Source organism: Azospirillum sp. TSO35-2 (genome assembly GCF_003116095.1).
In the GTDB taxonomy this organism is placed as follows: domain Bacteria; phylum Pseudomonadota; class Alphaproteobacteria; order Azospirillales; family Azospirillaceae; genus Azospirillum.
This window is the reverse complement of sequence record NZ_LGRA01000018.1, coordinates 1-57,671: the sequence shown is the minus strand read 5'-3', so window position 1 is coordinate 57,671 and position 57,671 is coordinate 1. Positions and strand designations below refer to the sequence as shown.

The window sequence follows — 57,671 nt, the reverse complement described above, 5'->3', positions numbered from 1 at the left end:
TGGAAGACGCCCTTGCGGGTCAGCCCGCGGGCCTCCAGCAGCACGTCCGCGGTGGGGACGGAGGTGCGTTCGGGGAACTTGTCGTCCAGCGACCGCCCGACCATCAGCGCGACGATCGCGTCGACGCTGGTGTCGGCGAAGCGGCGGGTGTCGACGAAGCGGCCGTCGCGCAGCACCGTCACCCGGTCGACGATCAGCGCCATCTCGTCCAGCCGGTGGGAGATGTAGACGATCCCCACCCCCTGCGCCTTCAGGTCGCCGATCACCTGGAACAGCAGCGCCGTTTCGGATTCGGTCAGGGACGAGGTCGGCTCGTCCATGATGACCACCTCGGCGTTCAGCGACAGCGCCTTGGCGATCTCCACCATCTGGCATTGGGCGACCGACAACGCCTTCACCGGGGCGTCGGGGCGGATGTCGACGCCGAGACGGTCCAGGCAGGCCTGGGCCTGACGCCGCAGGGCGGCCCGGTCGACGAACCAGCCGCGTTTCGGCTCGCGCGCCAGGAAGATGTTCTCCGCCACGCTCAGGTGCGGCACCAGGTTCAACTCCTGGTGGATGATGGCGATGCCGGCCCGTTCGGCGTCGAGCGAGGAGGCGAAGCGCCGGGCCTCGCCCTTGTAGTGGATCGTGCCCTCGTCGGGCTGGTACTGGCCGCTGATGATCTTCATCAGCGTCGATTTCCCGGCACCATTCTCGCCGCAAACGGCGTGGACCTCGCCGCGGCGTAGGTCGAAACCGACCCCGTCCAGGGCCAGCACGCCGGGAAAGCGCTTGGTGATGCCCTCCAGCCGCAGCAGTTCGGCCCCGGCTGACAATTGGTCCGGCGGATGACGGGAACGGCCGGCGGCCGTGTCGGGCGACGCTTGCTGCATGGCACCTCCCCATCCGGCGCGACGCCGGCTGGTTGCTTTGTCTAGCAAACCGCGTGTCAAACAAATCATCAGGGCCGGAACGGGGCCGTCGGAACGCCAGCCCGCCGGTTCAGCCGGGCGGCGTCACTCCGCGGCCCGGACCTCCTGCCGCTGGCGGCCGAGTCCCTGGATTCCCAGCTCGATCCGGTCGCCGGGCTTCAGATAGGTCGGCGGCTTCAGGCCCAGCCCGACGCCGGGCGGGGTGCCGGTGGAGATGACGTCGCCCGGATGCAGGCTCATGAACCGCGACAGGTAGGACACGACGTGGGCGACGCCATAGACCATCGTCCGGGTCGAACCGTTCTGGTAGCGGTGGCCGTTGACCTCCAGCCACATGTCGAGGGCCTGCGGGTCCGGCACCTCGTCCTTCGTCACCAGCCAGGGGCCGATCGGCCCGAAGCTGTCGCAGCTCTTGCCCTTGGTCCACTGACCCTGGCGTTCGATCTGGAATTCACGCTCCGACAGGTCGTTGACGACGCAATAGCCGGCGACATGGTCCAGCGCCTCGGCCTCCGACACGTATTTGGCGGTCTTGCCGATGACGACGCCCAGTTCGACCTCCCAATCGGTCTTGGTCGAGCCGCGCGGGATCTCCACCGGGTCGTCCGGCCCCTGGATGGCGGAGGTTGCCTTCATGAAGATCACCGGTTCCGACGGAACGGTGGCGCCGGTTTCCGCCGCGTGGTCGGAGTAGTTCAGGCCGATGCAGACGAACTTGCCGGTCCCGGCGACGCAGGCGCCGAGCCGGGTCGCCGGATCGACCAGCGGCAGGCGGTCGGTCGGCAGCGCCGCGATTTCCGCCAGCCCCTCGGGCAGCAGCCAGCGGCCGGCGATGTCGTCGACGTGCCCCGACAGGTCGCGGATGCGGCCCTGCCCGTCCAGCAGCCCCGGCTTTTCGGCCCCGCGCGGGCCATGGCGCAGAAGTTTCATCAGGCGTTTCCCGAGTTGTTCGTTGTCCCGGCCGGTCAGGTGTTCGACCAGCCGCCGTCGATGGCGATGGCCTGCCCGGTCATGAAGGAGGACTCGTCGGAGGCGAGATAGACCGCCAGCGCCGCCACCTCCTCCGCGGTGCCCAGCCGGCCCATCGGCTGGCGGGCGATGAAGGCGGCGCGGGCGGTGTCATAGTCGCCGAGCGCGCGCATGCGGTCGTGCAGCGACGGGCTGTCCACCGTGCCGGGGCAGATGGCGTTCACCCGGACGCCGCGGGTGACGTAATCGGCGGCCACCGACTTGGTCATGCCGACGACGGCCGCCTTGGTGGTGCCGTAGATGAAGCGGTTGGGCGCGCCGATGATCGACGAGGCGACCGACGCCATGTTGACGATCGAGCCGCCGCCGGCCTCCAGCATGCCCGGCAGGAAGGCCCGGATCATCCGGTACATCGAGCGGACGTTCAGCGTGACCGAGAAATCGAAGGCATCCTCGTCGCAGTCCAGGATGCTGCCGGCGTGGACGTATCCGGCGCAGTTGAACAGCACCGACGGGGCCGGCTGCTCCGCCGCGAAGGCGGTGATGGCGGCCGGGTCGCAGACGTCGAGGCGGCGGGTGGTGATCCCCTCCACCCCGGCGATTTCCGCCAGCAGGCCGTCGTTGATGTCGGTCGCCACCACGCGGGCACCCTCGGCGGCGAAGGCCAGGGCGGCGGCCCGGCCCATGCCCTGGGCGGCGGCGGTGACGATGGCGGTCTTGCCCTTCAGTCTGGCGGCCATGCCCCTTGTTCTCCCTGCTGTGCCGGCCCGGTTTCCGCGGGCCCACCCGATGGTCAGCGCTGCGGATCGTTCATTTCATATACACACCAACGTTCCGCCTGTAAATCGTCATTTCATTCCAGAGACAGAATGTCGGAGATCCTTCGGGTTGCCTCGCCCAGCGCCGTCAGGATCTCCTCCGGCTCGCGCGGGGTCTGGCGGGTGCGCAGATAGGGGCAGGTCAGGGCGGCGACCGCGCCGCCCTCGCGCCGGTCGATGATCGGGCTGGAGAGATCGACCACCGCGTCGGTGATGCCGCTGGGCCGCGCGACATGGCCGGCGCCGCGGATGGAGTCCAGCGTCCGGTTCAGCGTGTCGAGGTCGACCCACGGATCGTCCCGGCGCAGCTCCTCATACAGGCGGTGGCGGCGCCGGGCGCTCATGAACGCCATCAGGCAGTGGCCGGAGCCGGTCAGCACCAGGGGCTGGCGGTAGCCGATCCGCACGCTGAAGCCGATGTGGCTGGTGCTCTCGACCCGCGCCACCACCGCGATCTGCGTCCCGGACATCACCGCTAGATGGCAGGCGTAGCCGGTCGATTCGGCGAAGGCGTTCATGAAGGGTAGCGCGATTTCGATCAGCGAGCGGTTGACCGGCCGGTTCATGCCCAGCCGGAACAGCCGGTCGGTCACCTGGAAGCGGTCGTCGCCCTCGCTGCGCTCGATGTAGCCGCGCTGGGCCAGCACCGACACCATGCGGAAAATCTCGCCCTTGGTGCGCCCGACCCCGTCGCCGATCTGCTGCAGCGTCTGCGGCTCCCGCCGTTCCGACAGGAACTCCAGGATGTCCAACCCCTTTTCCAGCGCCGGCGCCGAATAGCGCCGTTCGCGGTCGCCGCCGTCGGGTGTATCATTCGCAGGATCGGCGGCGGGATCGCTATCGGTATCGCTCACGCTGGGCCTCATACGCTTCGGCGGATCACTCCATATATGAACAGCTATTTCATCAGGAAAACAACCGGGGAATCGGTCACGGCCGCTTCGCCGCCGACGCCCGGCAGTCGTTCAGGATGTTGCCGACGGTGACCCGCTCGCGTTCATCCATGGTCAGCGCCCAGCGCGCCTTCACCTGGATCCAGTTGGCAACATACAGGCAGACGCCGTCGCGCTTGGGCGGCAGCCAGTCCTCCGGCCCCTTGGAGCCTTTCGCACGGTTGGCCTCGCGGCTGGTCGCCAGCAGGGTCAGCGGGTCGGTCAGGTCATTGGCGTAGGCGGCGCGCTTCTCCCGGCTCCAGTCATAGCCGCCGCTGGCGTAAGCCTCTTCCAGCGGCACGCGATGGTCGATGTCGACGATCGTCGGGTCGGTGATCCGCTCCCCGGTGTAGGGATCGAGCCAGTCGCCGGATTTGACCGAGCAGCCCTTGGCGTCCAGCGTCGCCGGGCGTTGCGAGTCGCGGATCAGCACCTTTTCGCGCGCGTTCAGGCAGCCGCCGTCGAGCGCCAGCCAATGCGGCCACGCCTCCCGCTCGTAACCCCGGCGCTTCTCCGGCTCCACCCGGATGCCATCGAGCTGCTGCGCCACCGCGGCATAGTCGATCCGGTCGGTGGCCCGCGCCACCACCGGCGGTGCCGGTTCGGCCGGTGCCGGCTTGCGGCTGGCGCGCGGGCGATGGCCGTCCTCCTGCCCGAACAGCCGGTCGAGCGTCCCCGGCGGCAGCACATGCAGACGCTCCGCCACCGCCACCACGGCGAGAATGGCCAGCACCAGGAAGAGGACCCGCAGGGTTCGCCGGGCCATCTCACCCCACTCCGGCTTTATCCCCTCTCCCCGCCCGCTTTCGCGCAAACGACGTTTGCGCTGTCGCGGCAGGCGGACCGAAGGTCCGCTGGGAGTGGGGAGAGGAGGAAACGATGGCCATCATGCCGCTTCTCCAACAACGGGCGCACCAGCCGCTGTCATACCCGCCGACGGCTCCCCGGTCCACCACCACCGCTTCAGGGCATGCGGCCGGTGAGCGTGGCGCTGAGGCCCTGGAGCAGGCCGACCTGGCAGCCGGTGTCGAAGGTCTTCCGCAGCAGCGACGGGTCGCCGATCGACACCCGGATGTCGCCGGCCCGCGTCTCGGTGTGGCGGCGGCGGACCTGACTGCCGCACAGTTCCTGCAGCACATCCAGCAGCATCACCAGCGAGGTCGCCCGGCCGGTGCAAAGGTTGTAGACCTCCGCCCCGCAAAAGCGGCGCTCCATCGCCAGCGCCAGGATGCGCACCACGTCGCCGACGAAGACGAAGTCGCGCACCTGCCGGCCGTCGCCGTGGATCTCCACATCCTCGCCGCGCGCCACCCGGCGGGCGAAGATCGAGATCACGCCGGAATAGGGCGACTGCGGGTCCTGGCGCGGCCCATAGACGTTGAAGAAGCGGAACCCCACCGTCGGCACCCCCTGGATCGTCCAGGCGATGCGGGCGTGCATCTCGCAGCCCAGCTTGTCGACGCCATAGGCCGACAGCGGCCGGGGCGGCACGTCCTCCGTCAGCGGGGTGGCGGCGTTGTCGCCGTAGATCGCGGCGGAGGAGGCGTAGATCACCGGCACCGGCCCGCCGCGCTTCGCGTCGCGCGCCGCCTCGAACACGGTGACGGTGCCCAGCAGGTTGGTGCGGTGGGTTTCCGCCCACAGCTCGCGCGATTTCTGCACCGACGCCACCGCGGCGAGGTGGAAGACGCCGTCCACCCCCGCGCCGTCCACCCCGGCCATGGCGTGGCGCACGGCGTCGGGATCGGCGACGTCGCCGACCACCAACGCCGCCCCGGCCGGCTTGTTCTCCAGCCGGCCGCTCGACATGTTGTCGAGGATCGTCACCCGATGCCCATCGGCCAGCAGCCGGTCGGCCAGATGCGACCCGATGAACCCGCAGCCGCCGGTGATGAGATAATGCGCCATGATCCCCCCATCTGTCGTTCCGGTCCACAGACGCCCAACGCGCGGGGCCGGGACGTTTGCGGCGGTGCCGCAAAACCATCCATAGGGTTGGGATACAACCGGGCCGACGCCAGACCATCTTCGGGATAGGGGGCTGCCTCAACCGGGGATGCGGCGGCGTCCTTCGGGGACTCGAACGCCGAATCGGTCCGCCGCGGCGTGTGACGGTTTCCGGACAGGCGGCTCCACTGGTTCAACAGGCTTATCCACCACCTTGTCCACGGTTCTGTGGATAACCTTGGTCAAGCACGCGGACCCGCGCGGCGCGTCGGAGCCGCCACACTGGTGCAGAAATGTTGCTCACCCGAACGGTTGCTTGCGCTGCATGGCAAAAAAAGGCCCCGGCGCGGCAGCCATCGCCACGCCGGGGCCCTTTCGTTCAGGACGCTCCGTTTGCGGACGGGACGGCGTCACGCCGCCTTGCCGCCGATCACCTCGGCCTTGACGGTGGCGAAGGCCCAGTCGAGCCAGGGCAGCACCGCTTCCATATCCTCGTTCTCGACGGTGGCGCCGCCCCACAGCCGCAGGCCCGGCGGTGCGTCGCGGTAGGACCCCGCGTCGAAGGCGGCCTCCTCCGTCTCCAGCAGGGCCGACAGCTTCTTGGCGAAGGCAGCCTGCCCCTCCGCCGTCAGGGCGGTCACCTCGGGATCGGTGAAGCGCAGGCAGATCGCGGTGCAGGAGCGGGTGGCCGGCTCGCTCGCCAGGAAGCCGGCCCAGGGGCTGGCCTCCGCCCATTCGGCGACGATGCGCAAATTCTGCTCCGACCGGCGGATCAACTGGGTCAGGCCGCCCAGCGACAGCGCCCAGCGCAGCCCGTCGATGGCGTCCTCGACGCACAGCATCGACGGGGTGTTGATGGTGTCGCCTTCGAAGATGCCTTCGATCAGCTTGCCGTTCTTGGTCATGCGGAAAATCTTGGGCAGCGGCCGGTCGGGCTGGAAGCTCTCCAGCCGCTCCACCGCGCGCGGGCTCAGCACCAGCATGCCATGCGCCGCCTCGCCGCCCAGAACCTTCTGCCAGGACCAGGTGGCGACGTCGATCTTGCTCCACGGCAGATCCATCGCGAAGGCGGCGGAGGTCGCGTCGCAGATGCTGAGGCCGGTGCGGTCGTCCGGGATCCAGTCGCCGTTCGGCACCCGCACGCCGGCGGTGGTGCCGTTCCAGGCGAACACCACGTCACGGGAAAAATCGACCGCCGACAGATCGGGCAGCTCGCCATAGGGGGCGATCATCGTGCGCACGTCCGGCAGCTTCAGCTGCTTGACGACGTCGGTCACCCATTCCTTGCCAAAGCTTTCCCAGGCCAGCATGTCGACGCCGCGGGCGCCCAGCATCGACCACAACGCCATCTCCACCGCACCGGTGTCCGACGCCGGCACGATGCCGATGCGATAGTCGCCGGGAATGGCCAGCACCGCGCGGGTGAGGTCGATGACCTCCCGCAGCTTGGCCTTGCCCGGCTTCGACCGGTGGGAGCGGCCGAGCAGCGCGCCATCCAGCGCGTCGAGCGACCAGCCCGGACGCTTGGCGCAGGGACCGGAGGAAAACAGCGGATTCGACGGACGGCGGCTGGGCTTCATGGCGGACTTCCTACCCGGAATCGGGATTGTGCGGAGGTCCGGACCTTAAAAGCTGTGCTGCCGCCCGTCAATCGATGGGCTGGCGACGGGGGTGCAACGCTGTCAGCGCGTGCGGGCGATGCGGCCGTCGCGGAAGGTCCAGGCGGCCTCGCCACCGCCGGCCGGCAGCGGCATCGACACCGTCATGGCGTTGTCGACGATCGTCACCTCGGCGGCGTCGCTGCACGAGCCGAACGGGAAGGACACCACCGGCTTCGGGCCGCCGATCTCAAGGATGCGGAAACGGGTCGGGCAGTCCTTGATGCCGGTGTCGGCCTGGAACAGCGCGATCCAGCGGTCCTTCAGCGGATAGGCGCCGACGAAGGACAGCGTCTCGCTTTCGCGGTCCTCGAACACGGTGGCGTCGTTCACCGCCACCTGGGTGTGCTTCGGACCGATGTCGGTCATCGTCAGCACCGTGTTGCCGAGCGCCGCGGTCAGCCGCGGCTCCGCCGCCTGCGCCGGCCAGGGGGCGGACAGGGCTCCGAACAGAAGGCTTCCCGCGACCGCGGCGCGCACACTCCAAACCGGCAAAGACCGTCTCCCTGGCTCCTGCGCCCCGGGCGGGGCGGCTTCTTCAGAACGGAGCGCACCATAATGCGCGTCGCGCCCCACCGGAAGCCGTCCTTTTCGCCAAGCGCCCGGAGCCGGCCGGATCAGCGGATGTTGACGCTGAGGCCGAAGCCCGGGACCACCGGTGCCGGAGCGTAGACGACGGGCGGCGGCGCGTAGATCACCGGGGGCGGCGGCGCATAGATCACGCGCGGCTGCGGCGGCGCCACGATGACCGGGCCGGGCGCGTAGTAGACGTCGCGCTCGCGCCAGTGATGATGGTGGCGAGGACCATCCCAGCGCGGGCCGTCCCAGCCGCGGCGATCCCAATCCGGCCCGCCGCGCCACTCGCGGCCGCGGTCGCCGCGCCAGCCCCAATCATCGGCGGCGGCGGGGGCGACGGTGGCGCCCAGCATCGAACCGGCAACCAGAGCGCCCAGAACAGCGGCTTTCAAACCAAATCCAAAACGGCCAGACATTCCGGCGTCCTCCTGGTGTCGGGAACCAATCGCGTCCCTCATGACAGGATGAACGCGGCCCCCTTCCCTTTCATTCCATGGGACCGGCGAAGATTTCGTCCTATGACCTTGGCCGCATCCCCGGACGGCTCACGACCAGCTTTCCTGCAGCCCCGACCGCTTGGCGGCCGGCGGCGCGAACAGGCCGGCCGACTGGTAGGCCGGCCGGTCGGCGGGGCGGCCGAAATGGTAGCCCTGGGCCAGTTCGAAGCCCCAGGCGGTCAACTGCGCCGCCTGGTCGGGGGTTTCCACCATCTCGGCGATGACCTGCACGCGGATCTCGCGACACAAGCCCACCATGGCGCGCAGGATGGCGTCGTCGCGCGGGCTGCCGCCCAGCCGCTTCACATAGCTGCCGTCGATCTTCACGAAATCGACCGGCAGCGCCTGGATGTAGGGGAAGGAGGCCGCGCCGGCGCCGAAGTCATCCAGGCAGATGCGGTGCCCGGCCCGGCGCAGATCCTCCAGGATGCGGGCGGCGCGCGGCAGGTCGGTGAGGCCGGTCGATTCCGTCACCTCCACCAGCAGCCGCGACCGCAGCGCCGGGTTGCGCCCGACCAGCCGCTGGAAGGCGACGACGAAGATGTCGCTGCCCAGCGACGCCGCCGACATGTTGACGGCGATCTGCAGGCTGTTGTCGGCGCCCAGGACCTCCAGCGCCTTCTCGCAGACCAGCAGGTCGACGTCGTGGACCATGCCGATCTGCTCGGCGAAGGCGATGGTCGGGCCCGGCGCGCCGTTGGGGAAGCGGGCCAGCGCCTCGTAATGGTGCAGGCCGCGGGTGGCCAGCGACACGATCGGCTGGAACTGCAGCTTCAAGCGATCGTCGGTCAGGGTGGAGCGCAGGCTGGTCACCCGGGTGACCGTCTGGTCGACCAGGATCTTCACCGCGTCGGACATGGTGGCGATGTCGAAGCTGTGCTGCTCCTCGGCGAAGCTCTTGACCGTGAACATCAGCACCCGGCCGGCGTCCTCGCGGCTCAGCCCCGGCGCCGCCATGTCCAGCGTCAGGTTGTCGAGTTGCAGCGGCTGGCGGTCGGGCGACAGCCCGGCCCCGGCAACCGCGATCTCCGCGGCGAGCGCGGAGCCGGCGACGTCGTTGCCATGCACCAGCCCGAACCGGTCCTCGCCCAGCCGGGTCGCCAGCGTGTCGTCCGCGGCGTGGACGCGCAGCAGCGCGCCGACCTCGCCGAGCAGCCGCAACGTCAGCTCCGGCCCCAGGCGGGATTTCACCTCGCCGAAATCGGCGATCTTGAGCAGCGTCAGCTTGGGCGGCCCGGCGCCGACATCGACGCCGAACCGCTCGCCGAGCTGCGCCTGGAAGGAATCGGCGTCGAGCAGCCCGGTTTCCGCGTCGCGCGCCGGTGGGGCTGCGCCCGTCGCCGCGGCTTCGACCCGGGTCAGCGTCAGTTGCACGTTGGGGGACCGGCCGAGCCGATAACCCGACAGGGTGGCCTGCACCCCGCCGGCCAGCGCGACCGCCCGCGCCTCCAGCCGGCTGTTGGACCCGGCGGTGCGCAGCAGCCGCCGCACCAGCCCGCGGTCGCCGACCGCCACCACACGGTCGATCGGCTGGCCGACCAACTCGGCGTCGGTGGTGCCCAACAGGTTCTGCAGCGCGCCGGCGGCAAAGCCGATGACACCCCGCGCATCCACCTCGATCAGCACATCGGCGTTGGCGAACGCAAAGCCGAGGAACCGTGCGACGTCCGATGTCATGAAGCCTCGACACAGAATCGGTGGTGGCGGAGGAAGCCGGTCGCGGAGCAGGCTGGCCGTCGTCGTGACGCGCACGATGATGCGTCCACTTAACGTTTGCAGTCTAAACGTAAAGGAAACGCTACCACTATCGAAATTTCAGGGAAGCCGTCCCGACCAGTCGTTGCCGGACGCGATCCCGACGGGACATTCAGAACCAGCCGTCGTCCAGCACGGCGCCGATTCGCGCGGCGACCACGCGCATTTCCGGCAGCAGGAAACCGTCCAGCAGGTCCGCCGGCACCAGATCGCGGAAATGGACCAGCGACAGCCCGCCCACCGGGCGGCCGCCGACCAGGACGGGGATCGAGGCCATGCGCAGGCCGGGCGCCAGCGACGGGTATTCCCACAGCGCGTGGCCGCGCCCCCGCGCCGCCGCGACCTGGGCCAGGGTGGCTTCCACCGAGTCCGGGACCGCTCCGTCGGCGACCGATTCGCGGACGATGCGCTCCGCCTCGGCTTCCGGCAGGGCCGACAGATAGGCCAGCCCGGTGGCGGAGGCGACCATCGGGAAGCGCCGGTGTTCGAACAGGTTCAGCTTGATCGGCGCCGCGCTGCGGTTCGACACCTCGATGACGACGGAACGGCCCTCGGCCAGGAAGAACTCCGACGGCCATTTCACCCGCGCCGCCAGCTCGTCCAGCGGCGGCTGCACCAGTTGGGCGATCGGCGTGCGCTCCACCAGCGCGCGGGACAGGTTGCGGACCTTGGCGGTGACCTGATAGCCCTCCGCCTCGCCCAGATCCTCCAGATAGCCTTCATGGACCAGGGTCTGCACCAGCCGGATCACCGTCGCCTTGGGCAGGCGCGAGCGGCGCACCAGCTCGGCCACGGTGGGGCGCTGGATTTCGTTCGCCACCGCCAGCACGCGCAGGCCGCGGACCAGCGCGTTGACCGGCTTCGCCCCCGCGGCCCTGACACCGGCGGCCATGGCGTCAGGCCACGGCCACGGTGTCGCGCATGAAGGCTTCGAACAGGTCGACCGGCAGCGGCCGGCTGATCAGGAAGCCCTGGATGCGGGAGCAGCGCTGCAGGCGCAGCATGTCGGCCTGCTCCTGCGTTTCCACCCCCTCGGCAATGGTGTCGAAGCCCAGGCTTTCGGCGAGGTTGACGATGGTGCCGACGATGGCCGGGTCGGTGGAGGATTTGACGATGTCGCGGACGAAGCTGCGGTCGATCTTCAGCGTGTCGATCGGAAAGCGCTTCAGATAGGCCAGCGACGAATAACCGGTGCCGAAATCGTCGATCGACAGGCGAACGCCGATGTCCTTCAGCCCGTTGAGGATGGTCACCGCTTTTTCGATGTCGCCGATCATGGCGCCTTCGGTCAGCTCCAGCTCCAGCCGTTCGGGCGGGATGTCGGCGGATTCCACGACGCTGCGCACGAAGCCGACCAGCCGGGCATCCTGGAACTGGCGCGGCGACAAGTTGACCGACACCGACGGGATCGGGACGCCGCGCTGGATCCAGCCGGACAGGCGGCGGCAGGCCTCCACCAGCGTCCAGGCGCCGATTTCCCAGATCAGGCCGGTTTCCTCCGCCAGCGGAATGAACTCCGCCGGGCTGACCATGCCGCGGATCGGGTGGCGCCAGCGGATCAGCGCCTCCGCCCCGATCACCCGGTTGGCCGCCAGATCGACCTTCGGCTGGAAATACAGCTCGAACTCCTCGCCGCCGCCGGCCCGGCGCAGGTCGCTCTCCAGCCCCAGGGTGAAGCCGGACCGTTCACGCATGCCGCCGTCGTAGAAGACGTACTTGTGCTCCGGGTTGCGCTTGGCGTGGTACATGGCGAGGTCGGCGTTGCGCAGAAGCTGGTCGGCGCTGTCGCCGTCGTCGGGGTAGAAGGCCAGCCCGATCGACGCGCCGCAGAAAAGCTCCTGGTTGTGGACGCCGAAGGGCTCGTCCATCGAATAGAGGATCTTCTCGACCAGCCGGGCCCCGGCGGAGCGGTCGGCGGCATCGGGCGCCACGATCAGGAACTCGTCGCCGCCCAGCCGGCCGACGGTGTCGGTCATCCGGGTGCAGTTGCGCAGGCGCCGCGCCACCAGCTTCAGCAGCTCGTCGCCGGCGTGGTGGCCCAGCGTGTCGTTGACCTGCTTGAAGCGGTTGAGGTCGAGGAAGGCGACCGCGACCTTGCTCTTGTTGCGCTGGGCGCGGGCGATCGCCTCCTCCAGCCGTTCGCAGACCAGCCAGCGGTTGGGCAGGTCGGTCAACCGGTCAAAGCTGGCCTGATAGCGGATCTGGTGTTCCTGCGACTTGCGCTGGCTGATGTCGGCGATGGTGAGGACGTAATGCTCCAGCACGCCGCCGGGGGCGCGCACCGACGTCACCGACAGTGCGGCGGCGAAGGCGTCGCCGGAATGGCGGAAGCTGGTGACCTCGCCCTGCCAGCGGCCGGCGTGCCGCGCCGTGGTCCAGATCTCGTCGATGAAGGTGCGCTCGTGCGAGCCGGGGGCGAACAGCACCAGCGGATGGCGCAGCAGCTCCTCCCGCTGGAAGCCGGTCATGATCTCGTAGGCGGGGTTGATCGCCTGCACCGTCAGTTCGGGATCGACGATCAGGATGCCGTCGGCGACGCTGTCGAACACGGTGGCGAGCAGCCGGATCTTCTCCTCGTGCCGCTTGCGCTCGGTGATGTCCTGGACGGTGCCTTCGTAATAGCGGATGGCGCCGGCGGCGTCGCGGACGCAGCGCGCGCTTTCCGAAATCCATATGATGGAGCCGTCGCGGCGGAAGACCCGCGCCTCGAAGCTGTGGACCCGGTCCTGGCGGGCCATCAGGTCGGCAAAGGCCTCGCGCTTGCCAGGGTCGACGTAGAGCTGACAGGCGATGTCGGTGAGATTGGCAATCAGGTCGTCAGGCGAAGCATAGCCGTAGATGTCGGCAAGAGCTGGATTGACCCGCAGGTATCGACCGTCGATCGTCGTTTGATAAATGCCTTCGACGGCATTCTCAAAGATGCTTCGATACTGTTCTTCCGTCTCGTGACTCATTCCGCGCGCCTCATCCGACGCCAAGCCCGACCCGCCTGGAAACAACATATGTTTACAACTCAAACAACAATTGTGGAACTTCCACCATTCCGCAATGCGGCAAAGTAGACGCCGGTTCGATCAAGCGCGTCAAGCACCATCGCTGGCAGTCTGGCATAGGCCAAAAGGAAAATATAACAAATTTGCAACCGAAACCGCCCGACGCTTCGAAGATGCCGGCGCACGGCCTCCCAAGCCCTTGAACAGAAAAATATATATTAGAGTGTGTTGTTGATTTTTTGAAAGATGGGTCGCCGGTCGGCGCCAGCCGCCATCACCGGCCTGCCGTCGTTGCGGCGCACAATGACCAGTTTTTGCTCAGAACAGCACAGTGTTTGAGCAACAGCCGGGTGAACCGCCGAACCACGATGCCGGTCCGCCGCGGAAACCCGGCGTTTCCGCAATCGCCGTCGTTGGCACGCGCCGTGCAGTGCTGTTCGGCGTTCAAGCCAACGGCGGCTTGACCACCGCGGCGCCAAAGACCCGGCTCGCACCCCCATCATACGCAACGCTGCTCCCGTCCCCGCCCCCGCCGCGGCGCCTTTGCCGATGCGCGTGGGCCGGACCGGACGCTCCCTTGCCGCTCCCGCACACGATAAAGGGGACTTGTCATGTCGTATCTGGTGCCCTCCGAGTTCGTCACCAAGATGGTCGACGCCGGTGAATCCAAGGTGTTCATGTCCACCCGCGACACCGTCATCCGGGCCTACATGGCAGGGGCGATCCTGGCGCTCGCCGCCGTCTTCGCGGTCACGGTCACCGTCCAGACCGGCTTCCCGATCATCGGCGCCATCCTGTTTCCCGTCGGCTTCTGCATGCTCTATCTTCTGGGCTTCGACCTGTTGACCGGGGTGTTCGTGCTGTCGCCGCTCGCCCTGATCGACAAGCGTCCGGGCGTGACGGTGGCCGGCGTGCTGCGCAACTGGGGCCTGGTCTTCGTCGGCAACTTCCTGGGGGCGCTGACCGTCGCGCTGATGATGGCCGTCGTCTTCACCTACGGCTTCTCCACCGCGCCGGACAAGGTCGGCACGGTGATCTCGCACATCGGCGAGAACCGGACGCTCGGCTACGCCCAGTATGGTGCGGCCGGCATGCTGACCATCTTCCTGCGCGGCATGCTGTGCAACTGGATGGTCTCGACCGGCGTCGTCGGCGCCATGATCTCCACTTCGGTCAGCGGCAAGGTGATCGCCATGTGGATGCCGATCATGCTGTTCTTCGGCATGACCTTCGAGCATTCGGTGGTGAACATGTTCCTGTTCCCGTCGGCGATGCTGATGGGCGGCAACTTCTCGATCATGGACTACATGATCTGGAACGAGCTGCCGACCGTGCTCGGCAACCTGGTCGGTGGCCTCGCCTTCACCGGGCTGACGCTCTACGCCACCCACGTCCGCACCGCGCCGAAGCGCCGGCTGCACGCCGCCGGCCTCCAGCCGGCCGAATAAGGACGCTTCCCCTCCTCCCCCCCTTGCTTCCTCGCCCCGGCCCCGGCGGCCGGGGTTTTCCTCACCGGAGACACCATGGCGGGCGCGTTGCGGATCTCCATCGGCCAATGCTCCGACAAGGGCCGGAAGGACTCCAACCAGGACTTCCACGGCGCGCTGATCCCGACCGCCCCGCTGTTGGGACTGAAGGGCATCGCCGTCGCCCTGGCCGACGGCATCAGCACCAGCGCGGTCAGCCACATCGCCAGCGAATCCGCGGTGAAGAGCTTCCTGACCGACTATTACTGCACCCCGGACTCCTGGTCGGTGAAGACCGCCGCCCAGCGGGTGCTGACAGCGACGAACTCCTGGCTGCACGCGCAGAACCGGCGCAGCGAGTACCGCTTCGACCAGGACCGCGGCTATGCCTGCACGCTGAGCGCCCTGGTGGTGAAATCATCCACCGCCCACCTGTTCCACGTCGGCGATTCCCGCATCTACCGCATCGCCGGCCGCGCGCTGGAGCAGTTGACCACCGACCACCGCGTCGTCGTCTCGCGCGAGGTCAGCTATCTCGGCCGGGCGATGGGCGTTGGTCCGCATCTGGAGATCGACTACCGCGAGTTGGCGGTCGAGCCGGGCGATGTCTTCCTGCTGGCGACCGATGGGGTCTACGAGCATGTCGATGCCGAATTTTTAATCACGACGATCGGCCGCGACGCCGACGACCTCGACCGCGCAGCCCGACTCGTGGTGGAGGAGGCGCTGCGGCGTGGCAGCCCGGACAACCTCACCCTCCAGATCCTGCGCATCGACGGCGTGCCGGACGCCGAAGCCGACGACCTGTTCCACCGGCTGGCCGAACTGCCGCTGCCGCCGCTGCTGGAACCGCGGGCGGTGTTCGACGGCTACACCATCCTGCGCGAGCTGCACGCCAGCAGCCGCAGCCACGTATATCTGGCCAGGGACGGCGACGCCCTTGCTCCCGTCGTGCTGAAGGTGCCGTCGATCGACCGGCGCGACGACCGCGCCTATCTGCGGCGCTTCCTGCTGGAGGAATGGATCGCCCGGCGGGTCAGCGGCGCCCACATCGGCAGCGCCCATGTGCTGAAGCCGCCGCCGCAGACCCGGCCGCGCCGGCACCTCTACGTCGTGACCGAGTATATCGAGGGCCAGACCCTGACCCAGTGGATGCGCGACCATCCCCGGCCCGACCTGCCCACCGTGCGCGGCATCGTCGAGCAGATCGGCAAGGGGCTGCAGGCCTTTCACCGCATGGAGATGCTGCACCAGGACCTGCGGCCCGACAACGTCATGATCGACGGCAGCGGAACGGTGAAGATCATCGATTTCGGCTCGACGCTGGTGCCCGGCATCCTGGACTCGCTGCCGGAGGTCGACCGCCACACCATCCTGGGCACCGTCCAGTACACCGCGCCGGAGTATTTCCTGGGCGAGGGCGGATCGCCGGCCTCCGACCTCTACGCGCTGGGGGTCATCACCTACCAGATGCTGACCGGTCACCTGCCCTACGGCACCCAGGCCGCCAACGCGACGACCAGGGCGCGGCAGCACAAGCTGATCTACCGCCCGGCGCTGGCCGACGATCGCGACGTCCCGGTCTGGCTCGACGGGGTGCTGCGCAAGGCGGTCCACCCGGACCCGGCCAAGCGCTATCAGGAACTGTCGGAGTTCCTCTACGACCTGCGCCACCCGCGCAAGGCGTTCACCGGCCGCGCCGGCCTGCCGCTGATAGAACGCAACCCGCTGCTGTTCTGGAAGACGCTGTCCACCCTGCTGGCGCTGGCCGTGCTGGTCCTGCTGGCCATGCGGACCTAGCCGGACGGCGCGTCAGGACCCCCGCCCGGTGTGCGGCGGGGGCTTGCGACCGGCGCCGCCGGGCTCAGTGCCCGTGGGCGACCTTGGCACCTTCCTTCAGCTTGAACAGGCGCGAGCAGTAGGGGCACTCGACCTGGCCCTCGCGGTCCAGCGTCAGGTAGACCAGCGGATGGCCCAGGGCACCGCCGCCGCCGTCGCACCCGACGGTCGAGGTTTCAACAAGGATCGTCTCGGTCGGCTGCATGGCAGTCATCCTCTGTTTTGACAGGCGCGCCGGTTCGCGCCATCGTGGACGCGCCCACATGACCGGGTCCCCGATGGGGTGCCGCGCGCGGCCGGATGATACCGATCGCGCGCCGCGGATCAACGGGGGATCCGACGGACCTGAGGGCTTTTTCACCGAATGCGACAACCAGGATTTCCGAACACATGGCCGCGCCCACCGACACCCCCTCGCCCGTCTCGCTTCCGGCCAACGCGGTCGAGCTGCGCGGCCTGACCAAGATCTACCAGCCGACCGGCAAGGCCGGGCCGAAACACGCGCTGAAGGGCATCGACCTCGTCATCCCGCGCGGCTCGCTGTTCGGGCTGCTGGGGCCGAACGGCGCCGGCAAATCGACCATGATCAACATCCTGGCCGGCCTGGTGAACAAGACCGGCGGCACCGCCACCATCTGGGGCCACGAGGTGGCGGATCATCCGCGCCGCGCCCGCGCCTCGATCGGCGTGGTGCCGCAGGAGCTGAACATGGACCCCTTCTTCACCCCGCGCGAGATGCTGGAGCTTCAGGCCGGCCTCTACGGCGTGCCCAAGCGCGAACGGCGGACGGACGAGCTGCTGGCGGCGGTCGGCCTGTCCGACAAGGCCGACGCACACGCCCGCTCGCTGTCGGGCGGCATGAAGCGCCGGCTGATGGTCGCCAAGGCGATGGTCCACACCCCGCCGGTGCTGATCCTCGACGAACCGACCGCCGGCGTCGACGTCGAACTGCGCCGCCAGCTCTGGGAGTATGTGCGCCTGCTGAACAAGTCGGGCACCACGGTGCTGCTGACCACCCACTACCTCCAGGAGGCGGAGGAGCTGTGCGACACCATCGCCATCATCAACCATGGCGAGGTGGTGGCGTGCGAGCCCAAGACGACGCTGCTGCGCCGGGTCGACAACAAGGCGCTGTGCCTGACGCTGGAACGCGACCTGGCGGAGGCGCCGGCCACGCTGGACGGCTACACCGTGGAGTTGCCGGAGCCGCGGCGGCTGATCGTCCGCTACCAGCCGAGCCGGCAGCGCGCCGGCGCCATCCTGTCGGCGCTGGCGGCGTCCGGCATCGGGATCGTCGATGTCACGACCGAGGAATCGGATTTGGAGGATATATTCCTCCAACTGACGGGTGGTGCTCACCACGATTCAGGGGGCGAAACAGGGGTAGTCCATGCGGCGTAGCGGGCTGGCGGCTGTCGGGCGTTCGGCGGTCCTGGGATTGGGTCTGTTGCTCGGCGGCTGCGCCGCGGATTTTCAACCGATGGGGATGGCCGTGGTCCAGCCCAGGCTGAACGACCACGTCCTGGTCGCCGCCGACGGGTTCGAGCTGCCGTTGCGCGCGTGGCTGCCGGCCGACGGCAAGCCGCGGGCGGTGGTGGTGGCGCTGCACGGCTTCAACGACTACTCCAACGCCTTCGACGGCGCCGGCCGCGACTTCGCGGCGCAGGGCATCGCCACCTACGCCTACGACCAGCGCGGTTTCGGCGCCTCCCGCGAACCCGGCGTGTGGCCCGGCACCGCGACGCTGGTTGCCGACGCCCGCACGGCGGTGGAGCTGGTGCGGCAGCGCCACCCCGGCCTGCCGGTCTACCTGATGGGCGAGAGCATGGGCGGGGCGGTGGTGCTGACCGCGATGACCGGCCCCAACCCGCCCAAGGTCGACGGCACCATCCTGGTCGCCCCCGCCGTCTGGGGCCGGCAGGCGATGGGCTTCTTCCCGCGCGCCGCCCTGTGGGTCACCTACAACCTGGTGCCCGGCATGGTGGTGCACCCGCCACGCGACCTCGACATCCACCCCTCCGACAACATCGAGATGCTGCGGGCGCTGGGCCGCGATCCGCTGGTCATCAAGGGCTCCCGCGTCGATGCGCTGGAGGGGCTGACCGACCTGATGGGATCGGCGCTCGACGCCTGCCAGCGTCTCCAGGTGCCGTCCCTGGTGCTCTACGGCGCGCACGAGGAGGTGCTGCCGCCCCGGCCGGTCGAACGCGCGCTGAAGGACTTCGAGGCCGGCGGCCGCCACATCGTCGCCGTCTATCCCGACGGCTACCACATGCTGCTGCGCGACCTGAAGGGCCAGCTCGTCCGTCACGACATCGCCGCCTGGATCGAGAACCCCCGCACCCCACTGGCGAGCGGCGCCGACCGCGCCCCGCGCGCGTTGCTGGCGGCCAAATAGCGACCGCAGGGCGGCCGTTCCCAAAATTGTCACATAGGCCGCCGCGATGATCGGCTGGGCTGATTGTTTTCCCGCAATGCTGGTATGTGGCATCGACGGATGACGATCATGACCCGGGACCACGCTCAAGACCATGCCCCCGCGCTGCGGCTTTCGCCTGCCGAAGTCCAGGCGGTTGCGGCGCAACTGAAGGTATCACCGTTGTGGGTGCGGACGGCGCTGCTGTTCCGTCCGGCCAACCGGGCCGCTCTGGTGGCGCTGATCGGCTGGGCCTGCGGATTGCCGCTGCCGCCTGTCTGAAAGGGCGTGGGGGAGCGACACGCTGTCGCAGCTAAAGGTATAATACCCGTTAGCACCAAAGCCACTCTGCCACTCTCAGCGGTTGAGGGTTAAGGTACCGCATAAGCGGACACCGAACGTCTCCGATGGGAGGAACCATGCACAGCGCCGAACCTCAGGTTACCTCGTCCAGTTCCGTACGAATCCCGAGCGTGCAGCCCTTGGATGTGCAGACCATCGCCGACCGCTATGGTTGGACGACGCCGATGGCCCGCTGGTGGATGGCCTTCGCCTCGTCGTCGGTCGGTCCCAAGCCTGAAACCATGATCGCCTTCCTCGACAAGACCGTCGGCGGCGTCACCATGATCCGCCGCAGCTGACGCGCGACGGGTGAGTGTCGGATGAAACGGCCCCGCGGGTTGATCCCGCGGGGCCGTTTGCTTGTGTGGGTGCTGGGCGTGCGGTGCCTTTTTCAGTCCCTCTCCCGGGGCTCTCAGCGGATCTTCGATCCGCCTGACGCCGTCAGCACAAACGAAGTTTGTGCGAGAGGCGGGAGAGGGAGCCAAATGCAATCACCCCAAGGTCAGGACGACCACCTTTTGCACAAACCCTCCCAGTCAAGGAACAAATTCCCATAAACTCGCCGCAAACCCACCCGCTTGCGGAGCCGCGCCATGCCCCTCGACGCCCGTACCCTCGCCGCCGACGCTCTCAACGGCGACCACTTCCCCCGCTGGGCGGAGGAGCCGCCGATCCCGCAGGAGGGCTCGCTGGTCCCCGGTTCGCAATTCCATGAGGAGCAATGGATCATGGCCGCCGGCATGCTGGCGCACGGGAACAGCTTCCTGCAGGTCGCCCGCGCCATGGGGTGCAGCCGCACCACGTTGTGGCGGGCCTATTACGGCTCCAAGGATTTCCGCATCCGGGTGTGGTGGGAACGCGAGGCGCTGAACCGCGAGGCCGAACTGCGCCTCGCCTCGCTGCGCGCCCTGGTGGCCGAACAGATCGAACGGCTGGTGTCCGCCGGCGATGCCACGACGGTGCGCTGGCTGGCCGAGCGGCTCGGCCTGTTCGCCGGCCTCGACGCCCGGCCCGCTCCCACCCGGCCCGCTCCCGCCAAACCGCCCGCCGCGCCGGACCAGCCCCGCCGCCGGCCGACGCCCGGGGACGCCCCCGCCATCACCGTCCCCGAACTGGACGACGACCTCCCCGGCGCGCTGCGCGAGCGCACGCCGCCCGATCCGGCCGTGATCGCCGCGATCCTCGCCCGGCCGGAGGCGGCGGGACCGAAGGGCGTCTTTCCCTGGACCTTCAACCCGCAGGATCCCGTCGCCACCCTCGCCGCCGGCCCGGTGAACCGCCGCGCCGCCGGTCCCTTCTCCCGCCGTCCGTAGAGAGCCCGCCGGTCGATGCAACATCCGGCCGCGGGATGTTCCACGCTGTTCCACACCCACCGCCAAACGCGATCACCCGGCATCCGGGGGAAACCTTTCCCCGCCTCCAACCGTTTTGGAACGAACGCGGGGCCCCCCGCACCCGCTTCGTCCCCGCGCATCGCCGAGGAGTTCCGCCCGCCATGACTGCCGCACAACGCGCCGAGGCGGTCCGCAGCCTCGTTCCGGCCCGGATGGACCGCCTGCCCTGGGCCCGCTTCCACTGGATGGTGGTGGCCGGGCTGGGGGTCAGCTGGATCCTGGACGGCATCGAAATCCAGTTGATCTCCGCCTCCGGCTACAAGGACAGCCTGGGCATGTCGAGCGCCGAGGTCGGCTTCGCCGGCACCGCCTATCTGATCGGGCAGGTGGTCGGCGCGCTGGTCTTCGGCCGGCTGACCGACCGCTGGGGCCGGAAGAAACTGTTCATCACCACGCTGGCCCTCTATCTGGTCGCGTCGGGGGTGGCGGGGCTGGCCTGGACACCGTGGTTCCTCTATCTCTGGCGCTTCGTCGCCGGGATGGGCATCGGCGGCGAGTACGCGGCGATCAACTCGGCCATCGACGAGCTGATTCCCGCCCGCTACCGGGGGCGGGTCGACATCGCCATCAACGGCACCTATTGGGCGGGCGCGATGATCGGCGCGGTTGGCAGCGTCTTCCTGCTCGACCATGCGCTGCTGCCGGAGGATGTCGGCTGGCGGCTGGCCTTCTTCATCGGCCCGCTGCTCGGCCTCGTCATCATCCAGCTGCGCCGGCACATCCCGGAAAGCCCGCGCTGGATGGTGACCCACGGGCTGGAGGACGAGGCGGAACGCATCGTCGACGGGATCGAAGCCAGCGTGCGGGCGCAGGGAAAACCGCTGTCGCCGGTCGATCCCCGCCGCGCCATGTCGATCATCCCGGAGGATTCGGTGACGCCCGCCCAGTTGGTGGACGTCTTCTTCCGGCAATACCCGTCGCGAACCTTCCTGGGCGTGACGATGATGATCACGCAATCCTTCCTCTACAACGCGATCTTCTTCACCTACGCGCTGGTGCTGCAGAACTTCTACCACCTCGATCCGTCGCAGACGGCGCTGTACTTCTTCCCCTTCGCCGCCGGCAACCTGATCGGCCCGCTGCTGCTCGGCCCGCTGTTCGACACGGTCGGCCGGCGCCGCATGATCTTCGGCACCTACCTGCTGTCGGGCATCGTCCTGCTCGCCTCCGCCTTCCTGTTCCGGCAGGGGGTGCTGACGGCGAACACCCACACCGTCTTCTGGTGCGTGTCCTTCTTCTTCGCCTCGGCCGGCGCGTCGTCGGCCTACCTCACCGTCAGCGAGATCTTCCCGCTGGAGGTGCGGGCGCAGGCGATCTCCTACTTCTTCGCCATCGCCCAGGTGGTCGGCGCGACCGGGCCGCTGCTGTTCGGCTGGCTGGTGGGGGAGGGGACGGAGCGCGACCCGCTGTTCTGGGGCTATGTGGTCGGCTCGGTCGTGATGATGGTCGGCGGCCTCGTCGCCCTGGTCTACGGCGTCGACGCCGAGGGCAAGGGGCTGGAGGACATCGCCGAGCCGCTGACCAAGGCCGACCGCAAGGGCGGGGTCGGCGCCGCCGCGGTCGAAGTGCCGTGATCCTACGGCGTTGCGGCGCCGCCCGGGCGGACGCCGCTGAGGAACAGGACGACCGCCTGCCGGACGTAGCGGTCGATCTCGGCGATCGGCGGGGCGCTCTCCGGCAGGACCAGGCGGCGGAGCAGCAGGTTCCCGGTCACCATGCCCAGGAAGGCGCGGGCGGCGATCTCCGGGTCGTCGATGCGCAGGGTTCCGGCGCCGGACAGGCATTCCAGATACTCCGCCAGCCGCTGCACCGCGGTTTCGGGGCCGATGCGGAAGAAGGTTTCGGCGATGTCGGGAACACGACCGCCTTCGGCCACCAGGATGCGGACGATGGAGGTCGTCTTGTCGTTCAGCAGGGCGTGCGCCAGATGCAGCGCGAAGGCGGTCAGCCCGGCCTCGGGCGAGGCGCGGTCGTCGGCCTGGGCGGCGGCCAGCCCGGCCAGGATGTGGGCGCTGTTTTCCTCCATCATCGCGCGGAACAGCCCGGCCTTGTCGCCGAAATGCTCGTAGAGCGTGGCGCGGGACCCGCCGGCCTGGGCGATGATGTCGCTGAGCGTGGTCTTCTCGAAGCCCTTGTCGATGAACAGGCGCCGGGCGGCTTCCAGGATCGCCTGCCGGCGCGCCATCCCGCGCGGCCCGACGGTGGATTGGTCCCTGGCGGGCTGCTCCCCAGTGGGCAGGCCCCCGGTGGACAGGCCCCCAGTGGACAGGCCTTTGTGGCTGCTGCTGATCATCGTCGCGTTTCCCTGCCGGCCGCGGCGGCGCCCGCGGCCGGTGTTGTCTCATGCTGGTGCCGCGCCTTTGCGCGCACGCTAATGCAGAACGCCGGTGCCGAACAGGCGGCCGTCACGCCGGGCGAAAAAGACGCAGCGGTCGCGTCCTCACCGCGACAGCAGGATCGGCGTGTTCGCCTTGGCCAGGACAGTCCGGGTGGTGCCGCCGAAGACGAACTCGCTGATCCGGGGCCGGCCATAGGCGCCCATCACCAGCAGATCGGCGTCGATCGATCGCGCATGCTCCAGCAACACCGTGCCGGCGTCCTTGCCGGGGCATTGCTCCAGCACCACTTCAACCCCGTTGCGGGCCAGATGGCGCGCCATGTCGGCGCCGGGGTCGGCGCTCAGCCAGCCGTTGGGCCGTGCTTCCGGCACCACGACCAGATGCACCACATCGGCGGCGGTCAGGAACGGCATGCCGAGTGCGATGGCGGTGGTCGCCTCGCGGCTGCCGTTCCAGCCGACGATGATCCGGCGGCCGGTGCGATGCGACGGCCAGCCCGCCGGCAGCAGCAGGGTGGGGCGCCCGGAGGTGAAGATGACGTCCTCCGACAGGCTCAGCATCTGCGGCCGCCGGGCCGGTTGCCCCAGCCGGGACGGCGGACCGACGATGGCGAGCCCGGCGTGCCGGGCGTGGAGCATCAGGGCCTCGCCGGACTCGTGGTCGGACAGGCGCCATTCGCCGGTGATGCCGGCGTCGGCCACCACATGGTCGAACAGGCGGCGCGTGTCGGCCGCCGCCTCCTGCGTGGCGGTGCGATGCAGGCGGAGCATGGCTTCCACCCCGCTGCCGCGGGCGAAGCCGTGGCTGGGGATGAGATCCAGCCGGTTGACGACGAAGGTGGCGATCAGATGCGCGCGCCAGAGCCGGGCCAGCGCCGCGGCGTAGGCCAGACGGCCGGCCCGTTCCTCATCCGCCTCGATGAATACGACAATGTCCTTGGGCAACACGGGAGCACCTCATGATCTGCGATGGAAACGGGCCGGTCGGCCGTCAGGGGTTCGGAAGGGTGGGGGATGGCGGCGCCGCGCCGCGCAGGAACAGCCGGACGCAGGCGCGGACATAGGATTCGACCGGAGCCGGCGCGACCGGTCGGTCGGGCAGGACCAGCCGCTCCAGCAGCAGGTTGCCGGTCACCATGCCGCAGAAGGCCTGGGCGGCCATGTCCGGATCGGCGATGCGGATGTGTCCCGCCGCGGCCAGATCGCGGAAGCAGCCGGCCATCCGCTCCCGCGTCCGTTCCGGCCCGACGCGGACGAAGGTCTGCACGAGGTCGGGGATGCGCGCGCCCTCGGAAATGAGCGTCCGCAGGATGGCGGTCGTTTCCGGCGCCATCAGCCAACGGGCGATGTGCAGGCCGATGCGGGTCAACCGCTCCTCCGGGTCGTCCGTCTCGTCGGCCGTCCGGTCGGGCACCATCTCGTCCAGCACGCGGGCGCAATGCTCCTCCATCATGGCGCGGAAGAGGCCGCCCTTGTCGCCGAAATGCGTGTAGAGCGTGGTGCGCGAGCCGCCGGCCTGCCGCAGCACGTCGCTGAGCGAGGTGGCCGCGAAGCCTTTTTCCACGAACAGCGCCGCGGCGGCGTCCAGCAGGGCGCGGCAGCGCGTCTGGCCGCGGGCGCTGATCGCCAGCCGGTCCGGTTCCGACCGGTCCGGTCCGGCAGCGGCAGGACCCATACCCGCTTTGTGATCCAGCCCCGTGTCGGGCATGTGAGGAACCCCCTTGCGCGCCGCTGCGATCTGAATGTATCGTCTGGTACAGTGTACTGTATGAGACAGTACTAAGCAACGGGGATGTGCCGGACCGTCTGAAGCCCGGCGTAACAGGGAGACGGGGCCGCCACCGCGCGGGCCTTGACGAGGAAAGAGATGTCCAGACCCAACACACTGATCCCACTGGCCGTGGCGGCCTCGTTGATCGTGGCGCTCGCCGGCTGCAACCAGCAGAAACAGGCCGCCGGCCGGCCGGCGGCCGGACCGCCCGAGGTGACGGTGGTGACCATCGAGCCGAAGCCGGTGACGGTGACGACCGAACTGCCGGGCCGCACCGCCGCCTATCGCGTCGCGGAAATCCGGCCGCAGGTCAGCGGCATCGTGCTGAAGCGCTTGTTCCGCGAGGGCAGCGACGTCAAGGCCGGCGACCAGCTCTACCAGATCGACCCGGCGACCTACGAGGCGTCGCTGGCCAGCGCCCAGGCCGACGTCCAGAAGGCAGAGGCCAACCTGCAGGCCGCCCGCAACAAGGCGGCGCGCTACGGCGACCTCGTCAAGAACAGCGTCGTCAGCAAGCAGGACTTCGACGACGTCCAGGCCTCGCTGAAGCAGAACGAGGCGCAGGTCGCCTCGGCCAAGGCCGCCTACAACCTCGCCCGCATCAACCTCGACTACACCAAGGTGTTCGCGCCGATCTCCGGCCGCATCGGCAAGTCGGCGGTCACCGAAGGCGCGCTCGTCACCGCCAACCAGTCGACGGCGCTGGCGACCGTGCAGCAGTTCGACCCGATCTACGTCGACGTGACGCAGACCGCCTCCCAACTGATGAAGCTGCGCGAGGACATGGCGAGTGGCCGCATCCGCCCGGCCGAAGCCGGCAAGATCCCGGTCACCCTGTTCCTGAACGGCCTGGACGGCGCCTATCCGGCGAAGGGGGAACTGCAATTCTCCGACGTCACCGTCGATCCGGGCACCAGCTCCGTCCAGTTGCGGGCCGTCTTCCCCAACCCGAACAAGGACCTGCTGCCCGGCCTGTTCGTCCGCGCCCGGATCGAGCAGGGCGTGGCCGACAAGGCGATCGTCGTGCCGCAGGCCGCCGTCAGCCGCGGCCCGGACGGCACCGCCCAGGTCTGGGTGGTCGGCGCCGACAACAAGGCAACGGTGCGCCTGATCAAGACCGAGCGCGCCCTCGACAACGGCTGGCTGGTGTCGGACGGCCTCGCTCCCGGTGAGCGGGTGGTGGTCGAGGGCCTGCAGAAGGTCAAGCCCGGCGCCGAGGTGAAGCCGGTCCCGGCCCCGAACGCCGTCGCCGCCCTGCCGGAACGCGCCGCTTCGGACCGTGCGGCCCCGGCCGCGCGCTGATCCAGGATACCCGAACCATGTCCAAGTTCTTCATCGACCGTCCGGTCTTCGCCTGGGTCATCGCCATCGTCATCATGATGGCCGGCGCCCTGGCGATCCTGCGGCTTCCCGTCGAGCAGTACCCGAAGATCGCGCCGCCGACGGTGTCGATCACCGCCAGCTATCCCGGCGCGTCGGCCAAGACGCTGGAAGACACCGTCACCCAGGTCATCGAGCAGAAGATGACCGGGCTCGACCATTTCCGCTACATGTCCTCCAGCAGCGATTCGTCGGGCAACGTCACCATCACCCTGACCTTCGAGCCGGAGGCCAACCCCGACATCGCCCAGGTCCAGGTGCAGAACAAGCTGCAACTGGCGACCCCCCTGCTGCCGCAGGAGGTCCAGCAGCGCGGCCTTCAGGTGTCGAAGGCCGGCAACGACTTCCTGATGGTGGTCGGCTTCGTGTCGGGCGACGGGCGGCTCAGCCAGGGCGACATCGCCGACTACGTGACCTCCAACCTCCAGGACACCATCAGCCGGGTGGAGGGCGTCGGCGACGTCACCGTGTTCGGGCCGCAGCACGCCATGCGCATTTGGCTCGACCCCGACGCGCTGAACAGCCACAACCTGACCACCACCGACGTCACCAGCGCGATCAAGACCGAGAACGCGCAGGTCTCCGCCGGGCAGCTCGGCGGCGCGCCGGCGGTGCCGGGCCAGCAGATCAACGCCACCATCACCGCCCAGACCCGCATGCAGACGCCGGAACAGTTCGGCGGCATCCTGCTGCGGGTGAATCCGGACGGGTCGCAGGTGCGGCTGCGCGACGTCGCGCGGATCGAGATCGGCTCCGAAACCTACGAGATCTCCGCCAACTACAACGGCAAGCCGGCGGCCGGTGTCGGCATCAAGCTGGCGACCGGCGCCAACGCGCTGGACACCGCCGCCGCGGTCAAGGCGCGCGTCGCCGAGCTGGAGGCGTTCTTCCCCGCCGGGCTGGAGGTGATCTACCCCTACGACACCACACCCTTCGTCCAGCTGTCGATCCACGAGGTCATCAAGACGCTGTTCGAGGCCATCGTCCTCGTCTTCGTCGTGATGTACCTGTTCCTCCAGAACTTCCGGGCGACGCTGATCCCGACCATCGCGGTGCCGGTGGTGCTGCTGGGCACCTTCGGCGTGCTGTCCGCCTTCGGCTTCTCCATCAACGTGCTGACCATGTTCGGCATGGTGCTGGCGATCGGCCTGCTCGTCGACGACGCCATCGTCGTGGTCGAGAATGTCGAGCGCGTGATGAGCGAGGAGGGGCTGCACCCGCGCGACGCCACGCGCAAGTCGATGGACCAGATCACCGGCGCGCTGGTCGGCATCGCGCTGGTGCTGTCGGCGGTGTTCGTGCCGATGGCCTTCTTCGGCGGGTCGGCCGGCGCCATCTACCGCCAGTTCTCGTTGACCATCGTGTCGGCGATGGCGCTGTCGGTGCTGGTGGCCCTGGTGCTGACCCCGGCGCTGTGCGCCACCATCCTGAAGCCTTTGTCGGCGGACCATGGGCACGCGCCGCGCCGCGGCTTCTTCCGCCTGTTCAACCGCGGCTTCGACGCCACCAGCCGGGTCTATGTCGGCGGCGTGCGCGGGGCGGTGTCGCGGCTCGGCCGGTTCTTCCTGGCCTACGCCCTGATCCTGGGCGGCCTGGGCTACCTGTTCGTGCAGATGCCGTCCTCCTTCCTGCCGACGGAGGACCGCGGCCAATTGTTCGTGCTGTGGTCGGCGCCGCCGAACGCCAGTATCGAGCGCACGTCGGAAACCGCCAAGACCGTCACCGCCTATTTCCTGGAGCAGGAGAAGGACAGCGTCGAGGGCCTGTTCTCCATCGTCGGCTTCAACTTCGCCGGCCGCGGCCAGAACGCCGGCATGGCCTTCGTCCGGCTGAAGGACTGGAGCGAGCGCGGAGCGCCGGAACGCAAGCCGCCGGCGATCGCCGACCGGGCCATGGGCGCCCTGTCGCGCCTGAAGGACGCGGTGGTGTTCTCCTTCCTGCCGCCGTCGGTGCCGGGCCTCGGCAACGCCACCGGCTTCGACCTGCAGCTGGTCGACCGCGGCGGGCTGGGCCACGACCGGCTGATGCAGGCGCGCAACCAGCTGCTGGGTATGGCGGCGCAGAACCCCAAGCTGGTCGGCGTCCGCCCGAACGGGCTGGAGGACACGCCGCAGTTCCGGCTGGACATCGACCGCGAGAAGGCCAGCGCGCTGGGCCTGTCGCTCAGCGACATCAACACGACGCTGTCGGCGGCCTGGGGCTCGTCCTACGTCAACGACTTCATCGACAACGGCCGGGTGAAGAAAGTCTATCTCCAGGCCGACGCGCCCTACCGCATGCAGCCGAGCGACATCGACCGCTGGTATGTGCGCAACGGCAGCGGCCAGATGGTGCCCTTCTCCGCCTTCTCGATGGCGCATTGGACCTTCGGGTCGCCGAAGCTGGAGCGCTACAACGGCGCCTCGTCCGTCAACATCCAGGGTTCGGCCGCGCCCGGCATCAGCTCCGGCGAGGCGATGACCGAGATGGAGGCGATGATGGCGAAGCTGCCGGAGGGCATCGGCTACGAATGGACCGGCCTGTCCTACGAGGAGCGGCTCAGCGGCTCGCAGGCGCCGGCGCTCTACGCCCTGTCGATGATCATCGTCTTCCTGTGCCTCGCGGCCCTCTATGAGAGCTGGTCGGTGCCGGTGTCGGTCATCCTGGTGGTGCCGCTGGGCGTCATCGGCGCGGTGCTGGCGGCGACGCTGCGCGGCCTGCCGAGCGACGTCTATTTCCAGGTCGGCCTGCTGACCACCATCGGCCTGTCGGCGAAGAACGCCATCCTGATCGTCGAGTTCGCCAAGGCGCTGTACGACCAGGGCATGGAGCTGAAGGAGGCCGCCATCGAGGCCTGCCGCCAGCGCCTGCGCCCGATCATCATGACGTCGATGGCCTTCATCCTCGGCGTGCTGCCGCTGGCGATCTCCACCGGCGCCGGCTCGGAAAGCCAGAACGCCATCGGCGTCGGCGTGATGGGCGGCATGATCTCCGCCACCGTGCTGGCGGTGCTGTTCGTGCCGGTGTTCTTCGTCACGGTCTACCGCCTGTTCGTTCGTCGGCGGCCCGGTCACGGCACCCTGCCGCAGCCGGCGGCGGGGGACTGAACCGGAACGAGCGCCGGGTCCCTGGGGCCCGGCGCTTTTCCTTGTGCGGTCAGGCGAGCGGCCGGCGCGGCGCGTCTGTGGAACGTTTGAAACAGGATGAAACGTTTTTCCGGCGATGTTCCACTGTTCCATCCGCTGGAACCGGCGCGGTCATCCCATGCAGTCGGCGAGAGCAGGGAAGTGGCCGCGGCGGGCATGGCGATAGCCTCTCAGCTGGTCTTGCGGCGCGTTGTATAGCTATATATTCCTAACATCCCATGCCCAGCTTGTGCAAACTCCCTGTGCGATTGCCCCGCGACCGCTCGTGCCAGGAGCCCGTGACGATGTTCCATCACGAGCCCCTGGTCCTCAATCGCGACCCTTGCCGACCAGCAGCCGTTCCAGCCCATAGACACGGTCGAGCACCAGCATGGCGGCGACGGTCAGGAAGATCAGCACCGCCGACACCGCGGCGACCAGCGGGTCGATGTTGTCCTGGATGTAGAGGAACAGGCGCACCGGCAGGGTCGTGGTCTCCGGCGAGGCGATGAAGACGGTCATCGTCACCTCGTCGAAGCTGTTGATGAAGGCCAGCACCCAGCCGCTCGCCACGCCGGGCAGGATCAGCGGGAGCGTCACCCGGCGGAAGCAGGTCCAGGCGGAGGCGCCGAGCGAGGCGGCGGCGTTCTCCACCGCGCGGTCCATGCCGGTGGAGGCCGCCAGGATCAGCCGCAGGGCGAAGGGCAGGATGATGATGACGTGGCTCAGCACCAGACCGGCGAAGGTGCCGCCCAGCCCGATCATGGTGAAGAAGCGCAGGAAGGCGATGCCCAGCACGATGTGCGGCACCATCAGCGGCGACAGGAACAGCGCCTGGATCGCCTCGCGCCCGAAGAACTGGTGGCGGGCGATGGCGAGCGCCGCCGGCACCGCCACCAGGATCGCCAGGGTGGAGGACAGCGCCCCCAGCAGCAGGCTGTCCTTGAAGGCGCGGATGAACTCCGGGTTGTCGCCGATGGCGCGGAACCAGCGCAGCGACAGCCCGTGCGTCGGCAGCGACAGGTAGCCTTCGGAGGTGAAGGCGACGGCGCAGACGATCAGGATCGGCGCCAGCAGGAATCCCAGGAACAGGCAGTGGAAGACCAGGGCGAGCGGGCCGTTGCGGTTCATTCGAACACCTGTTTGTAGCGACGTTCGACCAGACGGTTGCAGCCAACGATGATGACGATGTTGGCGAGCAGCAGCAGGACCGCGACGGTGGCGCCCAACGGCCAGTTCAGCGTGTTGAGGAACTCGTCGTAGGCCAGCGTCGCCGCCACCTTCAGCCGCCGCCCGCCGATGATCGCCGGGGTGGCGAAGGCGCTGGCCGCCAGGGCGAAGACGATGATGGAGCCCGACAGGATGCCCGGCACGATCTGCGGCAGCACCACCCGGCGCATCACCGTCAGCGGCCCGGCGCCCAGCGACAGGGCGGCGTTCTCCACCTGCGGGTCGAGCCGCTGCAGCGAGGCCCAGACCGACAGCACCATGAAGGGCACCAGCACATGGGTCAGCGCGATGACGACGCCGGTCTCGGTGTACATGAACTCGATCGGCGTCGCGATCAGCCCCAGCGCCATCAGCCCCTGGTTGACGAGGCCGGTCGAGCCGAACAGCAGCGCCCAGCCCAGCGTGCGCGACACCACCGAGATCAGCAGCGGCCCCAGCACGATCAGCAGGCACAGGCCGCGCCACGGCGAGTCCATGCGGCGCAGGATGTAGGCCTCCGGCGCGCCGAACAGGGCGCAGAGGACGGTGACCACCGCGGCGATGCGGAAGGTGCGCAGGAACACCTCGTGGAAATAGCTGTCGGTGAGGATGTCGATGTAGTTGTCGAACTGCCAGACGTCGGCGATGCCGCCGTAGAAGCTGAAGCTGTTCAGCGACAGCAGGAAGGTCATCGCCAGCGGCACCAGCAGCAGCACCGCGAACAGGGCGATGCCGGGCGCGCTCAGCAGATAGGGCGCCCACGACCGGCGGTGCGGCCGGCTGGCGGGGGGAGGTGCGTGCGCGGCCGGGTTGGCGGCGGATGGCGGGATGTCAGCCACTTGGCTGTCGGTGGAGGCCGCCATGGTCATGCCGCCTCCCGGGAGGCCGACGCCTCCGGTTCGGCGGCTGGCATCACCGCCATGTCCTCGGCCCGCCAACCGACCATCACCCGCCCGCCCTCGGCCGGCAGGGGGGAGCCGTCATGCTGGCGGATCACCGTCATGCGGCCGGCGGCGGTCTCGACCTCGAACAGCCACTGCGTGCCCTGGAAGACGCGGGTCCGCACCGTGCCGCTGAGGCCGCCGGCGTCGACGAAGCCGACCTTCTCCGGCCGCACCGCCAGCGCCCCCGGGCCGGACGGCAGCGGCTGCGACACCGGCCAGACGCTGTCGGCGACGACGATGGTCGTGCCGGCCGGCCCGTTGCCGACCAGCCCGGGCAGCAGGTTGGTGCGGCCGAGGAAGTTGGCGACGAAGGCGTTGGCGGGGCGGTCGTAGGCCTCCTGCGGGGTGGCGACCTGCTGGATGCGGCCCTTGTTCATCACCACGACGCGGTCGGACAGCGCCATCGCCTCCGACTGGTCGTGGGTGACCAGGATCATGGTGGTGCCGACGGTGCGCTGGATGCGGCGCAGCTCGATCTGCATCTCCTCGCGCATCTTGGCGTCCAGGTTCGACAGCGGCTCGTCCAGCAGCAACAGGCTGGGCTTGATCACCAGCGCCCGCGCCAGCGCCACGCGCTGCTGCTGGCCGCCCGACATGCGGCGGGGGTGGCGGTCGCCGTATTGTTCCAGCCCGACCAGCTTCAGCGCGTCGGCGACCATGCGGTCGCGGTCGGCGCGGTTGATCCGGCGCATCTCCAGCCCGAAGGCGACGTTCTCGGCGGCGGTCATGTGCGGAAACAGGGCGTAGCTCTGGAACACGATGCCCAGCCCGCGCTCGTTCGGCTTCTTGGCCAGCAGATCCTGGCCATCCAGCGTCACCCGCCCACCGTCGGCGTCGAGGAAGCCGGCGATCATCTGGAGGGTGGTGGTCTTGCCGCAGCCGGACGGCCCCAGCAGCGAGATCAGTTCACCCTTCTCCACCGTCAGCGAGACGCGGTCGACCGCCGTCCAGTTGGAGAAGCGCTTGGTCAGTTGGTCGAGCACCAGATAGGTCATACCGTCATCTCCCGTCGCCGTATCCCGCCGTCATGTCCCGCGGCGTGCGCCGCTGGGGTCCGGCGATTGGGCCGGATCCCGGCGGCTCGCCGGATCAGCGCTCGATCTCGCGGGTCCAGCGCTTGTTCCACACTTCGCGGTTCGCGTTGATGGTGTTCCAGTCCACCACCAGCAGCTTGCCGACCTGTTCGGGGCCGTAGGGGATGCCGACCTGCTTGTCGGCCGGCAGTTCCACCGTCTTGTTGACCGGACCGAAGCCGGCGCTGACCGCCAGCGAGGTCTGCGCCTCCACCCCCAGCATGTGCTGGATGAAGGCCTGGGCCTCCGGCGCGTTTTTGCTGCCGGCGACCTGGCAGGCGGCGGAGCCGAGCACGACGCCGCCCTCCTTCGGGTAGGTGAAGGCGGCGGGGAAGCCGGTGTCGGCCAACGCCTTGGCCCGGCCCGACCCCCAAATGGCGATCACCGCCTGGTTGCTCTGGAACAGCTCGGTCATCTTGCCGGGCGACGGTTCGTAGGCCAGGACGTTCGGGTTGATCTTGTCCTTGAACTCCTTGAAGCCCGGCTCGATGTTGGTTTCGCCGCCACCATTCAGCCGTGCCATCATCACCAGCGCGTGCAGGCCGTAGCTGTTGTTGATCGGCGGCACCGCCAGCTTCTTCTTGAAGCGCGGATCCTCGATGTCCTTCCACGAGGTCGGGGCCGGGATCTTGTTCTCGTCGAAATACGCCTTGTTGTAGACGATGCCGGTGCCGACCGCGCCGAAGTTGATCGCCTTGCCCGAGGGCATCTTCGCCAGATCATAGAGCTGGTCGTAGACCGGCGCCTTGGCGAGGTCGCCGCAGAAGTTCAGCGCCACCGCCTGGTACATCGGCCCGTCGTCGAGGATGACGACGTCGATCTGCTGGTTGCCCTTCTGCGCCTGGAGCTTGGCGAGGTTGTCGGTGGAGTTGCCGGCGACATACTCCACCTTCACCCCGGTCGCCTTCTCGAAGGCCGGGATGATCTCCTTGCGCATGGTCTGCTCGAACGACCCGCCATAGGCCGCGACGTAGATCGTCTTTTCCTGGGCTTGGGCCTGCACCGGGGCCAGACCGCAGCACAAGGCCGCCGTCGCCATCAACCCGCACATCACGGACCGCATCGTCGTTCTCCTCGTTGTATCCCTGTTCGGTGGTCCTGAGGTCATGGGGCCCGTTTCCATTGGAAGGGATCAGTGCGTTACTGCCCGTCGTCTTGCCACCCGCCTGTGGGACGTGACGTCCGCCGGCCGGTTCGTCGGACCATCGCGTTCAGGACGCCGACGAAGGGTGGCGGTGTGGTCACATAACCGTCAAATCGAATTCCCGCCATCATTCATCCGGCAATGTTATAATTCCGTCCCCCGAACGACTTGCACGCCGTCTTGCGCGCCGCCAAGGTCGTCGCGGAAGCGTTTCGCCTCCTCCAGGAAGCCGGCCAGGAAGTCTTCGGCGATCATCGACAGGGGGACCTGGGCGGAGCGCAGGATGGCGATGTCGAAGCCGATGCGCGGTTCGAACGGCCGGACGACCAGCCCATGCGGGACATAGTCCCGGGCGGTGAAGGGGTCGACGATCGACACGCCGTAGCCGGCGGCGACCATGGCGCAGGCGTTCATGGTGAGTTGGGTTTCCACCCGCAGCACGCGCGACACGTCGTGGTCGGCGAAGATGGTGTCGATGCGGTAGCGCAGCAGCGTCGGCGGCGTGGTGGAGATGAAGCTCTCGCCCTCGAAATCCTTCGGCTCCAGCACCTCCTTGGCCGCCAGCGGGTGGCCGGGCGGCAGGATGGCGACCGCGGGCAGTCCGTGCAGCTTTTCCGTCAGCACGGCGGCGTGGTCGATCGGGGTGTGGGCGAAGCCCAGCTCGCACTGGCCGGTCGCCACCCAGTCGAGGATGATCGGCGAGGTGCTGCCACGCAGCGCGATGTCGACCCGCGGCCGTTCCGCCAGGAAGCGCGCGACGTAGCGCGGCAGGAAGCCGACGCCCAGCGCCGGCATCGCCGCCACCCGCAGCGTACCGCTGCGCCGTGCCGTCAGGTCGCGCGCCGTCTGCTCGATCAGCTCCAGCCCGACGAAGGCGCGGTCGACCACCTGGTAGAGCGACATCGCCTCGCTGGTCGGCGCGACGCGCGGGCCGCGGCGTTCGAACAGCGTCAGCTTCAGCGCGTATTGCAGGTCGCTGATCAGCCGGCTGACCGCGGGTTGCGAGATGTTCAGCAACTCCGCCGCCGAGGTGATGCCGCCGGTGACCATCACGGCGCGGAAGGCTTCGATCTGGCGCGGGTTGATCATGCCGCCCCCGTCGCCAGCCCGGTCGTTTCATAACATTCGAACATGAAACACCCCTTCGATCTGATTTGACAGTTATAGGTTGGCTGCCGATGCTGTCGCAAGGATCGAGGAGCGGCCGTGCGTCGCCGGGCACCATCCTGCGGCGTCCCGCAGAAGAAAACCACGCAGTTCGCAAGCCATCCATGCGCGGCGCCGCCCTGATCGGCCGTCCGGGCAAGAAAAAACAGTGCCAACCCAAATATTCGGCGCCCGATGCGGGAGCCGGGCGCGGGCGATGCACGGATCACGACAATTGCCGGTGCGCAAGGAACCTTGCGCGGCATCGGCGGCGGGAGTGGAGACGATGACGCAGCCCAATCGGGGCGGAGAGTACGATGTGGCCATTGTGGGCGGCGGGCTGGTCGGGTCGGCGCTGGCCTGGGGCCTCGCCCGGTCGGGGCAGAGGGTCGTGGTGCTGGACGAGGGCGACATCGCCGTGCGGCCGTCGCGCGGCAACTTCGCCCTGGTCTGGGTCCAGGGCAAGGGGCTGGGCATGCCGGAATACGCCGGCTGGACCAAGCAATCCTCCGACGACTGGGCCGGCTTCGCCGGGCTGCTGCGCGACCAGACCGGCATCGACGTCGCCTTCCGGCGGCCCGGCGGCTTCATGCCGGCGCTGTCGGAGGAGGATTTGCAGGCCCGCGCCAACGCCATGATGCGGCTGCACAACCAGCCCGACATGATCCGCTACCCCTACGAGGTGATGGACCGCGAGACGCTGCGCCGGGAGCTGCCCGTCATCGGGCCGGAGGTCGTCGGCGGCACCTACTGCCCGCTGGACGGCCATTGCAACTCGCTGCGGCTGCTGCGGACGCTGCACACCGGCATCGGCCTGCTGGGCGTCGACTACCGCCCGAACCACCGGGTGGAGCGGATCGAGCGGCGCGACGGCGGCTTCCGGCTGGCGACCGCGGGCGGCGAGATCGGCGCCGGCAAGGTGGTGCTCGCCGCCGGCCACGACAGCGCCCGGCTGGCGCCGATGGTCGGGCTGTCCGCCCCGGTGCGGCCGCAGCGCGGCCACATCATCGTCACCGAGAAGACCGCGCCCTTCCTGCACCACCCCACCGGCTATGTCCGCCAGACCGACGAGGGTGGGGTGATGATCGGCGACAGCTTCGAGGAGGCCGGCTTCGACACCACGCTGCAGCCCGGCGTGTCGTCGGCCATCGCCGCGCGGGCCATCCGTATGTTCCCGCTGCTGGGCCGGCTGAACGTGGTGCGGAGCTGGGCGGCGCTGCGCGTGCTGACCCCCGACGGCTTCCCGATCTACGAACAGTCGGCGACGGCACCCGGCGCCTTCGTCGTCACCTGCCACAGCGGCGTGACGCTCGCCGCCAACCACGCGCTGACGCTGGCGCCGCTGATCGCGGCCGGCGATCTCGGCGACCGTTTCAAGGTTTTCAGCGCCCGGAGGTTCCATGTTCCGCAGGCTGCCTGAGGTCGCGGGCGACGCGATCCCCTTCACCATCGACGGCCGTCCGGCCAGCGCCCGGGCCGGCGACAGCGTCGCCGCAGCCCTGCTGGCGAACGGCGTCACCACCTGCCGCAACACACCGGTCAGCGGCGCGCCGCGCGGCCCCTATTGCATGATGGGCGTCTGCTTCGACTGCCTGGTGACCATCGACGGGACCGGCAACCGCCAGGGCTGCCAGGTCCGCGTCGCCCCCGGCATGGCGGTCGAAACCCAGGACGGCAAGCGCGAGGTGGAGCGATGAGCGGCCAAGCGACACGGTTTGACTTCGACATCGCGGTGATCGGCGCCGGTCCGGCCGGTCTGGCCGCGGCGGCGCTGGCCGCCGGGCGCGGGGCGTCGGTCGTCCTGCTCGACGAGCAGGCGGAGCCGGGCGGCCAGATCTACCGCGCCGTCACCGAAACGCCGGTGCGCGACCGCAAGGTGCTGGGTCCCGACTATTGGCATGGCGCCGAGCTGCTGGGGCCGCTGCGCGACAGCGGCGCCGTCCACTGGCCGGGCAGCGTGGTGTGGAGCGTCGCCCGGCCGCGGGAGGATGGGCCGCGCAAGGACGGTGCCGACGGTCCGCGCCGCATCCAGATCGGCCTGTCGCGCAACGGGGTGGCGGCGCTGCTGACGGTGCGCCACGTCATCATGGCGACCGGCGCGCTGGAGCGGCCGTTCCCGATCCCCGGCTGGACCCTGCCGGGCGTGCTGGGCGCCGGGGCGGCGCAGGTGCTGCTGAAGACCTCCGGCCTCGTGCCGTCGGGGGCGACGGTGATGGCGGGCAGTGGGCCGCTGCTGTGGCTGCTGGCTTGGCAGTATCTGCAGGCCGGCGCGCGGATCGACGCGATCCTCGACACCACGCCGCGGGAGAACTGGCGCGCCGCGCTGCCGCTGCTGCCGGGCTTCCTGCGTTCGCCCTATTTGGGCAAGGGCATGAAGCTGATGCTGGAGGTGCGGCGCAAGCTGACCGTCATCGGCAACGTCACCGGGCTGCGGGCGCAGGGGGATGGCGTGCTGAAGAGCGTCACCTACAGCCGAAACGGCGTTGAGCAGCGGTTGCCGGCCGACACGCTGCTGCTGCACCAGGGCGTGGTGCCCAACCTGAATCTCGCCAACGCCACCGGCTGCGCCCAGCGCTGGGACGAGGTGCAGCGCTGCTGGCGGCCGACCACCGACGATTGGGGCGCCACCTCGGTCGAGGGCGTGGCGCTGGCCGGCGACGGTGCCGGCATCGGCGGCGCCCGCGCGGCGGAGGAGGCGGGGCGGCTGGCGGCGCTCGACGCGCTGCACCGGCTGGGCCGCATCGACCGGACGCAGCGCGACGAGGCGGCGGCCCCCTTCCGCGCCGCGCTCGACCGCGCGCTGACCGGCCGCGCCTTCCTCGACACGCTCTACCGCCCGGCGGAGCCGTTCCGCGTGCCGGCCGACGACACCATCGTCTGCCGCTGCGAGGAGATCACCGCCGGCGCGGTGCGCGAGGCGGTGCGGCTCGGCTGCAGCGGCCCCAACCAGGCCAAGAGCTTCCTGCGCTGCGGCATGGGGCCGTGCCAGGGCCGGCTCTGCGGCCCGACGGTGACGGAGGTCATCGCGGCGGAGCGCGGCGTCTCACCGGCCGAGGTCGGCTATTACCGGCTGCGCCCGCCGGTGAAGCCGATCACGCTGGCCGAGCTGGCGGCCCTGCCGAAGACCGAGGCCGACATCGACGCCGTGCTGAAGCATTGAGGAGCGGCGCCCGATGACCGCCACCGCCACTGGCACCGGCACCCCGTCCCGTCCTGATGTGATCGTCATCGGCGGCGGTCTGCACGGCTGCTCGGCCGCCCTGCATCTGTCGATGCGCGGCGTCCGGGTGCTGGTGCTGGAGAAGGACCATGTCGCCCGCCACGCCTCCGGCGTCAACGCCGGCGGCGTGCGCCAGCTCGGCCGCCACGTCGCGGAGCTGCCGCTGACCGTCGCCGCGATGGCGCTGTGGCACCGCATCGGCGAGCTGGTCGACGACGATTGCGGCTTCGAGAGTCACGGTCAGGTCAAGGTGGCGGAGACGGAGGCGGAGCTGGCGACGCTGCACGCCCGCGTCGCCGAGCTGCGGGCGCTCGGCTTCAGCCATGAGGAGGTGGTCGGCCGGGACGAGCTGCGGTCGCTGGTGCCGGCCATCGCCGATCACTGCGTCGGCGCCCTGGTGTCGCGCGGCGACGGCGCGGCGATCCCCTTCCGCACCACCTTCGCCTTCCGCTGCAAGGCCATCGCGCTGGGCGCGCGCTTCCAGGAGGGGGGAGCGGTGACCCGGTTGGCCCGCCGGGGCGGGCTGTGGAGCGTGGAGACCGCCGACGGCGCCCGCCACGAGGCGCCGGTGGTGGTGAACTGCGCCGGGGCCTGGGCCGACCGCATAGCGGCGCAGGTGGGGGAGCCGGTGCCGCTGGAGGTCATCGCGCCGATGCTGATGATCACCGCCCGCGTGCCGCCCTTCATCAAGCCGGTGGTGGGGGCGACCGGCCGCACCCTGTCCTTCAAGCAGTTCCCCAACGGCACCGTGCTGATCGGCGGCGGGCTGCTGGGCCGGGCGGTGCGGGACGAGAACCGGACGGAGCTGGACTTCGCGCAGGTGTCGGTCAACGCCCGCACGGTGTGGGACCTGTTCCCGGCGATGCGCGGCGCCACCATCGTCCGCGCCTGGGCGGGGATCGAGGCGCGGATGCCCGACCAGATCCCGGTGATCGGCCCCAGCGGGACCGAGCCCGGCCTCTACCACGCCTTCGGCTTTTCGGCGCACGGCTTCCAGCTCGGCCCGATCGTCGGGCGGATCACCGCCGACCTGATCACCGGCGGCGCCACCGACCTGCCCATCGCCGCCTTCCGCATCGGCCGTTTCGCCGGCGCCGCCGGCACCATCGCCGCCTGACCCCCTTATCCCCGGAGCATTCCCCCGTGACGATCCAGCGTTTCCACCCGACCCCGCGGCTGTGCGACATGGTCATCCACAAGGACACGGTCTATCTGGCCGGCCAGATCGTCGACGACGGCTCCACAACCGTGGAGGCGCAGACCCGCGACGTGCTGCGCCAGATCGACGCCCTGTTGGCCGAAGCCGGGACGAGCAAGAGCGGCATCCTGACCGCCACCGTCTATCTGGCCGACATCGCGACCTTTCCCGAGATGAACGCCGCCTGGGACGCCTGGGTCGACCGTGCCAACCCGCCGGCCCGCGCCACGGTGGAGGCCCGGCTGGCCGACCCGTCGATCCTGGTCGAGATCGTCGTCGTCGCGGCGCGCTGACCCGCATCATCCCCCGTCACCACGGAGTCCACCATGAAGCGCCTGTCGATGGGCGTCGCCGCCCTTCTGTTGCTTGCGTCCTGCGGTGTCGCCGCGGCGCAGGAGCCGGTCCGCATCGCCACGGAGGGGGCCTACCCGCCCTTCAACTTCACCCAGCCCGACGGCAAGGTGGCGGGGCTGGAGGTCGACCTCGCCAACGCCCTGTGCGAGCGGATGAAGCGGCCCTGCACCGTCGTGGCGCAGGATTGGGACGGCATCATCCCGGGGCTGCTGGCGAAGAAGTACGACGCCATCATGGCAACGATGAACATCACGCCGGAGCGGGCCAAGGCCATCGGCTTTTCCATCCCCTACATGGTGGTGCCGGCCTATTTCGTGGCGCCGGCCGCCTCGACCATCGACGGTTCGCCGGCCAGCCTGCGCGGCAAGACGGTGGGCGCCCAGACCTCCACCACCCATTCCCGCTACGTCGAGAAGCATCTGGGCGACACGGCGACGCTGAAGACCTACGACACCGCGTCCAACCTGCTGGCCGATCTGAAGGCCGGCCGCATCGACGCCGCCATCACCACCGGCGCCACCGCGTCGGACTGGGTCAAGGGCGACGCCGCCAAGTCGATCAAGCTGGTCGGCCAGCCGGTGGTCGACACCGACGTGTTCGGCCCCGGCATCGGCGTCGGCCTGCGCCAGGAGGACGCCGCGCTGAAGCAGGCGTTCGACACCGCCATCCGGTCGGTCGTGCAGGACGGCACGCTGGCGCGCATCGCCGCCCGCTACGTCGATTTCTCCATCACCCCGTAACCGCCGTCATTTCCCCAACAGGAGAGTGTTTCCGTGATCAAGCGCATCGAGAAGACCAAGATCATGCACCGCGTCGTCGTGCACAACGGCATCGCCTTCCTCGGCGGCATCATCGCCGACGACGTCGGCGTCGGCATGGGCGGTCAGGTCACGCAGATCTGCGCCAAGCTCGATCAGGTGCTGGCGCTGGCCGGCTCCGACAAGACCAAGCTGCTGTCGGCCCAGCTCTTCATCACCGACATGGGCCTGAAGGACGAAATGAACGACGCGTGGCTGTCCTGGCTCGACGGCAACGACCTGCCGGCCCGCGCCACCATCGGCGTCGCCGACCTCGGCAAGCCGGAGATCAAGATCGAGGTGGTGGTCACCGCCGCCGTTTGACGGCGCCCCGCTGAACGCAAAAACGCCCCGCGCTGGAGTGCGCGGGGCGTTTCGTTGCGTCCGATCGGGGAGCGGGGATCAGGCGGCGATGCGCCGGACCTTGGCCCGCTGCTCCGCCTCGGCCTCGATGTCCACATCCGTTTCGGCCGGCGGCTGCCAGACGATCAGGTCGCGGCCGGTGTTGGCGAGGCGCCTCGGCTCGATGCGGCCGACCACGCCGGTGCCTTCGCGGGCGATCCGGATGATGTCGCCGTCTTCCGGAATGATCGCCCGTTCGACGCCGCAGCTGCGGGCCAGCCGGGCGTGGGCCTCCAGATGGTCGATGGTGCCGTGCACGGGAACCGCGAAGCGCGGCCGGACCAGCGCGTACATCCGCGCCAGATCGTCCCGCTTGGGGTGGCCGGAGACGTGGACCGGCGCGTCGGCCGGGGTGACGATCTCCACCCCCAGGCTGCGCAGATGGTCCTGCACGTCGGCCAGGGATTCCTCGTTGCCGGGAATGGCGCGGGCGGAGAAGATGACGGTGTCGCCCTGCTCCAGCCACAGGTCGCGGTGCTCGTCGCGGGCCAGCCGGCTCAGCGCCGCGCGCTCCTCGCCCTGGCTGCCGGTGCACAGGAACACGAGGTTGCTGCGCGGCGTCCAGGAGGCTTCCTGCACCCCGATGAAGTTCGGGATGTGGTCCATGAAGCCGCAGGCCTGCGCCGCCTTTTCCATGCGCAGCATGGAGCGGCCGACCAGCACCACCTTGCGGTCGTTGGCGGCCGCGGCCTCGGCGACGGCGGTCATGCGGGCGACGTTCGAGGCGAAGCCGGTCACCGCGATGGCGCCCGGCCGGCCGGCGAAGGCGGCGATCAGGCCGGCGCGGGCGTCGGCCTCCGACCCGGTGGAGCCGGGCACGTCGGCGTTGGTGCTGTCGCACATCATGGCGAGCAGCCCCTCGTCACCCAGGCGCTTCAGCGCCTCGAAATCGGTGCTGCGGCCGACCAGCGGGTTGGGGTCGAACTTCCAGTCGCCGGTGTGCATCACCGTGCCGGCCGCGGTGCGGATGGCGAGCGACATCGGTTCCGGGATCGAGTGGGTCACCGCGATGGTCTCGACCTGGAAGGGGCCGAGCTGCAGCGTGTCGCCGATCTCGAAGGTCTGGACGCGGGCGACGCGCTGGGCGCCCACCTCCTTCAGCCGCTCGCGGATGATGTGCGAGGCGAAGGGGCTGGCGTAGATCGGGCAGCGCAGGCGCGGCCACAGATGGTGGATCGCGCCGATGTGATCCTCGTGGGCGTGGGTCACCACCAGCCCGACGACGTCCTGCATCCGCTCCTCGATGAAGACCGGATCGGCCATCAGGCTGTCGATGCCCGGCGCCTCGTCGCCCATGAAGGCGACGCCGGCGTCGACGATCAGCCATTTGCCGGCGTGACCGTACAGCGCCATGTTCATGCCGATGCGCGAGCAGCCGCCCAGCGGCAGGAACAGGATCTCGTCCTTGCCCGGCACGGGGCCGCCGGCGGGACCGCCGCCGCCGCTGCCGAAGGCCGGGCGGGGGATGTGGGTGGGATCGCTCGGGCGGTTGTCGCCGGAGCGGTGGTCGCCCGAACGGTGGCCGTTCGCGCGCTGGTCCTGCGGACGCGGGCTTTGCGAACGCTTGGTGCGAGCGCGGTCGTTCGGCGCCCTGCGGCGCCGCTTGTTGTCAAACGTCATACCTGTGTCGTTTTCTTCTCGAAGGCCGGCATTCAACGCTGCCGGACGGGCGTGCATCGCTCGTCGATGCGGATTGGAATTGCGGGGAACCGGAGCGCGGCGCCGGGATGAGGACACATCCTGGCAGCCTTCGACGTCCGGTCGGAGGAGATGGCGGACAAAATTCGGTGGAAACCATGCCGGAAGCGCCATGATCCGGTGTGAAACCGGTCACGGCAGCCGTCGTGCGACAGGGTCGGGGACTGAGCCGTCATTGGCCTCGGTCACCCGGCGCGACCCCGGAATGCGGCTGGATTTTGGAAATACCGGCTGCTCCACAGGGCCTCGACCACATCTTATGTGGTGAAAGCCCGGCGGACGTCAAGCTTTGTCGCGCGGCGTCGCGTCGATCACCCGGACAACCCAGGCCCGCGCCCGCCGCTGGCGGCCGCGGGGACCGGAGGCGGGGCCGGCATTGCCCCGCTCTCCACCACGGCGTCGTCCAGAAGAATGGAACCGTCGCGGTCCGGTGCGCCCGGCCGCGACGTCCGGTGCGGCCGCTGCCCGTCAGTGGTTGTCGCGCGGGATCCCCATGGTCTGGGCGACGCGCTGGTACTTGACGGCCGGCTTCAGCACCATGCCCTCGTCCAACTGGTCGACGAGGCCGCGCTGGATCTCCTGCCACGGCGTCTGCGACGGCGGGACCGGGTAGCCGCCGGCGGCCTTCAGCGCGGCGCGGCGGTCGGCCAGCTCCGCCTCGGGGATCAGGATGTCGGCGCTGCCGCGGCGCAGGTCGATCCGCACCCGGTCGCCGGTGCGCAGCAGGGCCAGCCCGCCGCCCGCCGCCGCTTCCGGCGCGGCGTTGAGGATGGAGGGCGAGCCCGAGGTGCCGGACTGGCGGCCGTCGCCGATGCAGGGCAGGGAATGGATGCCCTGCTTGATCAGCTCGGCGGGGGGCCGCATGTTCACCACCTCCGCCGCTCCCGGATAGCCGATCGGCCCGGCGCCGCGGATGACCAGGATGGTGTAGGCGTCGATGCCCAGATCGGGGTTGTCGATGCGGTGGTGGTAGTCCTCCGGCCCGTCGAAGACGACGACCTTGGCCTCGAACGCCTCGGGGTCCTGGGGGTTGGACAGGTAGCGCTCGCGGAACTCGTCGGAGATCACGCTGGTCTTCATGATGGCGGCGTTGAACAGGTTGCCGCGCAGCACGACGAAGCCGGCGTTGATCTTCAGCGGCTGGTCGAACGGGTAGATCACCCGGCTGTCCATGATCGGCTGGTTGCGGCAGTTCTCGCCGATGGTCCGGCCGTTGACGTTGGGCGCGTCCTCGCGGATCAGGCCCTTGTCGATCAACTGCGCCACCACGGCGGGGACGCCGCCGGCGCGGTGGAAGTCCTCGCCGAGATACTCGCCGGCCGGCTGCAGGTTGACCAGCAGCGGCACGTCCAGACCGTGGGTCTGCCAGTCCTCCACCGTCAGCGGCACGCCGATGTGCTTGGCGATGGCGTTGATGTGGATCGGCGCGTTGGTCGAGCCGCCGATCGCCGAGTTGACGACGATGGCGTTGTGGAAGGCGTCGGGGGTCAGGATGTCCGACGGCTTGATGTCCTGGTGGACCAGCTCGACGATGCGCTTGCCGGTTTCATAGGCGGCCTGCTGGCGCTCGCGGTAGGGCGCCGGGATCGAGGCCGAGCCCGGGAGCTGCATGCCCAGCACCTCCGCCAGCGAGTTCATGGTCGAGGCGGTGCCCATGGTGTTGCAGTAGCCGGTCGACGGCGCCGACGACGCCACCAGCTCCAGGAAGCCCTGGTAGTCGATCTCGCCGGCCGCCATCATCTGGCGCGCCTTCCAGACGATGGTGCCCGACCCGGTGCGCTCGCCGCGGAACCAGCCGTTCAGCATCGGCCCGACCGACAGGGCGATGGCGGGGATGTTGACGGTCGCCGCCGCCATCAGGCAGGCCGGCGTGGTCTTGTCGCAGCCGATGGTCAGCACGACGCCGTCCAGCGGGTAGCCGTGCAGCACCTCGACCAGCCCGAGATAGGCGAGGTTGCGGTCGATCGAGGCGGTCGGCCGCTTGCCGGTCTCCTGGATCGGGTGGACCGGGAACTCGATGGCGATGCCGCCGGCGGTGCGGATGCCCTCGCGCAGCCGCTCGGCCAGCACGATGTGGTGCCGGTTGCACGGGCTGAGGTCGGAACCGGTCTGGGCGATGCCGATGATCGGCGCGCCCGACTGCAGCTCCTCGCGGGTCAGGCCGAAGTTGAGGTAGCGCTCCAGGTACAGCGCGGTCATGTCGGGATTGGCGGGGTTGTCGAACCACGCGCGCGACCGCAGCCGCCGGCCCGGACCGGAAGAGAGCAGGGGGGAGGTGGGGGTCGTCTCGGGCATATCGAACACCGATCAAGGAGGGTGAGGGGGCGGGCCGGGAGGGACCGGCGCCGGAGTGGGGGAGCGTCAGGCCGCGCGCATGTCCGCCAGGAAGCGGGACACGCAGCCGCGCAGGTCTTCGGCCTCGCCGGACAGGCCGTCCGCGGCGGTGCGGACCTGTCGGGAGGCGTCGTTGGTGGCGAGGAAGGCGTTGGTGACGCCGGTGATGTTGTCGCGGACGTCCTGCGTGCCGCGGGCGGCGCGCTGGATGCTGCCGCTGATTTCCTGCGTCGCCGCCCGTTGCTGGGTGATGGCGGCGGCGATGGTGGTGGAGACGTCGTTGACCGCGCCGATCACCTGGGTGATCTCCAGGATCGCGGCGGCGGCGTCGCTGCTGACGCGCTGGACGGCGGCGATCTGGCTTTCGATCTCCTCGGTCGCCTTGGCGGTCTGGGCGGCGAGGCTCTTGACCTCCGAGGCGACGACGGCGAAGCCGCGGCCCGCCTCGCCGGCGCGGGCGGCCTCGATGGTGGCGTTCAGCGCCAGCAGGTTGGTCTGGCCGGCGATGGAGCCGATCAGCTGCACCACGTCGCCGATCTGGCGGGCGACGCCGGTCAGGCTGCGCACGGTGCTGTCGGTGACGCGGGCGATCGCCACCGCCTGTTCGGTTACCTCGGTGCTGTGGGCGACGTGCTGGCCGATGGCGGCGATGGAGACGGTCAGCTCCTCGGCGGCGGCGGCCACCGTCTCGACGCTGCCGGTGGTCTCGCCGGAGGTGCGGACGGCGTCGTCGGCCAGCCGGCTGGTCTGTTCCGTGGTCGACTGGATGCCCTGGGCGGTCGACTGCAACTGGGTGGCGGCGGTCGCCACGCGGCCCAGCGCGGTGTCGACCATATGTTCGAAGTCGCGGGCCAGGCGGTCGATCCGCTCGGCGCGGCGGCGGCTGGCCTCATGCTCGGCCGCCTTGTCGGCGGCCATCCGGTCGGCCTCGATCAGGCCGGCCTGGAAGACCTGGACCGCCCCGGCCATGCCGCCGATCTCGTCGCGACGGGCGAGGCCGGGGATCGTCACGCCGCGGTCGCCGCCGGCCAGCCGGGTCATGGCGTCGGTCATCGCCACCACCGGGCGGGACAGGCTGCGGGCGATCAGCAGCGCCGCCAGCAGGCCGAGGATCATGCCGCCGGCCGAGGCCGCGACCATCGCCCGGCGGTAGCCGGTGATGTCGGCGGAGGTGTCGGTGCGCAGCTGCTGTTCGTCGGCGACGCCGCGGTCGGTCAGGGTCCGCGCCTGCTCGCCGATGGCGGAGCCCAGCGGGTCGAGGGTGTCGGCGACCAGCGCGTCGCGCTGCCCGGTCGCCTCGACCAGGCGGTCGAAGCCGGCGGCGTAGCCGTCGAGCGTCTTCAGGAAGGCGGACACCAGGCCGCGCAGCGACGGGTCGGCCAAGCCCTTGGCCATCGTCTGGCCGGTGGTGGCGGCGGTCTTCAGCTCGGTGCGGGTGGCGGTGGCGAGGCCGGCCGACCCCTCGCCGAGGAAGCGCGCCGCGACGGTGCGGGCGGCCTGCACATGCATCGCCGCCTGGGCGGCGAGGTGCAGCGCCTCGATATCGCCGCCGGTGCGCGCGTTGGTCAGGATGGTGCTGAGCATGGTCTGGAGCTTCGACCCGAACTTCGCCACCTCGGCCGCCGCCTCGGTCCGCCGGCCATGCGCCTCGCGCACCTGGGCGAAGGCGTCGCGGTACTGGCCGATGCGGTCCTTCATCGTCGCGGCGTCGGCCAGTTGGCCGACCAGGGTGTCGGCCTCCGCCGACAGCGCGGCGACGGCGTCGGCATCGTCGTCGCGGCCGTTCAGCAGGAAGGCGGCGGTCTTCAGCCGCATGTCCAGCATCAGGGTCTGCATGCGCCCGAGATCGACCACCTGTTCGGCCAGCGCGCCGTTGCGCCGCACCACCGTCTCCGTCTCCGACAGGGCGTTGATGCCGACACCGGCGACGGCGGCGAGGAACAGCAGGATCCCGGCGCTGCCGGCCATGATGCGGTGGCTGATCCGTGTTCCGATGGCGATGGTCATGCTGGACCTCCCTTGCCCGGCAGCAGGCTCGTGGTGTCAGAACGCGCGGTGGGTGACGGGCTTACCAGTCGAAGGCGTCGGTGGTCCGCCAGCGCCCGACCAGGCAGGCGTCGGCGACCAGGTGCAGCGGCCGGGCGTCGACGTCGCACGCCCCGTCGGCGATCAGCCGGTGGAAATGCCGGTAGATGCGCTGGTATTCGGTGTCCGGCTCCTCCGCCGTCGGCACCCCGTCGATCGCCAGCCGGGTGCCGCCGCGGGTCAGGTCCAGCCGGGTGCCGTCGGCCATGACGATGGCGATGGCCCAGGTCTGCTCGCCCTCCTGGCGGAAGTCGAAGTCGGCGGTCATCGGGACGCCGGCGGCCGAACCGTGGGTCACGGCGTAGCCGGCCTGCATCTCCAGCATCGCGGCGATCGGGGTGTCGCGGTTGGCGGGAACCAGCAGCTCGGCGCCGCGGACGAAGACCGGGCCGGGCAGGATGCGGGTCAGGATCGACAGGGCGTTGATGCCGGGGTCGAAGACGCCGAAGCCGCCCGCCGCGAAGATCCAGTCCTGGCCGGGGTGCCAGCGCCGCACATCCTCCTTCCAGGTGATGGCGACGCTGCGGATGGCGCCGCCCTCGGCGAGCCGCCGCCGCGTCTCCTCCACCGCCGGGTTGAACTGGGAATGCCAGGCGGTGAACAGGGTGCGCCGGACCGTCGCGGCCTTCTCCGTCAGGTGCTGAAGCTCCGACACGGTGGCGGCCGGCGGCTTCTCGATCAGGACGTGCAGGCCGGCCCGCAGCGCCTCGGCCGTCAGCCCGTGCCGCACGGCGGGCGGCGTGCAGATCGCCACCGCGTCGAGGTCGGGCAGGGTGTCCAGCATCTCGGTCTGGCTGCGGAAGGTCGGCACGCCCTCGTAAACGGCGCCGTCCGGGCTGACCACCGCGGCCAGATCGAACAGGCCGGTGGCGGCGATGGCCGGGATGTGCTGGTCGCGGGCGATCTTTCCCAGACCGACAAGCCCGAGGGTGGGGAGCGTCATGACAGGTGTCCCGGAATGGGTCCGACCGGCGTGAAGGCCGAGTCAGGCCTTGCCCTTGTTGTAGACGTCGAAGCAGACGGCGGCGAGCAGCACCAGACCCTTGATCACCTGCTGCCAGTCGATGCCGATGCCGAGGATCGACATGCCGTTGTTCATCACGCCCATGATGAAGGCGCCGATCACCGCACCCGTCACCCGGCCGACGCCGCCCGAGGCCGAGGCGCCGCCGATGAAGCAGGCGGCGATCACGTCCAGCTCGAACGACACGCCGGCCTTCGGCGTGGCGGTGTTGAGGCGGGCGGCGAAGATCAGCCCGGCCAGCGCCGCCAGGACGCCCATGTTGACGAAGGTGTAGAAGGACAGCCGGCGGGTATCGATGCCCGACAGCTTGGCCGCCTTCTCGTTGCCGCCCAGCGCGTAGATGCGCCGGCCGATGGTGGTGTCGCGGGTGACGAAGGCGTAGAGGCCGATCAGGATCGACATGATGATCAGGACGTTCGGCAGTCCCTTGTAGGAGGCCAGCAGCCAGCCGATGTAGGCCATCACGGCGAACAGACCGGCGCTCTTGGCAATGAACAGCGGCAGCGGCTCCTGCTCGATGGCGAAGCGGTGGCGGCGCAGGCGGGCGGCGACGCTCATCCCGATCATGATCGCCGGCGTCACCACGCACAGCAGCAGCGTCGTCAGGTGGAAGCCGCTCATCCCGAAGACGTCGGGAATGAAGCCGGAGCTGAGAAGCTGGAACTCCACCGGGAAGGGGCCGACCGACTGGCCGGCCAGCAGCGCCAGACTGAGGCCGCGGAACACCAGCATGCCGGCCAGCGTCACGATGAAGGACGGGATGCGGAAATAGGCGACCCAATAGCCCTGCGCCGCGCCGATGATGCCGCCGGCGACGAGGCAGATCAGGGTGGTGGGGAGGAAATGCAGGTGGAACTGCACCATCAGGATGGCGGCGAGCGCGCCGATGAAGCCGACGATGGAGCCGACGGACAGGTCGATGTGCCCGGCGACGATCACCAGCAGCATGCCCAGCGACATGATGATGATGTAGCTGTTCTGCAGCACCAGATTGGTCAGGTTCAGCGGCTGCAGCAGCGTGCCGTCGGTGACGTACTGGAAGAACGCCACGATCGCCAGCAGCGAGATCAGCATGCCGTAATCGCGCATGTGGCTCTTGAGGAACTTCGCCATGGAGGCGTCGCGCGGCTGGGCCGGCAGGTTGATTTCGGCGCTCATTGCAGATACTCCCGGGGTCCCGTTCCGTCGGCGGCCGTCGCCGTGCCGCCCGCCGCGCTGCCTGACGACATGATGGCGTGCATGATCTTTTCCTGGCTGGCCTCGGCCGCCGGCATCTCGGCGACCAGGGCGCCCTCGTTCATCACATAGATGCGGTCGGCGACGCCGAGCAGTTCCGGCAGCTCCGACGAGATCAGGATGACGCCGCGGCCTTCGGCCACCAGCTGGTTCACGATGGTGTAGATTTCATACTTGGCGCCGACGTCGATGCCGCGCGTCGGTTCGTCCAGGATCAGCACCTGCGGGTCGGCGAACAGCCATTTGCTCAGCACGACCTTCTGCTGGTTGCCGCCGGACAGGTTGACGGTCTCCTGGAACACGCTGGAGCAGCGGATGCGCAGGCGGCGGCGGAAGTCGTTGGCGACCTCGATCTCGCGCTCGTGGTGGATCACCCCGGCCTTGGCGACGCCGTCCAGGTTGGCCAGCGTCACGTTGTGGCGGATGTCGTTGTCGAGCACGAGGCCGTAATGCTTGCGGTCCTCGGTGGCGTAGGCCAGCCCGCTGTCCATCGCGCGGCGGATGGTGGAGACGTCGATCTCGCGCCCGGCCAGAAAGGCTTGGCCGCGGACGTTGCGGCCGTAGGAACGGCCGAACAGGCTCATGGCGAATTCGGTGCGGCCGGCGCCCATCAGCCCGGCGATGCCGACGACCTCGCCGCGGCGGACGTGCAGGTCGATGTCCTTGACGACGCGGCGGCCGGCGTGGATCGGGTGGTCGGCGCTCCAGCCCTTGACCTCCAGCAGGATCTCGCCGGGGGTGCTGACCCGCCGGGGGTAGCGGTCGGCGAGGTCGCGGCCGACCATGCCCTTGATGATGCGGTCCTGGCTGATGGGGGCGTCGTGGCAGTCCAGCGTCTCCACGGTCGTGCCGTCGCGCAGGATGGTGACGCGGTCGGCGACCTTGGCGATCTCGTTCAGCTTGTGGGAGATCAGGATGGAGGAGATGCCCTGGTCCTTGAACCGCCGCAGCAGCGCCAGCAGCGCGTCGCTGTCGCTTTCGTTCAGGCTGGCGGTGGGCTCGTCGAGGATCAGGAGCTTGACCTCCTTCGACAGCGCCTTGGCGATCTCGACCAATTGCTGCTTGCCGACGCCGATGTCGGTGATCAGGGTTTCCGGCGAATCGCTCAGCCCGACCGTGCGCAGCAGGTCGCGCGCCCGCATCGTCGCCGCCGTCCAGTCGATGACCCCGCCACGCGCCCGCTCGTTGCCGAGGAACAGGTTTTCGGTGATCGACAGCAGCGGCACCAGGGCCAGTTCCTGGTGGATGATGATGATGCCCAGCTTCTCGCTGTCGGCGATGCCGCGGAAGGCGACCGGCGCCCCGCGGAAATGGATGTCGCCCTCGTAGGAGCCGTGCGGGTAGACGCCGCTCAGCACCTTCATCAGCGTCGATTTGCCGGCGCCGTTCTCGCCGATCAGCGCGTGGATCTCCCCCTCCCGGACCGAGAGGTTGACGTTGTCCAGGGCCTTGACCCCGGGGAACGTCTTGGTGATGCCGCGCATCTCAAGAATGGTGTTCATGTCGATGACCCCGATCGTCCCGTTTTTCCGGTGCCGCGGCGGGCGGCGGGCAGGCCGCCACCCGCCGCGGCCGTCCGGTCACTTGATCTGGGTTTCCTTGTAGTAGCCGCTGTCCACCAGGGCCTGCTTCCAGTTCGACGCGTCGACGCTGACCGGCTTCAGCAGATAGGACGGGACGACCTTCTTGCCGTTGTCGTAGGTCTTGGTGTCGTTGACCTGCGGGGTGCGGCCGCTCAGCATGTCGTCGACCATGCCGACCGTGACCTTCGCCAGTTCGCGGGTGTCCTTGAACACGGTGGAGCGCTGTTCCCCGGCCAGGATCGACTTGACCGACGGCACCTCGGCGTCCTGCCCGGTCACCACCGGCATCGGCAGCGAGGCCGAGCCGTAGCCGACGCCCTTCAGCGACGAGATGATGCCGATGCTCAGGCCGTCATAGGGCGACAGCACCGCGTCGACCCGCTTGCCGGAGTAGTAGGCGCTCAGCAGATTGTCCATGCGGGCCTGGGCGACGGCGCCGTCCCAGCGCAGGGTGGACACCTTGTCCATGCCGACCTGGCCGCTGCCGACCTTCAGCTTGCCGCTGTCGATGTAGGGCTGCAGCACCGACATGGCGCCGTTGTAGAAGAAATAGGCGTTGTTGTCGTCGGGGGAGCCGCCGAACAGCTCGATGTTGAAGGGGCCCTTGCCCTCCTTCAGACCCAGCGCCTTCTCGATGTAGGAGGCCTGGAGGACGCCGACCTGGAAGTTGTCGAAGGTGGCGTAGTAGTCGACGTCGGCCGACCCGCGGATCAGGCGGTCATAGGCGATGATCTTCACACCGCGCTCAGCCGCCTTGTGCAGCACGTCGGTCAGCGTCGTCCCGTCGATGGCGGCGATCACCAGAACCTTGTCGTTCTTGGTGACCATGTTCTCGATCTGGGCGAGCTGGTTGGGGATGTCGTCTTCGGCGTATTGCAGGTCGGTCTTGTAGCCCTTGTCCTGGAAATACTTGACCATGTTGTTGCCGTCGTCGATCCAGCGGGCGGACGACTTGGTCGGCATCGAAATGCCGATGGTCGGCTTGGTCTGCGCCAGGGCCGGGGCGGCGGTGCCGGCGACGGCCAGCAGGCCGACGGCCAATCCGGCGAGCTTCGACTTGAAAGAAGACATGGACCCGTTTCCTCCCCGTTCTGTGACATGCCGTTCGCCGGCGCTGCTGCATCGAGCACGGATGGCTCGTGCGGCAATGGTTTGTGTGTCTAGCAATCCCCCGTTTTGCCATAACTGTCAAATATGATTATTCGGCGTTTCGATATGCATTTTGATATCGGCCGGCCCGGCGTCCGGTGGCGCGATGGTGCATGGCGCGGCGGGCGCGGCGCGGCGCAGGGAGCGTGCCGCCGCCGCCCGCACCGCGGCCAGCACGGTGTGCGCGCCGGGCGACAGCGGACGGTCCTTCAGCCAGAAGATCCCATAGGGCTCGACGCTGAACCGCTTGTGGAAGGGCAGGATCATGCAGCAGCCGCTGGGCGAGAACACCTGCGCCAGCGCGCGGGCGAAGACGGTCACCGAATCGGTTTCCGCCACCATCGCCATCGAGATGACGGGGGAGGCGCTCTCGATCACCCGCTGCGGCGGCCGCACCCCCTCGGCGCGGAACAGCGCCTCGACCCGGTCGCGCAGCAGCGAGCCGACCGGCTGGAGGATCCAGGTGGTGTCCACCAGGTCGGCCGTGGTCAGCGGACGGTTCAGCCGCAGCAGCGGGTGGGTGTCGCGGCAGACGAAGCACAGCTCCTCGCTGTTGATCTCCTGGTAATCGAAGGCGGAGGGGTCGAAGCGTCCCGGCAGCCGGCCGATGGCGAAATCCATCACCCCCTGGTGGACCCGTTCGGCCAGCACGTCGCTGGTTTCCACCGCGACGGCGATCTTCAGGTTGGGGTGCTCGCGGGTGAGGGCGCTGATCACCGGCACCACCAGCTCCACCGCCGGGGCCATCACCGTGCCGATCGCCACCCGGCCGCTGTGCCCGGCGAGCAGGGCGTTCAACTCCTCCCCCGTCTCCTCCAGTTCGCTGAGGATCATCCGGGCGTGGCGGATCATCAGGCTGCCGTACCAGTTCGGCTCGACCCCGCGGCCATGGCGGTCGAACAGCTCGATGCCCAGCGTCTCCTCCAGGTCGCCCAGCAGCTTGGAGGCGGCGGGCTGCGACATGTTCAGGCTGGCGGCGGCGCGGTGCAGGTTGCGGTGCTCGTCCAGCGCCGCGAACAGTTGGAGGTGGCGCAGCTTCAGGCGCACCCGCTGGAACCAGTTGGCGGAAAAGCGTTGGGATGTCACGGGTCGTGGCCTCCGGTCGGGCGTGGTCGGGGCAATACGATATTTGGTATCGCCCACACCGATCTTCGTATTGGACGATTATCAAAAGGCCCCTTATCGTTTGGGCAGTCAACAAATTTTAAAACCGCCCCACCGCATCGCCGGATGGGGGCGGAACAAAGGCCAAGGGCAGGGGGAGGCGAAGCGGGATGCCGCAGGAAGCGCGTTGCGTGTGGCCCGCCGGGGCGCTGCTGGGCGAAGGCCCGCTGTGGTCGCCAGGGCAAGGCGCGGTCTACGCCGTCGACATCCGGGGCGGCCGCATCCTCCGCCTGTCGCTGGCCGACGGCGCGCGCCGGGACTGGGCGATGGCGGACGCCGCCTGCTGGCTGGTCGAGAGCGCCGACGGCGACGGCTTCATCGCCGGCCTGCGGTCGCGCCGGGTGGTCCGGCTGCGCCTGGACGGCGAGGAGCCGGTGATCGTCGGCGAGCTGGCGCGGCTCGACCCCGACCGGCCCGGCAACCGGCTGAACGACGCCAAGGCCGACGCGCAGGGCCGCCTGTGGGTCGGCAGCATGGACGATGCGGAGGCGGCGCCCACCGGCGCGCTGCACCGGATCGACCCGGACGGCACGGTCGCCCTTGTGGACGCGGGCTACACCGTTGCCAACGGCCCGGCGCTGTCGCCGGACGGCCGCACCCTGTACCACACCGACAGCGCGGCGCGGACGGTCTACGCCTTCGACGTCGGCGCCGATGGCGGGCTGGCCGGCAAGCGCGTCCACATCCGCTTCACCGAGGCGGACGGCTACCCCGACGGCATGACCTGCGACGCCGAGGGCGGGCTGTGGATCGCCCATTGGGACGGCGGGCGGGTCAGCCGCTTCCGGCCCGACGGGTCGCTGGACCGCGTCATCCGGCTGCCGGTGTCCCGCGTCACCTCCTGCGTCTTCGCCGGGCCGGAGCTGGACCGGTTGTTCATCACCACCGCGGCCCACGGCCGGCCCGACGAGCCGCTGGCCGGGGCCATCTTCGAGTGCGCGCCCGGCGTCCGCGGCCTGCCCTGCGGGCGGTTCGGGCGTTCTTCCTGACACATTTCCCGAAAAGGACGTGATTGCCATGCCGGCGACCACCCGACCCTACCGCGGCGTCTTCCCCGTCGTGCCGACGATCTTCACCGAGACGGGGGAGCTGGACCTCGCCGGCCAGACGCGCTGCGTCGACTTCATGATCGACGCCGGCTCGACCGGCCTGTGCATCCTCGCCAACTTCTCCGAGCAGTTCGTGCTGACCGACGACGAGCGCACGGTGCTGATGGAAACCATCCTCAGCCATGTCGCGGGGCGCGTCCCGGTCATCGTCACCACCACTCATTTCAGCACCAGGGCCTGCGCCGAGCGCAGCCGCCGCGCCCAGGAGCTGGGCGCCGCCATGGTGATGGTGATGCCGCCCTACCACGGCGCCACCATCCGCGTGCCCGAGCCCGGCATCGTCGAGTTCTTCCAGCGGGTGTCCGACGCCATCGACATCCCGATCATGATCCAGGACGCGCCGGTCAGCGGCACCGCGCTGTCCGCCCACCTGCTGGCCCGCATGGCGCGCGAGATCGCCAACGTCTCGTACTTCAAGATCGAGGTGCCGCAGGCCGCCGCCAAGCTGCGCACGCTGATCGAGCTGGGCGGCGACGCCATCGAAGGGCCGTGGGACGGCGAGGAGGCGATCACCCTGCTGGCCGACCTCGACGCCGGCGCCACCGGGGCGATGACCGGCGGCGGCTATCCCGACGGCATCCGCCGGATCATGGACCCCTATCTGGCTGGCGACCGTGAGGCGGCGGTGGCGGCCTACGGGCGCTGGCTGCCGCTGATCAACGTCGAGAACCGCCAGGGCGGCATCGCCACCGCCAAGGTGCTGATGCGGGAGGGCGGGATCATTGCGTCGGACGCGGTGCGTCACCCGATGACTCCGCTGCATCCGGCCACCCGCGCCGGGTTGCTCGATGCGGCGCGGCGGCTCGATCCGCTGGTGCTGCGCTGGGCGCGGTAAGCGTCTATCTTTACGGTTGCCTTCTTTCGTTCAAGGATAACCCGATGACCCTCACCGGCGAGATGCTGATCGGCGCGCAGAGCCACCGCGGCGGCGACGGCGATTTCCACGCCATCAACCCCGCCACCGGCGAAACGCTGGAGCCCGGCTTCGGCGGCGGCGGCGCGGCCGAGGTCGAGCGTGCCTGTGCCTTGGCCTGGGACGCCTTCGACGCCTTCCGCGACAGCGGCCTGGAGCAGCGCGCCGCTTTCCTGGAGGCGGTCGCCCAGAACATCCTCGACCTCGGCGACGAGCTGATCACCCGCGCCATGGCCGAAAGCGGCCTGCCGCGCCCGCGGCTGGAGGGCGAGCGCGGCCGCACCGTCGGCCAGCTCCGCCTGTTCGCCCAGGTCGTGCGCGAGGGAAGCTGGCTGGAGGCCCGCATCGACCCGGCGCTGCCCGACCGCGCGCCGCTGCCGCGCGCCGACCTGCGCCAGCGCCACATCGCGCTGGGGCCGGTCGCGGTGTTCGGCGCGTCGAACTTCCCGCTCGCCTTCTCGGTCGCCGGCGGCGACACCGCCTCGGCCTTCGCCGCCGGCTGCCCGGTGGTGGTCAAGGGCCATCCCGCCCACCCCGGCACCTCGGAGCTGGTCGGCCGCGCCATCCAGGCGGCGGTGGCGGCCTGCGGCCTGCATGAGGGCGTGTTCTCGCTGCTGTTCGGCGCCGGCATCGCCATCGGCACGGCGCTGGTCGCCGATCCGCGGATCAAGGCGGTCGGCTTCACCGGCTCGCGCCGCGGCGGGCTGGCGCTGATGGAGGTGGCGGCCAAGCGGCCGGAGCCGATCCCGGTCTACGCCGAGATGAGCAGCATCAACCCGGTCTTCCTGATGCCGGCGGCGCTGGCCGCCCGTGCCGAGGCGCTGGGCAAGGGCTTCGTCGCCTCGCTGACCATGGGGGCGGGGCAGTTCTGCACCAACCCCGGCATCCTGCTGGGCGTCGCCGGGCCGGACCTCGACCGTTTCGTCGCGGCGGCGGTGGCGGCGCTCGGCGGCAGCGCCGCGGCGACGATGCTGACGCCGGGCATCCATCAGGCGTTTGATGCCGGCGTCGCCAAGCTGGCCGGCGCGGCGGCGGTGGAGACGCTGGCGCGCGGCACCGCCTGCTCCGGCCCCAACCAGGCCCAGGCGGCCTTCTTCACCACGACGGCCGAGGCGTTCCTGGCCGACGAGGGGTTGCAGGAGGAGGTGTTCGGCGCCGCGTCGCTGCTGATCCGCTGCCCGGACGTGGCGACGATGCGGCGGGTGGCGGAACGGCTGGAAGGCCAGCTGACCGCGACATTGCAGATGGACACGGCCGACGTTCCGGCGGTGGGCGGGTTGATCCCGACGCTGGAGCGCAAGGCCGGCCGCATCCTGGCGAATGGCTGGCCGACCGGGGTGGAGGTGTGCCACGCGATGGTGCATGGCGGCCCGTTCCCGGCGACGTCGGACAGCCGCACGACCTCGGTCGGCACGCTGGCGATCCGGCGTTTCCTGCGCCCGGTCTGCTACCAGGACCTGCCGGCCGAGCTGTTGCCGGAGGCCCTGCGCGACGGCAACCCGCTGGGGCTGTGGCGCCGCGTCGACGGCGTGCTCGGCCGGGATTGACAACAACAACCACGTCAGCCCTGGAGCGCTGACGTTCTGCGCGCACCGTCAGGACCGGCTGGATGCCGGGCCTGACGGACAGGAGCGGTTTTGCGCCCGCTTCGACACAAAAACCAAAACAAACCAAACAACAGCGAGGAAATGCACAATGGTCCGTACCGCATTGCTGCTGGGAGCAGCCACGGTGACGCTTGTCTCGGCCCCGGCCTTCGCCCAGTCGAAGTTCGACGTCATCCTGGGGGGCGACGCCTATTTCGAGGGCGGCTATGTCAGCCAGGACCGCGACAGCGGCCTGCGCTCCACCGAGTTCCGCAACCGCCTGCGCCTGCTGGTCACGCCGAAGGCCAAGGCCGACAACGGGCTGGAATACGGCGCCCGCCTGCGCCTGCTGGCGGAGAACGGCACCGGCAACGTCCGCACCCTGACCAACGACCGCGCCTTCCTCTTCGTCAACGGCGGCTTCGGCACCTTCCATCTCGGCGTCGAGAACGGGCCGTCCGACGACAGCGGCATCATCGCGCCGTCCGACTGGGGCACCGGCGGCGTCGACGGCTCCTTCCCGTCCTGGCTCGGCAACAGCGCCGCCAACGCGCCGGTCACCATCGGCAACATCCGCGCCCTGATCTCCGGCAACAGCGCCACCCGCGCCACCTACTGGACGCCGGAGATCGCCGGCTTCAAGCTCGGCGCCTCCTATCAGCCGTCGTCGGACAGCAGCAACACCGACGTCAACCGGCTGAAGGTGGCGCTGCCCTCGGCCAACCGCACCGGCGCCTACCGCGACGTCTACGAGGTCGGCGGCACCTACGCCAACAGCTTCGGCGGGGTGACGGTCAACGCCAGCCTGTTCTACCTGGGCGGCAAGGCGAAGGACTCCAGCGTGTCGGCGGCGACCTTCGACGACCTGTCCTCGACCCACGCCGGCCTGACGGTGGCCTATGGCGGGCTGAAGGTCGGCGGCAGCTACGCCTGGTCGGGCGACAGCGGCTACGCCAAGCCGGGCAGCAGCGTCGGCATCGTCAGCCGTGAGAAGCAGGACGTCTGGACCGCCGGCGCGCAATACACCTTCGGGCCGACGACGCTGGGCGTCGGCTACCTCAACGCCAAGGACGCCGGCGACCTGACGGTGCGCGGCCGGACCAAGTTCGAATTGATCACGGTCGGCGCCAAGTACGTCGTCGCCCCCGGCTTCAGCATCGGGCCGGAGTACAACCACTTCAAGCTCAGCTCCGA

50 protein-coding genes (1 of these 50 running past the window's edge) are annotated in these 57,671 nt (G+C 69.5%); 21 read left to right on the top strand and 29 right to left on the bottom strand.

The window, feature by feature from the left end:
* The 12 genes from TSO352_RS11295 to TSO352_RS11240 all read right to left on the bottom strand — a co-directional run.
* Positions 1-875, bottom strand: the 5' portion of a protein-coding gene (locus tag TSO352_RS11295; protein ID WP_109107453.1) for a sugar ABC transporter ATP-binding protein. The gene continues 712 nt to the left of window position 1, outside the view; the window shows 875 of its 1,587 coding nt (coding positions 1-875); its start codon is at positions 873-875; the stop codon falls past the left edge of the window.
* A 123-nt stretch (positions 876-998) separates the two neighbouring features.
* Positions 999-1,844, bottom strand: coding sequence for a fumarylacetoacetate hydrolase family protein (locus TSO352_RS11290; RefSeq protein WP_109107452.1), 846 nt, complete (start codon positions 1,842-1,844; stop codon positions 999-1,001).
* A 35-nt stretch (positions 1,845-1,879) separates the two neighbouring features.
* Positions 1,880-2,623: an SDR family oxidoreductase gene (locus TSO352_RS11285; protein WP_109107451.1), complete on the bottom strand. Its 744-nt coding sequence runs from the start codon at positions 2,621-2,623 to the stop codon at positions 1,880-1,882.
* Between the two features lie 113 nt (positions 2,624-2,736).
* Positions 2,737-3,555: an IclR family transcriptional regulator gene (locus TSO352_RS11280; protein WP_247872039.1), complete on the bottom strand. Its 819-nt coding sequence runs from the start codon at positions 3,553-3,555 to the stop codon at positions 2,737-2,739.
* A 76-nt stretch (positions 3,556-3,631) separates the two neighbouring features.
* The gene (locus TSO352_RS11275; RefSeq protein ID WP_109107449.1) at positions 3,632-4,399 is read right to left on the bottom strand and encodes an HNH endonuclease family protein; all 768 of its coding nucleotides are present in this window, start codon (positions 4,397-4,399) and stop codon (positions 3,632-3,634) included.
* Positions 4,400-4,596: 197 nt separating this feature from the next.
* Entirely contained in the window at positions 4,597-5,541 is a 945-nt protein-coding gene (locus TSO352_RS11270) for an SDR family NAD(P)-dependent oxidoreductase (protein WP_109107448.1), read from the bottom strand.
* Positions 5,542-5,990: 449 nt separating this feature from the next.
* Positions 5,991-7,160, bottom strand: coding sequence for a phosphoserine transaminase (locus TSO352_RS11265; RefSeq protein ID WP_109107447.1), 1,170 nt, complete (start codon positions 7,158-7,160; stop codon positions 5,991-5,993).
* Positions 7,161-7,262: 102 nt separating this feature from the next.
* Positions 7,263-7,733 carry a hypothetical protein gene (locus tag TSO352_RS11260; protein ID WP_247872038.1) on the bottom strand — a complete coding sequence of 157 codons (471 nt, stop codon included), beginning with the start codon at positions 7,731-7,733 and terminating at the stop codon, positions 7,263-7,265.
* 122 nt (positions 7,734-7,855) lie between these two features.
* On the bottom strand, positions 7,856-8,206 hold the full coding sequence (locus tag TSO352_RS11255; protein WP_247872037.1) for a hypothetical protein: 351 nt from the start codon (positions 8,204-8,206) through the stop codon (positions 7,856-7,858).
* A gap of 153 nt (positions 8,207-8,359) precedes the next feature.
* A complete protein-coding gene (locus TSO352_RS11250) occupies positions 8,360-9,988 on the bottom strand; it encodes an EAL domain-containing protein (protein WP_109107445.1) in 1,629 nt (542 codons plus the stop codon).
* Positions 9,989-10,178: 190 nt separating this feature from the next.
* Positions 10,179-10,958, bottom strand: coding sequence for a helix-turn-helix domain-containing protein (locus TSO352_RS11245; protein ID WP_109107444.1), 780 nt, complete (start codon positions 10,956-10,958; stop codon positions 10,179-10,181).
* Positions 10,959-10,962: 4 nt separating this feature from the next.
* Positions 10,963-13,020, bottom strand: coding sequence for an EAL domain-containing protein (locus TSO352_RS11240; RefSeq protein ID WP_109107443.1), 2,058 nt, complete (start codon positions 13,018-13,020; stop codon positions 10,963-10,965).
* 650 nt (positions 13,021-13,670) lie between these two features.
* Between TSO352_RS11240 and TSO352_RS11235 the strand changes: the two genes are divergently transcribed.
* Positions 13,671-14,507, top strand: a complete 837-nt coding sequence (locus tag TSO352_RS11235; protein WP_109107442.1) for a formate/nitrite transporter family protein — start codon at positions 13,671-13,673, stop codon at positions 14,505-14,507.
* 75 nt (positions 14,508-14,582) lie between these two features.
* On the top strand, positions 14,583-16,325 hold the full coding sequence (locus TSO352_RS11230) for a bifunctional protein-serine/threonine kinase/phosphatase (protein WP_109107441.1): 1,743 nt from the start codon (positions 14,583-14,585) through the stop codon (positions 16,323-16,325).
* Between the two features lie 64 nt (positions 16,326-16,389).
* Here the strand turns inward: TSO352_RS11230 and TSO352_RS11225 are convergent, their stop codons facing one another.
* A complete protein-coding gene (locus TSO352_RS11225) occupies positions 16,390-16,578 on the bottom strand; it encodes a zinc-finger domain-containing protein (protein ID WP_042695013.1) in 189 nt (62 codons plus the stop codon).
* A gap of 176 nt (positions 16,579-16,754) precedes the next feature.
* On the opposite strand from TSO352_RS11225, the gene TSO352_RS11220 reads away from it, so the two are divergent.
* From TSO352_RS11220 to TSO352_RS11200, 6 genes are all read left to right on the top strand, one after another.
* A complete protein-coding gene (locus TSO352_RS11220) occupies positions 16,755-17,765 on the top strand; it encodes an ABC transporter ATP-binding protein (protein ID WP_109107440.1) in 1,011 nt (336 codons plus the stop codon).
* Positions 17,766-17,844: 79 nt separating this feature from the next.
* Entirely contained in the window at positions 17,845-18,762 is a 918-nt protein-coding gene (locus TSO352_RS11215) for an alpha/beta hydrolase (protein WP_247872036.1), read from the top strand.
* 99 nt (positions 18,763-18,861) lie between these two features.
* On the top strand, positions 18,862-19,062 hold the full coding sequence (locus tag TSO352_RS32930) for a hypothetical protein (RefSeq protein ID WP_146210747.1): 201 nt from the start codon (positions 18,862-18,864) through the stop codon (positions 19,060-19,062).
* Between the two features lie 191 nt (positions 19,063-19,253).
* The gene (locus TSO352_RS11210; protein ID WP_247872035.1) at positions 19,254-19,421 is read left to right on the top strand and encodes a hypothetical protein; all 168 of its coding nucleotides are present in this window, start codon (positions 19,254-19,256) and stop codon (positions 19,419-19,421) included.
* Positions 19,422-19,715: 294 nt separating this feature from the next.
* Entirely contained in the window at positions 19,716-20,435 is a 720-nt protein-coding gene (locus TSO352_RS11205) for a hypothetical protein (RefSeq protein ID WP_109107437.1), read from the top strand.
* A 182-nt stretch (positions 20,436-20,617) separates the two neighbouring features.
* A complete protein-coding gene (locus TSO352_RS11200) occupies positions 20,618-22,090 on the top strand; it encodes an MFS transporter (RefSeq protein ID WP_109107436.1) in 1,473 nt (490 codons plus the stop codon).
* 2 nt (positions 22,091-22,092) lie between these two features.
* Here the strand turns inward: TSO352_RS11200 and TSO352_RS11195 are convergent, their stop codons facing one another.
* From TSO352_RS11195 to TSO352_RS11185, 3 genes are all read right to left on the bottom strand, one after another.
* Complete coding sequence (locus TSO352_RS11195; protein ID WP_109107435.1) at positions 22,093-22,809, bottom strand: TetR/AcrR family transcriptional regulator; 717 nt, start codon at positions 22,807-22,809, stop codon at positions 22,093-22,095.
* A 147-nt stretch (positions 22,810-22,956) separates the two neighbouring features.
* On the bottom strand, positions 22,957-23,802 hold the full coding sequence (locus tag TSO352_RS11190; RefSeq protein WP_247872034.1) for a universal stress protein: 846 nt from the start codon (positions 23,800-23,802) through the stop codon (positions 22,957-22,959).
* A gap of 43 nt (positions 23,803-23,845) precedes the next feature.
* A complete protein-coding gene (locus TSO352_RS11185) occupies positions 23,846-24,529 on the bottom strand; it encodes a TetR/AcrR family transcriptional regulator (protein WP_109107433.1) in 684 nt (227 codons plus the stop codon).
* A 192-nt stretch (positions 24,530-24,721) separates the two neighbouring features.
* On the opposite strand from TSO352_RS11185, the gene TSO352_RS11180 reads away from it, so the two are divergent.
* Positions 24,722-25,927, top strand: coding sequence for an efflux RND transporter periplasmic adaptor subunit (locus TSO352_RS11180; protein WP_109107432.1), 1,206 nt, complete (start codon positions 24,722-24,724; stop codon positions 25,925-25,927).
* A gap of 17 nt (positions 25,928-25,944) precedes the next feature.
* On the top strand, positions 25,945-29,091 hold the full coding sequence (locus TSO352_RS11175; RefSeq protein WP_109107431.1) for an efflux RND transporter permease subunit: 3,147 nt from the start codon (positions 25,945-25,947) through the stop codon (positions 29,089-29,091).
* 348 nt (positions 29,092-29,439) lie between these two features.
* Here TSO352_RS11175 and TSO352_RS11170 read toward each other — a convergent pair whose 3' ends face one another.
* The 5 genes from TSO352_RS11170 to TSO352_RS11150 form a co-directional block, all read right to left on the bottom strand.
* Entirely contained in the window at positions 29,440-30,240 is an 801-nt protein-coding gene (locus TSO352_RS11170) for an ABC transporter permease (RefSeq protein WP_109107430.1), read from the bottom strand.
* Positions 30,237-31,187, bottom strand: a complete 951-nt coding sequence (locus TSO352_RS11165; protein WP_109107429.1) for an ABC transporter permease — start codon at positions 31,185-31,187, stop codon at positions 30,237-30,239. The genes TSO352_RS11170 and TSO352_RS11165 overlap by 4 nt, the downstream gene beginning before the upstream one ends.
* Positions 31,184-32,257: an ABC transporter ATP-binding protein gene (locus tag TSO352_RS11160; protein ID WP_109107428.1), complete on the bottom strand. Its 1,074-nt coding sequence runs from the start codon at positions 32,255-32,257 to the stop codon at positions 31,184-31,186. Before TSO352_RS11160 ends, TSO352_RS11165 begins: the two co-directional genes overlap by 4 nt.
* Positions 32,258-32,351: 94 nt before the next feature.
* Entirely contained in the window at positions 32,352-33,398 is a 1,047-nt protein-coding gene (locus TSO352_RS11155) for an ABC transporter substrate-binding protein (protein ID WP_109107427.1), read from the bottom strand.
* 225 nt (positions 33,399-33,623) lie between these two features.
* Positions 33,624-34,568, bottom strand: a complete 945-nt coding sequence (locus TSO352_RS11150; RefSeq protein WP_109107426.1) for a LysR substrate-binding domain-containing protein — start codon at positions 34,566-34,568, stop codon at positions 33,624-33,626.
* Between the two features lie 376 nt (positions 34,569-34,944).
* On the opposite strand from TSO352_RS11150, the gene TSO352_RS11145 reads away from it, so the two are divergent.
* Genes TSO352_RS11145 through TSO352_RS11115 form a run of 7 tightly spaced genes read left to right on the top strand, consistent with a single transcriptional unit; the run spans position 34,945 to position 40,518 of the window.
* Positions 34,945-36,045 (top strand): FAD-dependent oxidoreductase, encoded by a 1,101-nt coding sequence (locus TSO352_RS11145; RefSeq protein ID WP_247872033.1) that lies wholly within the window; start codon positions 34,945-34,947, stop codon positions 36,043-36,045.
* On the top strand, positions 36,026-36,322 hold the full coding sequence (locus TSO352_RS11140; protein WP_109107424.1) for a (2Fe-2S)-binding protein: 297 nt from the start codon (positions 36,026-36,028) through the stop codon (positions 36,320-36,322). The genes TSO352_RS11145 and TSO352_RS11140 overlap by 20 nt, the downstream gene beginning before the upstream one ends.
* A complete protein-coding gene (locus tag TSO352_RS11135; RefSeq protein WP_109107423.1) occupies positions 36,319-37,785 on the top strand; it encodes an NAD(P)/FAD-dependent oxidoreductase in 1,467 nt (488 codons plus the stop codon). Before TSO352_RS11140 ends, TSO352_RS11135 begins: the two co-directional genes overlap by 4 nt.
* 13 nt (positions 37,786-37,798) lie before the next feature.
* Positions 37,799-38,962, top strand: coding sequence for an FAD-binding oxidoreductase (locus TSO352_RS11130; protein ID WP_109107422.1), 1,164 nt, complete (start codon positions 37,799-37,801; stop codon positions 38,960-38,962).
* A 26-nt stretch (positions 38,963-38,988) separates the two neighbouring features.
* Entirely contained in the window at positions 38,989-39,336 is a 348-nt protein-coding gene (locus TSO352_RS11125) for a RidA family protein (RefSeq protein ID WP_109107421.1), read from the top strand.
* A 33-nt stretch (positions 39,337-39,369) separates the two neighbouring features.
* On the top strand, positions 39,370-40,137 hold the full coding sequence (locus TSO352_RS11120; RefSeq protein WP_109107420.1) for a transporter substrate-binding domain-containing protein: 768 nt from the start codon (positions 39,370-39,372) through the stop codon (positions 40,135-40,137).
* Between the two features lie 33 nt (positions 40,138-40,170).
* Positions 40,171-40,518 (top strand): RidA family protein, encoded by a 348-nt coding sequence (locus tag TSO352_RS11115; RefSeq protein ID WP_109107419.1) that lies wholly within the window; start codon positions 40,171-40,173, stop codon positions 40,516-40,518.
* 78 nt (positions 40,519-40,596) lie between these two features.
* Here TSO352_RS11115 and TSO352_RS11110 read toward each other — a convergent pair whose 3' ends face one another.
* The 8 genes from TSO352_RS11110 to TSO352_RS11075 all read right to left on the bottom strand — a co-directional run bounded on the left by TSO352_RS11110 (position 40,597) and on the right by TSO352_RS11075 (position 52,791).
* Complete coding sequence (locus TSO352_RS11110; RefSeq protein ID WP_247872032.1) at positions 40,597-42,216, bottom strand: ribonuclease J; 1,620 nt, start codon at positions 42,214-42,216, stop codon at positions 40,597-40,599.
* 546 nt (positions 42,217-42,762) lie between these two features.
* On the bottom strand, positions 42,763-44,589 hold the full coding sequence (locus TSO352_RS11105) for an IlvD/Edd family dehydratase (RefSeq protein WP_109107418.1): 1,827 nt from the start codon (positions 44,587-44,589) through the stop codon (positions 42,763-42,765).
* Between the two features lie 66 nt (positions 44,590-44,655).
* Positions 44,656-46,635 carry a HAMP domain-containing methyl-accepting chemotaxis protein gene (locus TSO352_RS34250; RefSeq protein WP_109107417.1) on the bottom strand — a complete coding sequence of 660 codons (1,980 nt, stop codon included), beginning with the start codon at positions 46,633-46,635 and terminating at the stop codon, positions 44,656-44,658.
* Between the two features lie 61 nt (positions 46,636-46,696).
* Positions 46,697-47,656, bottom strand: a complete 960-nt coding sequence (locus TSO352_RS11095; RefSeq protein WP_109107416.1) for a Gfo/Idh/MocA family oxidoreductase — start codon at positions 47,654-47,656, stop codon at positions 46,697-46,699.
* Between the two features lie 42 nt (positions 47,657-47,698).
* Positions 47,699-48,895, bottom strand: a complete 1,197-nt coding sequence (gene mmsB / locus TSO352_RS11090) for a multiple monosaccharide ABC transporter permease (RefSeq protein ID WP_109107415.1) — start codon at positions 48,893-48,895, stop codon at positions 47,699-47,701.
* Positions 48,892-50,475: a multiple monosaccharide ABC transporter ATP-binding protein gene (mmsA, locus tag TSO352_RS11085; protein WP_109107414.1), complete on the bottom strand. Its 1,584-nt coding sequence runs from the start codon at positions 50,473-50,475 to the stop codon at positions 48,892-48,894. Before mmsA ends, mmsB begins: the two co-directional genes overlap by 4 nt.
* A 78-nt stretch (positions 50,476-50,553) precedes the next feature.
* Positions 50,554-51,627 carry a multiple monosaccharide ABC transporter substrate-binding protein gene (gene chvE / locus TSO352_RS11080; RefSeq protein ID WP_109107413.1) on the bottom strand — a complete coding sequence of 358 codons (1,074 nt, stop codon included), beginning with the start codon at positions 51,625-51,627 and terminating at the stop codon, positions 50,554-50,556.
* 117 nt (positions 51,628-51,744) lie between these two features.
* Positions 51,745-52,791 (bottom strand): LysR family transcriptional regulator, encoded by a 1,047-nt coding sequence (locus TSO352_RS11075; RefSeq protein WP_109107412.1) that lies wholly within the window; start codon positions 52,789-52,791, stop codon positions 51,745-51,747.
* Between the two features lie 188 nt (positions 52,792-52,979).
* Between TSO352_RS11075 and TSO352_RS11070 the strand changes: the two genes are divergently transcribed.
* The 4 genes from TSO352_RS11070 to TSO352_RS11055 form a co-directional block, all read left to right on the top strand.
* Positions 52,980-53,858 carry an SMP-30/gluconolactonase/LRE family protein gene (locus tag TSO352_RS11070; protein ID WP_109107411.1) on the top strand — a complete coding sequence of 293 codons (879 nt, stop codon included), beginning with the start codon at positions 52,980-52,982 and terminating at the stop codon, positions 53,856-53,858.
* Between the two features lie 28 nt (positions 53,859-53,886).
* Positions 53,887-54,813, top strand: coding sequence for a dihydrodipicolinate synthase family protein (locus TSO352_RS11065; protein WP_109107410.1), 927 nt, complete (start codon positions 53,887-53,889; stop codon positions 54,811-54,813).
* A gap of 44 nt (positions 54,814-54,857) precedes the next feature.
* Positions 54,858-56,438 (top strand): aldehyde dehydrogenase (NADP(+)), encoded by a 1,581-nt coding sequence (locus tag TSO352_RS11060; protein WP_109107409.1) that lies wholly within the window; start codon positions 54,858-54,860, stop codon positions 56,436-56,438.
* 148 nt (positions 56,439-56,586) lie between these two features.
* Positions 56,587-57,671, top strand: a 1,085-nt coding sequence (locus tag TSO352_RS11055; protein ID WP_109108273.1) for a porin, incomplete at its 3' end; no start/stop codon positions are given.

Coding starts and splice junctions, on each gene's coding strand:
- TSO352_RS11285 (WP_109107451.1), bottom strand. CDS start 2,623: ATGGCCGCCAGACTGAAGGGCAAGACCGCCATCGTCACCGCCGCCGCC.
- TSO352_RS11175 (WP_109107431.1), top strand. CDS start 25,945: ATGTCCAAGTTCTTCATCGACCGTCCGGTCTTCGCCTGGGTCATCGCC.
- TSO352_RS11250 (WP_109107445.1), bottom strand. CDS start 9,988: ATGACATCGGACGTCGCACGGTTCCTCGGCTTTGCGTTCGCCAACGCC.
- TSO352_RS11195 (WP_109107435.1), bottom strand. CDS start 22,809: ATGATCAGCAGCAGCCACAAAGGCCTGTCCACTGGGGGCCTGTCCACC.
- TSO352_RS11130 (WP_109107422.1), top strand. CDS start 37,799: ATGACCGCCACCGCCACTGGCACCGGCACCCCGTCCCGTCCTGATGTG.
- TSO352_RS11165 (WP_109107429.1), bottom strand. CDS start 31,187: ATGACCATGGCGGCCTCCACCGACAGCCAAGTGGCTGACATCCCGCCA.
- TSO352_RS11275 (WP_109107449.1), bottom strand. CDS start 4,399: ATGGCCCGGCGAACCCTGCGGGTCCTCTTCCTGGTGCTGGCCATTCTC.
- TSO352_RS11110 (WP_247872032.1), bottom strand. CDS start 42,216: ATGACGTTTGACAACAAGCGGCGCCGCAGGGCGCCGAACGACCGCGCT.
- TSO352_RS11235 (WP_109107442.1), top strand. CDS start 13,671: ATGTCGTATCTGGTGCCCTCCGAGTTCGTCACCAAGATGGTCGACGCC.
- TSO352_RS11135 (WP_109107423.1), top strand. CDS start 36,319: ATGAGCGGCCAAGCGACACGGTTTGACTTCGACATCGCGGTGATCGGC.
- chvE (WP_109107413.1), bottom strand. CDS start 51,627: ATGTCTTCTTTCAAGTCGAAGCTCGCCGGATTGGCCGTCGGCCTGCTG.
- TSO352_RS11095 (WP_109107416.1), bottom strand. CDS start 47,656: ATGACGCTCCCCACCCTCGGGCTTGTCGGTCTGGGAAAGATCGCCCGC.
- TSO352_RS11265 (WP_109107447.1), bottom strand. CDS start 7,160: ATGAAGCCCAGCCGCCGTCCGTCGAATCCGCTGTTTTCCTCCGGTCCC.
- TSO352_RS11155 (WP_109107427.1), bottom strand. CDS start 33,398: ATGCGGTCCGTGATGTGCGGGTTGATGGCGACGGCGGCCTTGTGCTGC.
- TSO352_RS11065 (WP_109107410.1), top strand. CDS start 53,887: ATGCCGGCGACCACCCGACCCTACCGCGGCGTCTTCCCCGTCGTGCCG.
- TSO352_RS11105 (WP_109107418.1), bottom strand. CDS start 44,589: ATGCCCGAGACGACCCCCACCTCCCCCCTGCTCTCTTCCGGTCCGGGC.
- TSO352_RS11220 (WP_109107440.1), top strand. CDS start 16,755: ATGGCCGCGCCCACCGACACCCCCTCGCCCGTCTCGCTTCCGGCCAAC.
- TSO352_RS34250 (WP_109107417.1), bottom strand. CDS start 46,635: ATGACCATCGCCATCGGAACACGGATCAGCCACCGCATCATGGCCGGC.
- TSO352_RS11070 (WP_109107411.1), top strand. CDS start 52,980: ATGCCGCAGGAAGCGCGTTGCGTGTGGCCCGCCGGGGCGCTGCTGGGC.
- TSO352_RS11245 (WP_109107444.1), bottom strand. CDS start 10,958: ATGGCCGCCGGTGTCAGGGCCGCGGGGGCGAAGCCGGTCAACGCGCTG.
- TSO352_RS11270 (WP_109107448.1), bottom strand. CDS start 5,541: ATGGCGCATTATCTCATCACCGGCGGCTGCGGGTTCATCGGGTCGCAT.
- TSO352_RS11060 (WP_109107409.1), top strand. CDS start 54,858: ATGACCCTCACCGGCGAGATGCTGATCGGCGCGCAGAGCCACCGCGGC.
- mmsB (WP_109107415.1), bottom strand. CDS start 48,895: ATGAGCGCCGAAATCAACCTGCCGGCCCAGCCGCGCGACGCCTCCATG.
- TSO352_RS32930 (WP_146210747.1), top strand. CDS start 18,862: ATGACGATCATGACCCGGGACCACGCTCAAGACCATGCCCCCGCGCTG.
- TSO352_RS11215 (WP_247872036.1), top strand. CDS start 17,845: ATGGGGATGGCCGTGGTCCAGCCCAGGCTGAACGACCACGTCCTGGTC.
- TSO352_RS11140 (WP_109107424.1), top strand. CDS start 36,026: ATGTTCCGCAGGCTGCCTGAGGTCGCGGGCGACGCGATCCCCTTCACC.
- mmsA (WP_109107414.1), bottom strand. CDS start 50,475: ATGAACACCATTCTTGAGATGCGCGGCATCACCAAGACGTTCCCCGGG.
- TSO352_RS11160 (WP_109107428.1), bottom strand. CDS start 32,257: ATGACCTATCTGGTGCTCGACCAACTGACCAAGCGCTTCTCCAACTGG.
- TSO352_RS11200 (WP_109107436.1), top strand. CDS start 20,618: ATGACTGCCGCACAACGCGCCGAGGCGGTCCGCAGCCTCGTTCCGGCC.
- TSO352_RS11230 (WP_109107441.1), top strand. CDS start 14,583: ATGGCGGGCGCGTTGCGGATCTCCATCGGCCAATGCTCCGACAAGGGC.
- TSO352_RS11170 (WP_109107430.1), bottom strand. CDS start 30,240: ATGAACCGCAACGGCCCGCTCGCCCTGGTCTTCCACTGCCTGTTCCTG.
- TSO352_RS11205 (WP_109107437.1), top strand. CDS start 19,716: ATGCCCCTCGACGCCCGTACCCTCGCCGCCGACGCTCTCAACGGCGAC.
- TSO352_RS11180 (WP_109107432.1), top strand. CDS start 24,722: ATGTCCAGACCCAACACACTGATCCCACTGGCCGTGGCGGCCTCGTTG.
- TSO352_RS11290 (WP_109107452.1), bottom strand. CDS start 1,844: ATGAAACTTCTGCGCCATGGCCCGCGCGGGGCCGAAAAGCCGGGGCTG.
- TSO352_RS11150 (WP_109107426.1), bottom strand. CDS start 34,568: ATGATCAACCCGCGCCAGATCGAAGCCTTCCGCGCCGTGATGGTCACC.
- TSO352_RS11240 (WP_109107443.1), bottom strand. CDS start 13,020: ATGAGTCACGAGACGGAAGAACAGTATCGAAGCATCTTTGAGAATGCC.
- TSO352_RS11120 (WP_109107420.1), top strand. CDS start 39,370: ATGAAGCGCCTGTCGATGGGCGTCGCCGCCCTTCTGTTGCTTGCGTCC.
- TSO352_RS11225 (WP_042695013.1), bottom strand. CDS start 16,578: ATGACTGCCATGCAGCCGACCGAGACGATCCTTGTTGAAACCTCGACC.
- TSO352_RS11185 (WP_109107433.1), bottom strand. CDS start 24,529: ATGGGTCCTGCCGCTGCCGGACCGGACCGGTCGGAACCGGACCGGCTG.